Source organism: Mesorhizobium sp. L2C066B000 (assembly GCF_000502335.1).
GTDB lineage: Bacteria > Pseudomonadota > Alphaproteobacteria > Rhizobiales > Rhizobiaceae > Mesorhizobium.
Map to the genome: position 1 here is coordinate 113,946 of NZ_AYWZ01000004.1, position 56,906 is coordinate 170,851.

54 protein-coding genes (2 of these 54 cut by a window edge) are annotated in these 56,906 nt (G+C 63.3%); 24 read left to right on the plus strand and 30 right to left on the minus strand.

All coding sequences use genetic code 11. The features are described 5' to 3' along the window. The 4 genes in view from X733_RS153270 to X733_RS153260 are tightly spaced (at most 17 nt apart) and all read left to right on the plus strand, a layout consistent with a single transcriptional unit that may run on beyond the window. Positions 1-147 carry the 3' end of an amino acid ABC transporter ATP-binding protein gene (locus X733_RS153270; RefSeq protein ID WP_023699816.1) on the plus strand. The gene continues 588 nt to the left of window position 1, outside the view, so 147 of the gene's 735 nt are visible here — the last part of the coding sequence; the start codon falls outside the window, past its left edge; the stop codon is at positions 145-147. Between the two features lie 2 nt (positions 148-149). Next, complete coding sequence (locus tag X733_RS0134575) at positions 150-1,070, plus strand: isoaspartyl peptidase/L-asparaginase (RefSeq protein ID WP_023807550.1); 921 nt, start codon at positions 150-152, stop codon at positions 1,068-1,070. Positions 1,071-1,087: 17 nt separating this feature from the next. Further along, entirely contained in the window at positions 1,088-1,879 is a 792-nt protein-coding gene (locus X733_RS153265) for a transporter substrate-binding domain-containing protein (RefSeq protein WP_023695228.1), read from the plus strand. Continuing rightward, positions 1,873-2,895, plus strand: coding sequence for a LacI family DNA-binding transcriptional regulator (locus tag X733_RS153260; protein WP_023804426.1), 1,023 nt, complete (start codon positions 1,873-1,875; stop codon positions 2,893-2,895). The genes X733_RS153265 and X733_RS153260 overlap by 7 nt, the downstream gene beginning before the upstream one ends. An 81-nt stretch (positions 2,896-2,976) precedes the next feature. On the opposite strand, the gene X733_RS153255 is transcribed toward X733_RS153260, so the two are convergent. From X733_RS153255 to X733_RS153230, 6 genes are read right to left on the minus strand one after another with little or no spacing between them, the layout of a single operon-like run. Further along, entirely contained in the window at positions 2,977-4,236 is a 1,260-nt protein-coding gene (locus X733_RS153255; RefSeq protein ID WP_023692246.1) for an ABC transporter substrate-binding protein, read from the minus strand. Positions 4,237-4,272: 36 nt separating this feature from the next. Beyond that, positions 4,273-4,701: a DUF4440 domain-containing protein gene (locus X733_RS153250; protein WP_023818578.1), complete on the minus strand. Its 429-nt coding sequence runs from the start codon at positions 4,699-4,701 to the stop codon at positions 4,273-4,275. Next, positions 4,698-5,753 (minus strand): aldo/keto reductase, encoded by a 1,056-nt coding sequence (locus X733_RS153245; RefSeq protein ID WP_023682685.1) that lies wholly within the window; start codon positions 5,751-5,753, stop codon positions 4,698-4,700. The genes X733_RS153250 and X733_RS153245 overlap by 4 nt, the downstream gene beginning before the upstream one ends. Next, positions 5,750-6,103, minus strand: a complete 354-nt coding sequence (locus X733_RS153240; protein ID WP_023682686.1) for a TIGR04076 family protein — start codon at positions 6,101-6,103, stop codon at positions 5,750-5,752. The genes X733_RS153245 and X733_RS153240 overlap by 4 nt, the downstream gene beginning before the upstream one ends. Beyond that, on the minus strand, positions 6,104-6,592 hold the full coding sequence (locus X733_RS153235) for a DUF3830 family protein (RefSeq protein WP_023667857.1): 489 nt from the start codon (positions 6,590-6,592) through the stop codon (positions 6,104-6,106). It abuts the gene before it with no gap. Between the two features lies 1 nt (position 6,593). Then, on the minus strand, positions 6,594-7,316 hold the full coding sequence (locus X733_RS153230) for a GntR family transcriptional regulator (RefSeq protein ID WP_023682687.1): 723 nt from the start codon (positions 7,314-7,316) through the stop codon (positions 6,594-6,596). Between the two features lie 124 nt (positions 7,317-7,440). On the opposite strand from X733_RS153230, the gene X733_RS153225 reads away from it, so the two are divergent. From X733_RS153225 to X733_RS153205, 5 genes are read left to right on the plus strand one after another with little or no spacing between them, the layout of a single operon-like run. After that, positions 7,441-8,241: an ABC transporter ATP-binding protein gene (locus X733_RS153225; RefSeq protein ID WP_023735676.1), complete on the plus strand. Its 801-nt coding sequence runs from the start codon at positions 7,441-7,443 to the stop codon at positions 8,239-8,241. Further along, the gene (locus X733_RS153220; protein ID WP_023667854.1) at positions 8,238-8,984 is read left to right on the plus strand and encodes an ABC transporter ATP-binding protein; all 747 of its coding nucleotides are present in this window, start codon (positions 8,238-8,240) and stop codon (positions 8,982-8,984) included. The genes X733_RS153225 and X733_RS153220 overlap by 4 nt, the downstream gene beginning before the upstream one ends. After that, positions 8,981-9,889, plus strand: coding sequence for a branched-chain amino acid ABC transporter permease (locus X733_RS153215; RefSeq protein WP_023667853.1), 909 nt, complete (start codon positions 8,981-8,983; stop codon positions 9,887-9,889). Before X733_RS153220 ends, X733_RS153215 begins: the two co-directional genes overlap by 4 nt. Continuing rightward, entirely contained in the window at positions 9,886-10,869 is a 984-nt protein-coding gene (locus X733_RS153210) for a branched-chain amino acid ABC transporter permease (protein ID WP_023818579.1), read from the plus strand. The genes X733_RS153215 and X733_RS153210 overlap by 4 nt, the downstream gene beginning before the upstream one ends. Continuing rightward, entirely contained in the window at positions 10,866-12,161 is a 1,296-nt protein-coding gene (locus X733_RS153205; RefSeq protein WP_023818580.1) for an FAD-dependent oxidoreductase, read from the plus strand. Before X733_RS153210 ends, X733_RS153205 begins: the two co-directional genes overlap by 4 nt. Before the next feature lie 78 nt (positions 12,162-12,239). On the opposite strand, the gene X733_RS153200 is transcribed toward X733_RS153205, so the two are convergent. The 8 genes from X733_RS153200 to X733_RS153165 form a co-directional block, all read right to left on the minus strand. After that, positions 12,240-15,077 carry a nitrate reductase gene (locus tag X733_RS153200; RefSeq protein WP_023818581.1) on the minus strand — a complete coding sequence of 946 codons (2,838 nt, stop codon included), beginning with the start codon at positions 15,075-15,077 and terminating at the stop codon, positions 12,240-12,242. A 3-nt stretch (positions 15,078-15,080) separates the two neighbouring features. Further along, entirely contained in the window at positions 15,081-15,410 is a 330-nt protein-coding gene (gene nirD, locus X733_RS153195) for a nitrite reductase small subunit NirD (protein WP_023682694.1), read from the minus strand. Between the two features lie 5 nt (positions 15,411-15,415). Beyond that, on the minus strand, positions 15,416-17,866 hold the full coding sequence (gene nirB / locus X733_RS153190) for a nitrite reductase large subunit NirB (RefSeq protein WP_023738361.1): 2,451 nt from the start codon (positions 17,864-17,866) through the stop codon (positions 15,416-15,418). 4 nt (positions 17,867-17,870) lie between these two features. Continuing rightward, the gene (locus tag X733_RS153185; protein WP_023818582.1) at positions 17,871-18,668 is read right to left on the minus strand and encodes an ABC transporter ATP-binding protein; all 798 of its coding nucleotides are present in this window, start codon (positions 18,666-18,668) and stop codon (positions 17,871-17,873) included. 10 nt (positions 18,669-18,678) lie between these two features. Next, positions 18,679-19,569, minus strand: a complete 891-nt coding sequence (gene ntrB, locus X733_RS153180; RefSeq protein ID WP_023747991.1) for a nitrate ABC transporter permease — start codon at positions 19,567-19,569, stop codon at positions 18,679-18,681. Positions 19,570-19,661: 92 nt separating this feature from the next. Further along, positions 19,662-20,990 (minus strand): CmpA/NrtA family ABC transporter substrate-binding protein, encoded by a 1,329-nt coding sequence (locus X733_RS153175; RefSeq protein WP_031193233.1) that lies wholly within the window; start codon positions 20,988-20,990, stop codon positions 19,662-19,664. A 338-nt stretch (positions 20,991-21,328) separates the two neighbouring features. Continuing rightward, a complete protein-coding gene (locus X733_RS153170) occupies positions 21,329-22,567 on the minus strand; it encodes a CmpA/NrtA family ABC transporter substrate-binding protein (protein ID WP_027050164.1) in 1,239 nt (412 codons plus the stop codon). A 2-nt stretch (positions 22,568-22,569) separates the two neighbouring features. Further along, a complete protein-coding gene (locus X733_RS153165; protein ID WP_023667842.1) occupies positions 22,570-23,172 on the minus strand; it encodes an ANTAR domain-containing response regulator in 603 nt (200 codons plus the stop codon). A 282-nt stretch (positions 23,173-23,454) separates the two neighbouring features. On the opposite strand from X733_RS153165, the gene X733_RS153160 reads away from it, so the two are divergent. Next, complete coding sequence (locus X733_RS153160; protein ID WP_245274416.1) at positions 23,455-25,743, plus strand: mechanosensitive ion channel family protein; 2,289 nt, start codon at positions 23,455-23,457, stop codon at positions 25,741-25,743. A 177-nt stretch (positions 25,744-25,920) separates the two neighbouring features. Here the strand turns inward: X733_RS153160 and X733_RS153155 are convergent, their stop codons facing one another. From X733_RS153155 to X733_RS153145, 3 genes are all read right to left on the minus strand, one after another. Continuing rightward, entirely contained in the window at positions 25,921-27,408 is a 1,488-nt protein-coding gene (locus tag X733_RS153155; RefSeq protein WP_023818585.1) for an aldehyde dehydrogenase, read from the minus strand. After that, positions 27,405-28,598, minus strand: a complete 1,194-nt coding sequence (locus X733_RS153150) for a cytochrome P450 (RefSeq protein ID WP_023751799.1) — start codon at positions 28,596-28,598, stop codon at positions 27,405-27,407. Before X733_RS153150 ends, X733_RS153155 begins: the two co-directional genes overlap by 4 nt. A gap of 64 nt (positions 28,599-28,662) precedes the next feature. Then, complete coding sequence (locus X733_RS153145) at positions 28,663-30,111, minus strand: APC family permease (protein WP_023804435.1); 1,449 nt, start codon at positions 30,109-30,111, stop codon at positions 28,663-28,665. 165 nt (positions 30,112-30,276) lie between these two features. On the opposite strand from X733_RS153145, the gene X733_RS153140 reads away from it, so the two are divergent. From X733_RS153140 to X733_RS153115, 6 genes are read left to right on the plus strand one after another with little or no spacing between them, the layout of a single operon-like run. After that, a complete protein-coding gene (locus X733_RS153140) occupies positions 30,277-31,047 on the plus strand; it encodes an IclR family transcriptional regulator (protein WP_023804436.1) in 771 nt (256 codons plus the stop codon). Further along, the gene (locus X733_RS153135) at positions 31,047-32,330 is read left to right on the plus strand and encodes a Tm-1-like ATP-binding domain-containing protein (RefSeq protein WP_023818586.1); all 1,284 of its coding nucleotides are present in this window, start codon (positions 31,047-31,049) and stop codon (positions 32,328-32,330) included. Before X733_RS153140 ends, X733_RS153135 begins: the two co-directional genes overlap by 1 nt. Further along, positions 32,327-32,989 carry an HAD-IA family hydrolase gene (locus tag X733_RS153130; RefSeq protein WP_023818587.1) on the plus strand — a complete coding sequence of 221 codons (663 nt, stop codon included), beginning with the start codon at positions 32,327-32,329 and terminating at the stop codon, positions 32,987-32,989. Before X733_RS153135 ends, X733_RS153130 begins: the two co-directional genes overlap by 4 nt. A 20-nt stretch (positions 32,990-33,009) precedes the next feature. Beyond that, positions 33,010-34,359 carry an aminotransferase class III-fold pyridoxal phosphate-dependent enzyme gene (locus tag X733_RS153125; protein WP_023818588.1) on the plus strand — a complete coding sequence of 450 codons (1,350 nt, stop codon included), beginning with the start codon at positions 33,010-33,012 and terminating at the stop codon, positions 34,357-34,359. A gap of 33 nt (positions 34,360-34,392) precedes the next feature. Further along, the gene (locus X733_RS153120; RefSeq protein ID WP_023818589.1) at positions 34,393-35,700 is read left to right on the plus strand and encodes an aminotransferase class III-fold pyridoxal phosphate-dependent enzyme; all 1,308 of its coding nucleotides are present in this window, start codon (positions 34,393-34,395) and stop codon (positions 35,698-35,700) included. Beyond that, positions 35,697-36,728 carry a phosphotransferase gene (locus X733_RS153115; RefSeq protein WP_023818590.1) on the plus strand — a complete coding sequence of 344 codons (1,032 nt, stop codon included), beginning with the start codon at positions 35,697-35,699 and terminating at the stop codon, positions 36,726-36,728. Before X733_RS153120 ends, X733_RS153115 begins: the two co-directional genes overlap by 4 nt. Positions 36,729-36,745: 17 nt before the next feature. On the opposite strand, the gene hpaH is transcribed toward X733_RS153115, so the two are convergent. From hpaH to X733_RS153090, 5 genes are read right to left on the minus strand one after another with little or no spacing between them, the layout of a single operon-like run. Next, positions 36,746-37,555 (minus strand): 2-oxo-hept-4-ene-1,7-dioate hydratase, encoded by an 810-nt coding sequence (hpaH, locus tag X733_RS153110; protein WP_023818591.1) that lies wholly within the window; start codon positions 37,553-37,555, stop codon positions 36,746-36,748. Continuing rightward, positions 37,549-38,424: a fumarylacetoacetate hydrolase family protein gene (locus tag X733_RS153105; RefSeq protein WP_023818592.1), complete on the minus strand. Its 876-nt coding sequence runs from the start codon at positions 38,422-38,424 to the stop codon at positions 37,549-37,551. The genes hpaH and X733_RS153105 overlap by 7 nt, the downstream gene beginning before the upstream one ends. 29 nt (positions 38,425-38,453) lie before the next feature. Further along, the gene (gene hpaD, locus X733_RS153100) at positions 38,454-39,434 is read right to left on the minus strand and encodes a 3,4-dihydroxyphenylacetate 2,3-dioxygenase (protein WP_023667829.1); all 981 of its coding nucleotides are present in this window, start codon (positions 39,432-39,434) and stop codon (positions 38,454-38,456) included. Positions 39,435-39,448: 14 nt separating this feature from the next. Then, complete coding sequence (gene hpaE, locus X733_RS153095; RefSeq protein ID WP_023818593.1) at positions 39,449-40,966, minus strand: 5-carboxymethyl-2-hydroxymuconate semialdehyde dehydrogenase; 1,518 nt, start codon at positions 40,964-40,966, stop codon at positions 39,449-39,451. Positions 40,967-40,977: 11 nt separating this feature from the next. Next, on the minus strand, positions 40,978-41,364 hold the full coding sequence (locus X733_RS153090) for a 5-carboxymethyl-2-hydroxymuconate Delta-isomerase (protein WP_023818594.1): 387 nt from the start codon (positions 41,362-41,364) through the stop codon (positions 40,978-40,980). A gap of 201 nt (positions 41,365-41,565) precedes the next feature. On the opposite strand from X733_RS153090, the gene hpaR reads away from it, so the two are divergent. Then, positions 41,566-41,961, plus strand: a complete 396-nt coding sequence (hpaR, locus tag X733_RS153085; RefSeq protein WP_023695202.1) for a homoprotocatechuate degradation operon regulator HpaR — start codon at positions 41,566-41,568, stop codon at positions 41,959-41,961. Positions 41,962-41,971: 10 nt separating this feature from the next. Here hpaR and X733_RS153080 read toward each other — a convergent pair whose 3' ends face one another. After that, complete coding sequence (locus X733_RS153080; protein ID WP_023818595.1) at positions 41,972-42,481, minus strand: flavin reductase; 510 nt, start codon at positions 42,479-42,481, stop codon at positions 41,972-41,974. Between the two features lie 6 nt (positions 42,482-42,487). Further along, the gene (locus X733_RS153075; RefSeq protein WP_023747999.1) at positions 42,488-44,032 is read right to left on the minus strand and encodes a 4-hydroxyphenylacetate 3-hydroxylase N-terminal domain-containing protein; all 1,545 of its coding nucleotides are present in this window, start codon (positions 44,030-44,032) and stop codon (positions 42,488-42,490) included. Between the two features lie 92 nt (positions 44,033-44,124). Here X733_RS153075 and X733_RS153070 point away from each other — a divergent pair, with 92 nt between their 5' ends. From X733_RS153070 to X733_RS1000000167945, 3 genes are all read left to right on the plus strand, one after another. Beyond that, positions 44,125-44,994, plus strand: a complete 870-nt coding sequence (locus X733_RS153070; protein WP_023818596.1) for a helix-turn-helix domain-containing protein — start codon at positions 44,125-44,127, stop codon at positions 44,992-44,994. A 266-nt stretch (positions 44,995-45,260) separates the two neighbouring features. Further along, on the plus strand, positions 45,261-46,007 hold the full coding sequence (locus tag X733_RS153065) for an IclR family transcriptional regulator (RefSeq protein WP_023748001.1): 747 nt from the start codon (positions 45,261-45,263) through the stop codon (positions 46,005-46,007). A gap of 22 nt (positions 46,008-46,029) precedes the next feature. Then, positions 46,030-46,260, plus strand: coding sequence for a helix-turn-helix domain-containing protein (locus X733_RS1000000167945; RefSeq protein ID WP_023692276.1), 231 nt, complete (start codon positions 46,030-46,032; stop codon positions 46,258-46,260). Positions 46,261-46,344: 84 nt separating this feature from the next. Here X733_RS1000000167945 and X733_RS153060 read toward each other — a convergent pair whose 3' ends face one another. Further along, entirely contained in the window at positions 46,345-47,070 is a 726-nt protein-coding gene (locus X733_RS153060; protein ID WP_023682721.1) for an SDR family oxidoreductase, read from the minus strand. 148 nt (positions 47,071-47,218) lie between these two features. On the opposite strand from X733_RS153060, the gene X733_RS153055 reads away from it, so the two are divergent. Then, entirely contained in the window at positions 47,219-48,115 is an 897-nt protein-coding gene (locus X733_RS153055; RefSeq protein ID WP_023692278.1) for an AraC family transcriptional regulator, read from the plus strand. A 70-nt stretch (positions 48,116-48,185) separates the two neighbouring features. On the opposite strand, the gene X733_RS153050 is transcribed toward X733_RS153055, so the two are convergent. Together X733_RS153050 and X733_RS153045 are read right to left on the minus strand one after the other, a co-directional pair. After that, the gene (locus X733_RS153050; RefSeq protein WP_023807560.1) at positions 48,186-49,205 is read right to left on the minus strand and encodes an NAD-dependent epimerase; all 1,020 of its coding nucleotides are present in this window, start codon (positions 49,203-49,205) and stop codon (positions 48,186-48,188) included. Positions 49,206-49,236: 31 nt separating this feature from the next. After that, a complete protein-coding gene (locus X733_RS153045) occupies positions 49,237-50,517 on the minus strand; it encodes a nucleotide sugar dehydrogenase (RefSeq protein ID WP_023686926.1) in 1,281 nt (426 codons plus the stop codon). A 68-nt stretch (positions 50,518-50,585) separates the two neighbouring features. Between X733_RS153045 and X733_RS1000000170180 the strand changes: the two genes are divergently transcribed. The 3 genes from X733_RS1000000170180 (at position 50,586) to X733_RS153035 (ending at position 54,146) form a co-directional block, all read left to right on the plus strand. Continuing rightward, positions 50,586-50,804: a hypothetical protein gene (locus tag X733_RS1000000170180; protein ID WP_023692281.1), complete on the plus strand. Its 219-nt coding sequence runs from the start codon at positions 50,586-50,588 to the stop codon at positions 50,802-50,804. Between the two features lie 179 nt (positions 50,805-50,983). Beyond that, entirely contained in the window at positions 50,984-51,961 is a 978-nt protein-coding gene (locus tag X733_RS153040) for a UDP-glucuronic acid decarboxylase family protein (RefSeq protein ID WP_023818597.1), read from the plus strand. 223 nt (positions 51,962-52,184) lie between these two features. Next, entirely contained in the window at positions 52,185-54,146 is a 1,962-nt protein-coding gene (locus X733_RS153035) for a 3-hydroxyacyl-CoA dehydrogenase NAD-binding domain-containing protein (RefSeq protein WP_023818598.1), read from the plus strand. 8 nt (positions 54,147-54,154) lie between these two features. On the opposite strand, the gene X733_RS153030 is transcribed toward X733_RS153035, so the two are convergent. The 3 genes from X733_RS153030 to X733_RS153020 all read right to left on the minus strand — a co-directional run. Next, positions 54,155-55,426 carry a cysteine desulfurase-like protein gene (locus X733_RS153030; RefSeq protein ID WP_023818599.1) on the minus strand — a complete coding sequence of 424 codons (1,272 nt, stop codon included), beginning with the start codon at positions 55,424-55,426 and terminating at the stop codon, positions 54,155-54,157. A 45-nt stretch (positions 55,427-55,471) separates the two neighbouring features. Further along, positions 55,472-56,146, minus strand: coding sequence for an amino acid ABC transporter permease (locus tag X733_RS153025; RefSeq protein WP_023667812.1), 675 nt, complete (start codon positions 56,144-56,146; stop codon positions 55,472-55,474). A gap of 150 nt (positions 56,147-56,296) precedes the next feature. After that, positions 56,297-56,906 carry the 3' portion of an ABC transporter substrate-binding protein gene (locus X733_RS153020; RefSeq protein WP_023682726.1) on the minus strand. Its footprint extends 188 nt past the window's final position, so only the last 610 of its 798 coding nucleotides appear in the window; its start codon lies beyond the right edge, outside the window; it ends in the stop codon at positions 56,297-56,299.

Consider the following 56,906-nt stretch of genomic DNA (forward strand, 5'->3'; position numbering starts at 1 on the left):
TTCGCGCGCGAGATTTCCAACCGCATCGTCTTCCTCGACAAGGGCAGGCTGGTGGTCGATCTGCCAACGGATCGTTTCTTCGCCGCGGACGGCGGCCGGGCGCAGCCGCGGGTTGCGCAGTTTCTCTCCAAGATGCGCAAGGACTAGGAATGCTGCTGTTAGCCAACAACGAAGCATGGCCGGGATTCGAAACCTCGGTGCAAATGCTGCGCGATGGCGCCGTCAGCCTGGACGCGATGGTTGCCGGCATCGGCATGGTGGAGAAAGAGGTCAAGGTTCGAAGCGTCGGCTATGGCGGCTGGCCGAACATGCTGGGCGAGATGGAGTTCGACGCCGGCGTCATGGATGGCAATACAAGAGAGGTCGGTTCAGTCGGCGCTGTGCCAAGGACCTTGGCGGTCGCTGCCCTGGCGCACCAGGTGATGAAGCGCCTGCCGCATGTGATACTGACCGGCGAAGGGGCGCAGCGCTTTGCCAGCGAAATCGGCTTTGCCGAAGACAAAGTCTTGTTCGAGGACTCCAGGCGCGTCTGGTGGGAGCGGCTGCAACAGGAACTCACACCGCAACAGCTGGCGAAATTCCCCAATATCGATCTGGCGCCGCTCAGCCGTACTATAACCGATCCCGAGCGCGTCCGCGACACCACCGTCTTCCTGTCGGCGGATGCGCGGCGCGGCATCCATGCCGCGACTTCGACCTCGGGCTGGGCGTGGAAATATCCGGGCCGGCTCGGCGATTCTCCCATTCCCGGCGCAGGCTTTTACGCCGACAGCCGCTATGGCGCGGCGGCGTGCACCCATACCGGCGAGATGACGATGCGCTGCGCCACCGCACGGACCGTCGTGCTGGCCATGAAGCTTGGCCGATCCTTGTCGGATGCGGTCGCGCTGGCGGTCGAGGAACTGGCTGAACTCGACACCGGCTTCCTGGCCGGAGTGGTCATCCACGCCGTCGACGCCGAGCAGAACCACGAGGTGGTGAATTTCAGATGCGAGGGCGAGGTCCGCTACTGGCTCTGGAAGGATTCCATGTCCGCACCCGAATTGCGGGCGGCAAGACGCGTCACTTGAAAATAAGGAGAGGAACCATGAAAACCGTACTGCGTGCCTTCGCCGCGCTGGCCATCGTGGCCGGTTCGGCATTTCCAGCCCTTGCCGGCATGATTGACGACATCCGCTCACGCGGCACCATTCGCATCGGCGTATCGCTCGGCGGCGAGCCGATCGGCTTTCGCGATGCACAAAACAACCCTGTCGGCTACGATGTCGATGTCGCGACGCTGCTGGCGCAAAAGCTCGGCGTGCCGGTCGAGTTCGTCGACGTCTCGGGCGATGCGCGTATTTCCATGCTGGTGTCGGGACAGATCGATGTCGCGGTCGCAAACACCTCGGCAACGCTCGAGCGGGCCAAGACCGTCAACTTCACCATCCCCTACAACCGGGCCGGGCTGCGCGTCATCGTCCAGAAGGATGCCGGGATAACCGACCTCAAGGGGCTCGCCGGCAAGAAGGTTGTCGTCGGCCGCGGCACCACGGGCGAAACCTTCCTCAAGGCGGCCGTGCCGGAAGCAGAGCTCGTCTATGTCGACCAGTTCGCGCCCGACGGGGTTCTGCAGCTGCAACAGAAGCGCGTCGACGCGGCGATCGAGGATTCCTCGCTGCTCGATTACCTCGCGACCAAGACACCGAGCCTGGTGACGCTGCCTGGCCTCTATTCCAACGATCCGATCGGCATCGCGGTCGCCAAGGGCGATCCCGAATTCGTCCGCTGGCTCGACATGTTCGTGTCCGACTTCATCCAGTCGGGCACCTATGAGACGACCTACAAGAAGTGGTGGGGGCCGGACTCCAACCCGCCGGCGCTCAACCCGCTGTGGTGACACCCACTACCGGTAACCGATCGGCGCACACTCGAGGCGCCGTCGCAACGATCGCCGATGTCGCGCGGCTGGCAGGCGTGTCGCGTGCCGCGGCCAGCCGTGCGCTGTCGAGCGGACCGCGACCGGTCTCGGCGGACAAACGCGAACGTGTCGTGCAGGCCGCCGCGCAGCTCGGCTACAAACCCAATCTCCTGGCGCAAAGCCTGACCACCAAGACCGTCAATCTGGTTGCCGTCGTGGTCAACCACATTCACGACCTTTCAGATCTCGACCTGTTCGACCGGCTGCTCGACGCGATCCAGTCGATCGGCAAGCAGGTCATCCTCATCCGCATCGGCTCGGCGGAAGGGGTCGAGGATTTTCTGCGCAACGGCGTTGCCTATCATGTCGATGCCGCCGTGGTGTTCTCCGACTTTGCCGATGCAGCGACGGTGCGGCGCATGTTTCGCTCGGACCTGGTCATCATGCTGAACGGACTGCATGACGATCAGTCACCCACCGTCATTCCCGATGAAGGCGTCGGCATCGCCGAGGCCGTGGCGGATGCGGCGGCCAAGCGCGCGCGCACGGCCAGCCTGCTGACCGGCCGTTCGTCCTCGCGAGTCGAACAGCTGCGCATCGGCCACTACCTCGGAGCGTTCCGGCATCATGGAATTGAACTGCTGCAGACGGTCCAGGGAGACTATTCCTACGAGTCGGGCTATGCGGCAGCCGCCGGCCTGACGGGACGCGGCTGTCCAGATGCGGTCTTTTGTACGTCCGACGCGATGGCCATGGGTGTTCTGGATGTCTGCCGGGCGGATTTCCCCGACAACCGGCCCAGCCGCTTCCGCCTCTATGGCTTCGACAATGTGTCCCTGACCAATTTCGACGCCTACCCGATATCGTCAATCGGCTACGACAAATCAGACTATGTGGGTCATATCGTTGGCGCCCTCTCCAATCCGCAGGTCTTCATGCCCGGCCAGCCGCCTGTCGTTATATTGACCCGGCTGATTTCGCGCTTGACCGCGTAACTAGCGCCGATGTTGGACTGCTTGTCCGGCGTCGATCTCCCAGAGATCGAACGGAGATCGCGCCGGACAATGTACCGGCGCCTACTGCAATTTCGCCTGCAGCGCGTTGACGTCGTCGGTTGTCATTTCACCGTCGGTCGTCACCTTGCCGTCGACGATCTTCCACAGCCGGAACGGACCGGTGATGTCGCCATATTTGTCGAAGCTGACCGGACCGATGACGCCTTCATAGCGGATCGGCTTGCCGTCCTTGATCAGGCCGAGCGCCTTGGCGAACTCGTCCTTGCCGGCATAGATCGGTGTGCCGGCAGGATCGACCGCCTTGTACATGGCATCCTTGATCTTGGCTGGATCCTCGGAGCCGGCAATGGCAATGGCGAGACCGACAATGGCGCCGGCATCATAGGAACGGTCGGCTGCCGGGTTCGACGGTTCGATGCCCGAAAACTCCTTGTAGTTTTTCAGGAAATAGTCGGTGGATGCCGTCGGGCTGGTGCCGGAAGAGGTACCATAGGCATCCTTCAGATAATCGGCGCCGACGGATTCGATGAAGTCCGGGCTGTTCATGCCGTCATTGAGCAGGAATTTCTGCACGCCGCCCTGCGATATCCAGGTGCGGGCGACCGTTGCGCCGTCGACCGGCGTGCTGACGAGGTAGAGTCCGTCCGGCTCGCCTCCCATCGCCGCCGTCACTTCCGAGGCATAGCTCGACTGCTTTTCATTATAGGGCGTGTCGGAGACGATGGTGCCGCCGAGCGCTTTGTAGGCACGCGAGAATTCGGCCACCATGTTGACGCCGAAGTCGTTGTTGACATGGATGATCGACAGTTTCTTGAAGCCCTTGTCGATGGCGTATTTGGCGGCGGCCACGCCTTGCAGCGCATCCGACGTGATGGTGCGGAAGAAGATGCCGTTGGTCTTGCCGTCGCGGCCAAGGGCGGTCAGCGTCGGCGAGGACGAAGCCGGCGACACCTGCACGATCTTGGCCGGCCCGGTGACCGAGGTCAGGATCGGGATCGACACCGAGGAGATGATGCCGCCGATGATCACCGGCACCTTCTTGACCTGTACCAGCTGGGTCGCGGCATCGACCGCGATATTGCCCTGGCTCTGGCTGTCGCGCGTGTCGGTTGCGAGATCGCAGCCGCGTACGCCACCGGCTTCATTGATGTCGCGGAAGGCCATTTCGACGGACTTCGCGCCGGCCTGGCCGTATTCGCCGGCCGGACCGGTGAGCTCCATGACCAGGCCGACGGTGATCTTGCAGTCCGCTGCGTGTGCGGCGCCGGCCATCGTCACGAGAGCCAGTGCTGTGGTGATTTGAAGTATCGTCTTCTTCATTGCCGTTCCCCTTTTCTTGTTTGAACTTTTGCCTGTTCAGCCTTCCGGCGCCTGCAGCCAGGTCTCATGCAGATGCCGCCATTCGACGCCGTTTGGTGCCGATGAACTGGTGGTGAAGACCGCACTGGACTGCCGGCGACTGTGTTTGCCGGCGCGCAGTTGCGCCTCGATGTAGAAGATGACGATCGTGTCCGCGTCCTGCCAACCCGGCCTGATGTCCTCGATCGATATGGCAAAACCGTCGTCGCAAGTGGCGCGGCTTGTCCGGACATGATCTACGACCGCGTCGCGATCGAGGATCTGGCCATTCGGCGCCACCATGGTGAGGCTTTCGCCCATGACAGCCTCGAAGCGGCCGAACTCCACAGCGTCGGCTCGCGCGGCGACAAACCAGTCGACGAAGAAGCGATGCAGGTCGATGATTTCAGCGCTGGCACGCGAAAAAAGGGAAGGCTCTCCGCTCATTTCTTCCCCGCATTGAGGTTGTAATGCATGATCGAGCCGTGGCGGCCATGACGGTCGCGCTCCAGCGCGTAGACATCGCCCGCGAGGCCGGTGCCTTGTGCGATGGCGGCAGCAATCCGCGCGCGATCGTCGGCGTCGAGCGCGACGTCCATGATTTTCGTATTGGCCAGCGCATGTGCCTGGTTGCGCGCACCCACAATGACGGCCGCGACCTGCGGCTGCTCGAGCACCCATGCCGAGGCGATGGTGGCGATGTCGACGCCGTGGCGATCGCCGACCGCTTTCAGCGCCTTGAGCAGGGACTGGAACAGCTCCCAGCCGCCGAAGTCGTCGATGATCAGCTTGTATTTGACCAGCGAGCGGTTTTCGAGCGGCGTGGAGGGTTCGGCCACGCCAAGCCATTTGTCGCTGAGGAAGCCGCCCGCCACCGAGCCGTAGCAGAGGAAGCGGACACCGTTCTTAGCGGCAAGGTCCGCAAGGCTGTTTGCCGGCCGCTGGTCGAGCACTGAATATTGCAGTTGCTGGCTGACCAGCGGGATGCCCGCGGAGAGGATTTCGGCTAGCCTCGGCGTATCGAAATTGGTGGTGCCGAGATTGCGCACCTTGCCTTCCAGCCGAAGCTCGTCGAGCCAACCCATCGCCTCGACGTAACGAGGCTGGTCATAATCCCACCAGTGAAACTGCACAAGATCGATCCGCTCCGTCTTCAGCCTGCGAAGCGACTGATTGACGATGCCCCTGATGTAGTCGCGGCTGATGCTTGCCAGTCGTTCGAGGTCCGGCACCAGCTTGGTGTGCACCTTCATCCTGGCCGCAACATCGAGACCGCGCTCGCCGGCCAGCCGCAGGCGCGCGGCGCCGATCAGTTCCTCGACGCCGGTGTAGATGTCGGCGCAATCATAGGTCCAGATGCCGGCATCGAAGGTGGCGATGAGGTCGGTCACGGCCTGCCTGCGGTCGATAGCGCCATGGCCGCCGGCCAGCTGCCAGCCGCCGCGGATGACGCGCGAGATCGTATAGCCGGGGCTGAGTTCGACGGTCCTGGCGCTCATCTTTTGTCGGTCTCCTTCGGCAGCGGCACAGCCGTGGTTTGGGCATGGCTGAACCGCCGCTTGGCCAGCCTGACGATCCGCAGCCGGCTGGCGCAATTGGGATCGGGACAGGCGATCTCGGCATCCGAGGTCATCCAGTCATTTGCATGCGTCGGGCGCTGCTTTGCCGCCAGGAGCGGCAACACGGCGGAGATCGAGTAAATCGAAAAACCCTGCCCCGCCGGCAGCGACAGCATTTCGCCCTTGAGTTCGAAATAGTCGCCGGCCCTGGCGCCGCAATAGACCGGCTTGCCCTCGGGGATGACCGCTTCGACGCGCAGATCGAAGAGTTCGAAACTGTCGTCGGCCATTCAGGCCTCCACCAGGCTGAAGGTGATGTCACAGGCGCCGTTGCGGCGGATGACGCCGCAGGCGGCGGCAAACTGATCGCGCTCTCCGGCAAGCACTTGCGCGACCACGCTGCCGGCCAGCCAGCCGATCGGGAACAGCAGCCGCGCCCCCTGCCCGTAGTACAGGCCGATATCGAAGATGGCATTGGGATTGCCGCCCCACACGCGTGGCGGCACATAGGACAGCACGATATCGCCGGGCTGCGGCGTCAGCGTTGCATTCTCCGGTGGCAAAGACTGGGCATAGGCCTGGCCGTGGAGATCGGCTGACGGAACCGGGCACGAGATTTCCGGTCCTGTCCACATCGCATGGATGCCTGGGATGATGCGTGGCTGCGCCAGATAAGCCAGCAGGAAGGCGGCATTCTCCGGCGCCTTTTCGGGCAATAGCAGCGCCGTCACGGAAAGCTTCGAGCGTGGTTCTGTGATGCCGATGGCGGGCTTGGGCATGTCAGTCCTTCGCCGATTGAAGTTTGTCGCGCAGGAAGGCGAAGGGGCGGCTGATGTCGGCTACCAGCGCCTCGCGCGCCGCTAGCGCATCCTGTTTGGCAAGTGCCGCGACAATGCCGCGGTGATAGTGCGCGGTATCGACCTCCCCGGCCTCGGAGAAGGCATAGATGGCGACGCGGATGCAGGGTCCCGATTGAAGCCAGAGGCTTTCGATCATCGGGATCAGCACAGCCGAGCCGCAGCAGCGGTAGATCTCAAAATGGAAGCTCTGGTTGAGCGTCGCTTCGCGGTCGATATCCTTCTTGTGCTTCAGGGCCCGCATCTCGTCCCACTCGCCCAGCATGGCTTCGATCGAAGCGATCTGGCGCGGGCTCATACGCGTGGCGGCAAGCGCGATCGCTTCGCCTTCGATGAGTGAGCGGGCGCGCAGGAGGTCGTCGATGCGCTCCAGCGTGATCGGCGGCACGCGCACCGAGCGGTTGGGCAGCGCCTCCAGCGCCTTTTCCGTGATCAGCCGTCCAAGCGCTTCGCGTACCGGCATGGTCGAGGTGACCAGCGCATCGGCGAGACCGCGGATAGTCAGCACCTGGTTTGGCTCGAAAAGGCCACCGATCAGAGCACGGCGCAACTCGGAATAGACGCGATCCTGCACCGTCTCGCGGCCGACCGGCGTAAGCTGGGCTGCGATCGTCCCGTTGTTCTTGTCGATGGCAGCCTTCTGCATTACCGGCATTTGCCCCGTTTTCGGCTTGCGAATGAAATTAAAGCCGAATAGCGTGATCAACGCAAGTGTGATCACAAATCAAAAATCAGGAGGCGACAACGATCGTCTTCGGCCAGAGGGTTTGATGAGCGATGCAGCGGAGCGCCAACGGCAGGAGACCCGTGCGCCAGTTCTGACGGCACGAAACGTCGTCAGGCGTTTTGGCGGCCTTGTCGCCGTCAACGATGTCTCGTTTGATGTCAAAGCGGGCGAAATCCTCGGCCTGATCGGGCCGAATGGCGCCGGCAAGACGACGATGTTCGATCTGTTGGCGGGCAGCATATTGCCAACCAGCGGCGATATCCTGCTCAATGGCACGCGCGTCTCCGGCGAAGCCGCTCATCTGCGTATCGGCCGTGGTCTTGGCCGCACCTTCCAGATCCCGCGCCCCCTGCCCAATCTGACGCTGATCGAAAACATCATGCTGGCGGCGCAGGGCCAAGCCGGCGAAAAATTGCTCGCCAACTTCGTCACGCCGTGGCGAGTGGCGGCACAGGAAAGAGCAGCCAGGGCAAAGGCACTCGAGCTGCTGGAGCTCGTCTCGCTCGCTCGGCTGGCGCACGAACCGGCGCGCGTGCTTTCCGGGGGCCAACGCAAGCTGCTCGAACTCGCCCGCGTCATGATGGCCGATCCGGCGATCATCCTGCTCGACGAACCGGCCGCCGGCGTCAACGCGACGCTGCTCGAGATCATCATCGACCGCATCCGCGACATCAACGCGCACGGCATCACCTTTCTGCTGATCGAGCACAATATCGACATGGTGACGCGGCTCTGCCACCGCGTGCTGGTCATGGCGAGCGGCCAGTTGCTCAGCGAAGGCACGGCAGAGGAAGTCGCCCGCGACCCGCGCGTCATCGAGGCTTATCTCGGGGGCGCCACATGAACGAGACCGTCCTCGACGTGCGCAACCTCGAAGCCGGCTATGAGCTTGGCGTGCCGATCGTGCGCGGCGCCTCGATCACCGTCGGCAAGGGCGAGATCGTCGTCGTGCTCGGTCCCAACGGCGCCGGCAAGTCGAGCTTCATCAAGGCGATCGCCGGCCTTGTCCCGATCACCGGCGGCACCGTATTTCTGGACGGCAAGGACATCACCGCCGCTCCCGCGCACACCATGGTTCGGCTCGGCCTGGCCTTCGTACCGCAGACGGAGAACATCTTCCCGCTGATGTCGGTCGAGGACAATCTGAAGGTCGCCTGCGGCATCCTCGAGCGACGCGAAATCCCTGCCCGCATCGAGGAAATGTATGCGGCCTTCCCCGACCTCGTCCGCCAGCGCCGCACCGCCGCCGGCAATCTGTCGGGCGGACAGCGGCAGATGCTCGCCGTCGCACGTGCGCTGATCGTCCATCCCAAGGTGCTGCTGCTCGACGAGCCATCGGCCGGCCTCTCGCCGAAATTCGTATCGATGGTGTTCGAGATGCTGGCCGGCATCCGCAGGTCCGGCGTCACCATCCTGCTGGTCGAACAGAACGCCAAGGCAGCGCTGGCCATCGGCGACCGCGCCTATGTGCTGGTCGAAGGCAAGGACCGGCACGAGGGTGTGGCGTCCGAATTGTGGAACGATCCTGTCGTCGCCGAACTCTATCTCGGCCAACGCCCTCACGCCGGCAAGGGAGGCGCGGCATGAGCCTGCAATTTGTCGTCGATGGGTTGCTGACCGGTTCGATGATCGGCCTCGGCGCCATTGGCGTGACGCTCACCTATTCGATCCTGCGCTTCTCGAACTTCGCCCATGGCGACTTCATGGCCTGGGGCACCTATGCGACGCTCGCCGTCGTCAGCACCATCGGCGCGATGTTCGGCAAGGTGGAGCCCATTGGACCGCTGTCCTTCGGCTGGTCGCTGCTGGTTGCGCTGGTTGTCGGCATGATTTTCACTGCCCTGCTGGCGCTGTTGCTCGACAAGGTGCTGTTTTCGCGGCTTCGCTCGCAGGGGCAAGCCATCATCGTGGTGATGGCGAGCTTCGGCGCCTCGATGGCGCTGCGCAGCCTGCTCGAATTCACCTTCAGCTCACGGCCGACCTATTTCAGCCGCGCGATCCAGATCGCCATGCCGGTCGGCTTCGGCATCCGCATCACGCCCGATCAGATCGCGCTTCTGCTGCTGACCGCCGTGCTGGTGCTCGGCGTGCATCTGTTGATGACACGCACGCAGACCGGCCGCTCCATGCAGGCGCTGAGCCAGAATGCAGCGCTGGCCCGCATCGTCGGTATCGACGTTGCCTCCGTTGTGCGTGTCACCTGGATCATCGGCGGGGCGCTGGCCTGCGTGGCCGGCGTGATGATCGGCATTCTGGTGCAGATCCGCCCGTTCATGGGCTTCGACATGCTGCTGCCGATGTTTGCAGCAGCCATCCTCGGCGGCATCGGCAGCATTCCGGGCGCTGTGCTCGGCGGCTTGATCATCGGTCTTGCCGAAGCCGGTGCGGTGCAGCTGATCGGCGCCGAATGGCGCGCTGCAATCTCCTTCATCATCCTGATGGCGGTGCTGTTCGTGCGGCCGATCGGCCTGTTTGGTGTGAGGGAACGCTGATGGACCTGCTCGGCTACGGCGCCTTCTTCCTGACCACCGCGCTGATCTTTTCGCTGGTCACACTGGGGCTCAATCTGCAGTGGGGGCTGACTGGCCTTTTCAATGTCGGCCTTGCCGGATTCGTCGCCATCGGCGCCTATACATCGGCGCTGCTGACGACCCCGGACGATGCCGCGCGCTTCGGCGGCTTCGGTCTGCCGATCCTGGTCGGCTGGGCGGGCGCCATGGTCGTCGGCGGTATCGCCGCAGCACTTACCGGCATGGCCACGCTGCGTCTGCGATCCGACTACCTGGCGATCACCACCTTCGGCGTCGCCGTCGTCGTGCAACTGGTCGCGCTCAATGCGCAGAAGCTGACCGGCGGGCCGTTCGGCATCGGTTTCATCCCACGCCCGTTCGGCAGCCTTGCCGAAACGCCGCTGCTGTTCAACCTGTCGAACCTTGCGGTCGTTTCGGCTGTGACGCTGATCGCCTATCTCGCTCTGGAGCACCTGTCGCGCAGTCCGTGGGGCCGCGTGCTCAAGGCGCTGCGCGAGGACGAGCGAGCGGCGATTTCGCTAGGCAAGAGCGCGCGCTTCTACCGCGTCCAGGCCTTCGCCGTCGGCGGCGCCATCATGGCGCTCGCCGGCGCTTTGCAGGCGCATTTCACCGGCTTCATCGCGCCGGACAATTACCTGCCGATCCTGACCTTCCAGGTCTGGGTGATGCTGATCGTCGGCGGCTCGGGCAGCAATGCCGGCGCCATCGCCGGCAGCATCCTGGTCTGGGCGATATGGGCGGGGTCGGGCACGCTGACCAGCGTGCTGTTTGCGCCCGAGCAGCAGGCACGCGCGGCCTCACTGCAGATCGTCGCCATCGGCGTCATGCTCTGCGTCATCCTGCTGATTCGGCCGAACGGATTGTTCGGCGACCGGCCGCGCCGGCCGAAGCCCGGCAAACAGACAAAGGCGGCGGCCAGCGAGAACGAGGCCGGACCATGAATGCCATGATCCGGCAAGACGTGCATGGCGTTTCACTCTGGCATGCCGTCAGCCGCAACCGCCGCGACCGGGGCACGCTGCAAGGCGGGCTCGACGTCGATCTCGCAATCGTTGGCGGCGGCTTTTCCGGCCTGTCGACGGCATTGCATGCCGCCGAGAAAGGGCTTTCGGTCGCGGTCCTTGAAGCCGAATTCCTTGCCTGGGGTGCGACCGGCCGGAATGCCGGCTTCGTCGTTCCGAACTTCGCCAAGCGGGATCCAGACGACATCATCGCCGAACTCGGACCCGAGCGCGGCGGGCGCCTGGTTGACTTCGCCGCCGGCAGCGCCGACCTGGTCTTCGGGCTGATCAAGCGGCACGGCATCGAATGCGACGCTGTGCAGAATGGTTGGATCCAGCCGGCGCATTCGTCCGCCGCGCTGGAAAAGACGCGATCGCGCGCCGAGCAATGGGCGGCGCGGGGCAGGCCGACCGTTGCGCTCGACGCCATGGCGGTCACGGAGCTCACCGGCATCGACGGCTATGCCGGCGGCTGGATGGACAGATCTGGCGGCGTCCTCAATCCGGTCGAGTATGCGCGCAGCCTGGCCGATGCCGCCGAAAAAGCCGGCGCGCGGATCTTCGAGCAGACGCGCGTCGCTTCCATTGACCGCGCTGCGGATGGCTGGACCTTGAGGACCGCATCCGGCGCCGTGCGTGCGGGCAAGGTGGTGATCGCCACCAACGCCTATGGCGGGGCACTGAACCGGACACTGGCGCGGACCTATATCCCGCTGAAAGTCTTCCAGATCGCCACTGCGCCGCTGTCGCGGGCCATACGCGCGCGCCTGCTGCCCGGCGGCCAGGGCGTCGGCGACACCAGGCGCAACCTGTTCACGTGCCGCTTCGATGGCCAGAACCGGCTGATCAGCGGCGGCATGCATGTCGTCGGAGCCGGCGCTGAGACGCGCATGCCGCAAACGATCTGGCGACGGCTCGCCAGGCATCTCGATTTGCCTGACCTGCCGCCGCTTGCCTACAGCTGGACAGGCGTGGCGGCGGTGGTGCCGGATTTCCTGCCGCGTCTCATCGACCTCGGCCCGGGCCTGATCGCCGGCTTCGCCTGCAACGGCCGCGGCATCGCCATGACCACGGCAATGGGCAAGGTGCTGGCCAACTGGGCGAGCGGAACGGACGCCCGCGATCTGCCGCTCCCCTTCGCGCCGCCAGCGCCGATCCCACTGCACAGCCTCGTGCGCTATGCACCGAATATGCTGCTCCCCTGGAGCATCCTGCGCGACCGGCTGGATTAGACCGCCACCACCTTCCGCCATCGATGACCATGGTGGCCCAAGAGGATATCGTCAGATCCCCTCCCCAGCCAGCCGCATCTACTCCGCAGCCTGAACCCGATTGGCCTGGATGACCGCCCGGATCTCGGACCGGCAGGAGCCGCAATTTGTGCCGGCCTTCAGGGCGCCGCCTATGGCTTCGATTGTCGTGCACCCGGCCGCCACTGCCGCCACGATCTGGTTGACCCCGACGTTGAAACAGGAGCAGACGGTCGCGCCCGCATCGGGCCGATCGGCGCCGGCGCGACCGGCCACGATCCTGAAGCGTTCACGCTGGCTTGTGTGAACTTCCTGGAGTTGCTGTGCCGCCCAGCTTCGCGAAACCGCTACCGGTCCCGACGCGATAAACAAAGCCCCGGCGAGGTGCTGGTCGTCGAAGGCAGCAATACGATGCTGGCCGGTATCGCGGTCGTGATAAGCGAGCGTATCGGCTACGGGAACATCGAAAAGCGAACCAGCAAAACCAGCCCAGTCGATGTCGTCGTCAGCAAAGGCAAGCTCCACCCGCCAGCCGCCCTTGCATTTGGCCATGGCCCAGTAGTCTGCTGCGACCGCCACCGGCTTGCGGCGCACCACGGCGAAGCCGAAGGCTCTCGCGGCGAATTTCTCGATGCGGGCGCCGACATGTTTCAGCGCAGGCTGACCGGAAACCGGATCGGTCAGAGGCGCGGTCAGCGTGTCGAGCCGGCCTTTTGCCGAAAACTGGTCAGTCCAGTGCATCGGCGCAAACACGCTGCCCTGGCGCTGGCGTGCCGTCACCAGCGCGCGCACCAGCACATCGCCGCGCGGGCTGGAGACGCGCACAATGTCGGCGTCGCCAATGCCGTGATGCGTGGCATCCGCCGGGTGGATCTCGACAAAGGGCTCGGCCATGTGCTGGGAGAGACGTGGGCTTTTTCCGGTGCGGGTCATTGTGTGCCAATGGTCGCGAACGCGGCCGGTGTTGAGGATCAGCGGATAGTCCGGGCTGGTGCGTGTCTCGACGATGGGACGAATGGCGATGAAGCGGGCCTTGCGGTCGGGGGTGTAGAAATTGCCGTTGGCGAAGAAGCGGGTGCTGGAAGGGTCAAGTCCCGCTTGAACACCCCCCTCTGTCCTGCCGGACATCTCCCCCGCAAGGGGGGAGATTGGCAGCTTTGACGCCGGCATATCTTCTGCATCGTTGGTAATTGGCGAAGGCCGAGGCGATGGCTGATCTCCCCCCTTGCGGGGGAGATGGCCGGCAGGCCAGAGGGGGGTGGCTGGGCTCGGCGCCGGCCATTGGAAAGGCTCAAGCGCTGCATAGGCCTCCTTATCAACACCAGCATAAGCGCCAATATCAAAATCCCGTGCGCCGTCATTCTCGAACCCGGACAGCGCGGCGTGTCCGGCGAAGATTTCCGCTGGCGACGAATAGGAAAACGCCTCGTCAAACCCCATCCGCTTGCCCACCTCGGCGACGATCAACCAATCCGGCCGCGCCTCACCAGGCACCGCAAGAAAGCTGCGCTGGCGCGAGATGCGGCGCTCTGAATTGGTTACGGTGCCGTCCTTCTCGCCCCATGCGGCGGCAGGCAGCCGCACATGGGCGTGGCGCACGGTGTCCGTGCTCGCCAGCACATCCGAAACCACGACAAACGGGCAGGCCTTGATCGCCGCCTCGACGCCATCGGCGTCCGGCATCGAGTCGACCGGGTTGGTGGCCATGATCCACAATGCCTTGATGCGGCCGGCGGCGATCGCCTGAAACATCTCGACCGCCTTCAGACCGGGCTTTGGGGCGACGGCCGGCGCATTCCAGAAACGCTGCACGCGGTCGCGGTGCTCGGGGTTTTCGATCTCCATATGGGCGGCCAGCATATTGGCCATGCCGCCGACCTCGCGGCCGCCCATGGCGTTGGGCTGGCCGGTCACTGAAAACGGTCCTGCCCCAGGTTTGCCGATGCGGCCGGTGGCGAGATGGCAGTTGATGATGGCGTTGACCTTGTCAGTGCCCGAAGACGACTGGTTCACGCCTTGGCTGTAGACCGTTACTGTCTTTGCGGTGGTGGCAAACAGGCTATAGAAGCGGGCAAGCTCCTCTTCGCTCAAGCCGGTGGCGGCGGCAACGCCGGCAAGATCGAGTTTCGAGGCAGCGAAGAGCGCTTGCCCGAAGCCGGTCGTGTGGGCGGTGATGTAAGCGCGGTCGAGTGCGTTGTGCTGGCCGAGCCAGGCGAGCAGACCAGTGAACAAAGCAACGTCGCCATCCGGCGCGATCGCCAGGTGAATGTCGGCGATATCAGCGGTCATGGTGCGGCGCGGGTCGACCAGCACGACCTTCATCTCCGGTCGTTTTTCCCGGGCCGCCGCGATGCGCTGGAAGAGCACGGGATGGCACCAGGCGAGATTGGAGCCGACCAGCACGATCAGGTCGGCGAGCTCGAGATCCTCGTAGGTGCCGGGCACGGTGTCGGAGCCGAAGGCGCGGCGGTGGCCGGCAACCGAGGAGGCCATGCATAGCCGCGAATTGGTGTCGATGTTGGCCGAGCCGATGAAGCCCTTCATCAGCTTGTTGGCGACATAGTAGTCTTCGGTCAGCAACTGGCCGGAGACATAGAAGGCGACGGAGTCAGGACCGTGCTCGGCGATGGTTTGCGAAAAGGTCGAAGCGACGCGGTCGAGCGCCTCGTCCCAGCCGGCACGGCGACCGTGGATTTCGGGGTAGAGCAGCCTGCCGTCGAGGTCGATGGTTTCGGCCAGGGCCGAGCCCTTGGAGCAGAGCCGGCCGAAGTTCGCTGGATGGTCGGGGTCGCCGCGAACGCTGACTTCACCGTCCGCGGCGACTTTCGCCAGCACGCCGCAACCCACCCCGCAATAGGGGCAGGTGGTCCTCACCTCGCGCGCTTCGCCCAGTTCCATGCTTCAGGCCGCGCGGCTGGCCAGCGCTTTCAGCGCAATGAACAGGTGCTCGCCCTCGGTCCGCACAGGAATGGTGCGTACGGCGCCCTCGTCGGCGCCGAGCGCCTTGCCCGTCTCCAGCGAGATGACCCAATTGTGCAAGGGACAGGTGACGGCGGTGCCGTGGACGATGCCTTGGCTCAGCGGCCCACCTCTGTGCGGGCAATGATCGTCGATGGCGTAGACCTGATCGTCCTGCGTGCGGAAGACGGCGATCTTACCCTCGGGTGTGTCGACGCAGCGCGCGCCACGCCGCGGGATGTCGGAGAGTGAGCCGATCGATATCCAGTCCATTTTGATCACTCCGCCGCCTGCGCAAACCCGACAGAAGCCATTGGCCGGAACTCGTGCTTGTCCTTGCCGGAGACGCGTTCCGACCACGGGTCGACCTGGGCGAATTTCTGGCTGAAGACGAAGCGCTCGTAATAGGCCTTGCGCTTGGCGCCGTCGTCCATGATCTGGCGCTTGATCTCGGGGATGCCGATGCGCTTGGCCCATTTGTAGATGCGCTCGAGATAGCGGCCCTGCTCGCGATACATCTGCGTCAGCGCGACGACATGCTCCAGCGCCTCGTCTTCGGTCTTGACCAGGCCAAGCACTTCGGTGCCCTTGATGTCGAGGCCGGCGGCGCCGGCGAAATGGATCTCGTAGCCACTGTCGACACAGATCACGCCGACATCCTTGCAGGTCGCCTCGGCGCAGTTGCGCGGACAGCCCGACACCGCCATCTTAACCTTGGCCGGGGTCCACGAGCCCCACATGAATTTCTCGATGCGAATGCCGAGGCCGGTCGAATCCTGCGTGCCGAAGCGGCACCAGTCGGAGCCGACACAGGTCTTCACCGTGCGCAGGCCCTTGGCGTAAGCATGGCCTGAGACGAAGCCGGCCTGGCCGAGATCGGCCCACACCGCCGGCAGATCCTCCTTGCGGATGCCCAGCATGTCGATGCGCTGGCCGCCGGTGACCTTGACCATCGGTATCTCGAACTTGTCGACGACGTCGGCGATGGCGCGCAGTTCGGCGGCGTTGGTGACGCCGCCCCACATGCGCGGCACCACCGAATAGGTGCCGTCCTTCTGGATGTTGGCGTGGACGCGCTCATTGATGAAACGCGACTGGTAGTCGTCGGCATAGTCATCGGGCCAGTCGCAGACGAGGTAGTAGTTGAGCGCCGGCCGACATTTTGCGCAGCCGCAGGAGGTCGTCCATTCCAGCTCCTGCATGACGGCGGGAATGGTCTTCAGGCTCTTGGCGATGATCAGCCGGCGCACCTCGTCATGGCCGAGCGTTGTGCAGCCGCACATCGGTTGCACGGCGGCCGGGTTGTATTTGTCGCCGATGGTCAGCACCATCAGCTTCTCGACCAGCCCGGTGCACGAACCGCAGGAAGCCGATGCCTTGGTGTGGGCGCGCACGTCGTCGAGCGAAGCCAGGCCCTTGGCCGTGATCGCGCCGGTGATCTTGCCCTTGCAAACGCCGTTGCAGCCGCAGATTTCCGCATCATCCGGCAAGGCTGCAACGGCCGCCATAGGGTCCAGCGGGGCACCCCCCTGGTAGGACTGGCCGAAGATGAGCGTGTCGCGCATCTCCGATATGTCGGTCTGCTTCTTCTTGAGATCGTTGAACCAGGCCCCATCCGCCGTCTCGCCATAAAGCACGGTGCCGATGATGCGGTCGTCCTTGAGCACAAGGCGCTTGTAGACGCCGGCGGCGGCATCGCGCAGCACGATCTCCTGGCGGTCCTCGCCTTCGGCGAAGTCGCCAAGCGAGAACAGGTCGATGCCGGTGACCTTGAGCTTGGTCGGCGTGTCCATGTGGACGAAGGCCGCTGCCTCGTTGCCGGCCAACTGGCTCGCGGCAACACGCGCCATCTCGTAGAGCGGCGCGACCAGCCCGTAGACCTGGCCGTTGACCTCGGCGCATTCGCCGAGCGCGTAGATGTCGGGGTCGTTGCTGCGCATGCCGGCATCGACGACGATACCACGATTGACGGCTATGCCGGCCTCTCTGGCCAGCGCCGCATTCGGCCGGATGCCGACCGCCATCACCACCAGCGTTGCCGGGATAATAGTGCCGTCGGCAAGCTCCACCTGCCCGACCTTGCCGTTGCCGGTGATCGCCTGGGTGTTGGCCTTGGTGATGACCTTGATGCCGCGCTGTTCCACCGCGCGCTGCAGGAGATAGCCGGCGGCGGGGTCGAGCTGACGCTCCATCAATGTCGGCATGACATGCAGCACGGTGACGTCCATGCCTTGGGCGTTCAAACCTGCTGCCGCCTCCAGCCCGAGCAGGCCGCCGCCGATGACCACGGCCTTGGCGCGCGACTGGGCGGCAAGCATCATGGCCTGAACATCGTCGAGGTCGCGATAGGTCAGCACGCCCGGCAGATCGTGACCGGGCACCGGAATGATGAAAGGCACCGATCCGGTGGCGATGACGAGCTTGTCGTAAGGCTCGGTGACGCCGTGGTCGGAGGTGACGGTCTTGGCCGCCCGGTCGATGGCGACGATCTTGTGACCCTTGTAGAGGGTGATGTTGTTGGCGATGTACCAGCCGTCGCCGTGGATGATGATTTCCTCATAGGCCTTTTCGCCGGAGAGAACCGGCGACAGCATGATGCGGTCGTAGTTCACCCGCGGCTCGGCGTTGAAGATGGTCACGGTGTAGCGGCCCGGCGCCTGTTCGAGCAGATGCTCCAGCATGCGCCCGGGGGCCATGCCGTTGCCGATGATGACGAGTTTTTCGGTCATGGCGTTACTCCGCGGCTTCGACGAAGCGGTGACGTTCATAGAGGAACTTCAGCACCGCTTCGCGGCAGCGCAAAAAGGTGCGGTCGGAAGAGAGTTCGACGCGGCGACGCGGCCGCGCCAGCGGCACCGCAAGCACCTCGCCGATGGTCGCCGCTGGACCGTTGGTCATCATGACGATGCGGTCGGACAACAGCACCGCCTCGTCGACATCGTGGGTGATCATGATCGTCGTCGAGCCGAGCCGGGAATGGATGTCCATAACCGCATCCTGCAGATGGGCGCGCGTCAGCGCGTCGAGTGCCCCGAACGGCTCGTCGAGCAAAAGGATCTTCGGCTCCATGGCAAGCGCCCGGGCAATGCCGACGCGCTGCTTCATGCCGCCCGATATTTCGGCCGGCCGCTTGTCCTTGGCATGGGCCATCTGCACGAGATCGAGATTGCGCATGATCCAGTCATGTCGCTCGGTCCTGCTCTTGGAACGGCCAAAGACTTTCGACACCGCCAGGCTGATGTTTTCGTAGACGGTGAGCCATGGCAGCAGGCTGTGGTTCTGGAACACCACGGCGCGCTCGGGTCCGGGGCTGTCGACCTCCTTGTTTTCAAGCAGCACGGCGCCGGCGGAAACCTTGGTCAGCCCGGCGATCAGATTGAGCAAGGTCGACTTGCCACAGCCGGAATGGCCGATGATGGAGACGAATTCGCCCTTGTCGATGGTCAGCCTGATGTCCTTGAGCACCTCGCTGACCTGACTGCCGCGGGCAAAGGATTTGTCGATATGGTCGAGCTTCAGATAGGCCGTCATCGCCCTCTCCTCACTTTGCCGTTGTGCCGCGGGTGACGAAAGCGCCGACCGCAGCGACCAGGCGGTCGAGGCAGAAGCCGGTGACGCCGATATAGGCGAGCGCGACGATGATGTCGGGCAGCCGCGACGAGTTCCAGGCGTCCCAGATGAAGAAGCCGATGCCGACGCCGCCGGTCAGCATTTCGGCGGCGACGATGGCGAGCCAGGACAGGCCGATGCCGATTCTGAGGCCGGTGAAGATGTAAGGTGCAGCTGCCGGAACCATGATCTTGACGAAAAATTCGAACTGGTTGAGCCGCAGGATGCGCGAGACGTTGCGGTAGTCTTCCGGAATGTTTCGCACGCCGACGGCGGTGTTGATGATGATCGGCCAGATCGAGGTGATGAAGATAACGAACAGCGCCGACGGGCTGGAATCGCGGAAAGCAGCCAGCGACAGCGGCAACCAGGCCAGCGGCGGCACGGTGCGCAGTATCTGGAACACTGGATCGAGGCCACGCATGGCCCAGATCGACTGGCCGACCAGGGCGCCGAGCGCGACGCCGACGATCGCCGCCAGGCCGAAGCCGATGGCGACGCGCTGCAGAGAGATCAGCACCCGCCACGCAAGGCCGATATCCTGCGGGCCGTTGTTGAAGAACGGATGCGCGATCAGGTCATAGGCCTCGTTCCACACCTGGCTGGGCGGCGGCAGGCTGGCGGTCGGCGACGAGCAGGCGATCTGCCACACGACCAGCATGAAGGCGATAACGATGACCGGCGGCACCAGGGCGGTGGCCAGCCTGCCGGCGATCGCGATCGGGTCGAAGCGGCGCCGCGCCCTGGCGGTGAAAGCGATGACCGCGGCAGGCTTCGCGGGGAACGCCTTCACCGTGGTTTCCTCAATGGCTTGGATGGACATGTCTGACAATAACTCCGGGGTCGATGCGGTCGACAACGGCGAAGCGCCGTTGCGCTGGGGCGACAAACGGCGGAACGCGCCGTTTGCGCTGGTCAAGCCGATGCCTTGATCTTCAGGCTGTCGAGATAGGCCGACGGGTTGGCCGGGTCGAAAATCTTGCCGTCGAAGAAGGTCTCGACGCCGCGCGACGACGAGGCCGGAATATCGGCTGCGGCAACGCCGAGATCCTTCGCCGCCTCGCGCCAGATATCCTCGCGATTGACCTGATCGACCAGCGTCTTGATGTCGGTGGTCGGCGCGAATTTTCCCCAACGGATGTTTTCGGCGAGGAACCAGCTGTCGTGGCTCTTGTAGGGATAGGAGACGCCACCCTTCCAGAATTTCATGTAGAGGTCAGTGCCGGTGGCCACGCGGCCATTGCCGTAGTTGATGCCGCCCTTGAGGCGGCCGATAATGTCGGCGACAGGCACGTTCATCCATTGCCGCTTGCCGATGATGGCGGCCATCTCGTCCTTGTTCTCCGTGGCCTCACACCATTGCTGGGCCTCCATGACGGCCATCACGATCGCCTTGGTGGCGTTCGGGTATTTGTCGATGAATTCGGCGCGGAGGCCGAGCGCCTTTTCGGGATGACCCTTCCACAGTTCGCCGGTGGTGGCGGCGGTGAAACCAACGCCCTGGTGGACGAGCTGTTCGTTCCACGGTTCGCCAACGCAGAACACGTCCATGTTGCCGACTTTCATGTTGGCGACCATCTGCGGCGGCGGCACGACGATGGTCGAGACGTCCTTGTCGGGATCGATGCCGCCGGCGGCCAGCCAATAGCGCAGCCACAAATCATGCGTGCCGCCCGGGAACGTCATGGCGGCCTTGATTTCCTTGCCGGCCGCCTTCTTGGCGGCGAAGGCGTCCTTCAGCTTGGAGGCGTCGAGGCCGACACCGGTGCCGGCGTATTCCTGCGCAACCGAAATGCCCTGGCAGTCGTAGTTGAGCCGCGCCACGATAGCCATCGGCATCGGCTGGTTGTTCTGCGTCACCTTGCCGGTGTGCATGAGATAGGGCAGCGGCGTCAGGATGTGAGCGCCGTCGATGCCGTTGGCTTCGCCGCCGAGCATCAGATTGTCGCGCGTCGCGCCCCAGGAGGCCTGCTTGATCACCTCGACGTCGGGCATGCCGAACTTGGCGAACAGCCCCTTCTCCTTGGCGATCATCAGCGGCGCCGCGTCGGTCAGCGCGATGAAGCCGAGCTTGGCGCCGGTGACCTCCGGAGCGGTCGTGGCGGCATAGGCGCCCGAGGGGAAGAGCTTGCGGGCCGCCACGAACAGGCCGGCCGTCATGGCGCTGCTGACAAGAAAATCGCGGCGCGTCACATCCTTGAGCGATGTTCCCGTCCCGATCCATTTCCCTATTTTTTCTTTCATCGTGATCTCCGGTTGAACGCTTCGTCGAGTGGCCCAAAACAAAAAAGCCGCCGTCCAGGCCTCGCGCGTCCGTACATCCGGGATCGCGTCGTTGACCTGAGCGGCAGCTTTGCCTGTGGCGCCCGCCATTGGACGCCTGTTCCGTGACCCGCGAAGGGTCTGGCTAATTCAAAGCAGGAACCGTGCCAGTTCTGAGTGAAACGAAAAACCTAAATGAAATCAACATTACGCGCCAGACGCCGGCACGCGAGGCGACATCGCAAGCAGGTCAAAGATTGTTCATTACAGCAATCGCACGCACATTTTTTGTGCAATGCACAAGAATGGCGCGAGAATGATCAGGCTTCCGCGCGAGCGACTTTCTGGCGCGCTATATAGCCGTCGATCTCGTCGGGGTCGAAGGTCTGACCGTCGAAGAAGCCGTCCGGCCCAAGCACCAAACCTGCCCCAGTCGCACCGACAGCCGTGGCGACCTTAAGCGCGCCCTCGACCTTCGCATTGGCGCCGGGAAGTGCAACGCCAAGCGGCTTTAGCGCCGAGCGGTAGAGGTCCGGACGGTAGCAGTCACGGGCGATAGCAAGGTTTTCCGGCGTGTGCTCGACATGCCCCCAGCGCACCATCTGCGTATAGAACCACAGCGCATGGCTCTTCCACGGAAAGTTCGCCGCCTTGTCGAAGGGCAGGAAGAAGTCGTCGACATCCAGTTCGGCGCCGCCGCCCAGTTCAAGATGGCCGGTCAGGATCGGCATCTGGACAGCTGGTGGCAGGCCGAGGAAGCCAGCTTGAGCCATCACACCAGCCAGTTCGGCGTGGTTGCCCGGATCCTGGCACCAGCGCGCCGAATGATGCAGCGCGCGCAGCAATGCTGCCAGCGCGACCGGGTTCTCCTGCGACCAGGCCTTGCGCACGCCGATCACCTTCTCCGGACTGTTGCGCCACAGCAGCGCCTTGATGGTGACGATATGGCCGGTGCCGGCGGCGACCGAGGCGCTGTTCCAGGGCTCGCCGACGCAGTAGCCGTCGATCCGCCCGGCGACCAGCGCATCGGCCATGAAGGGCGGTGGCACGATGACGATCTCGATCTCGCGCTCCGGATCGATGCCGCACCCGGCAAGCCAGTAGCGCAGTTCGTAATTATGCCCCGAATGCGGGTGCACCACGGCAAAGCGCAGCGGATCGCCGCCAGCCCCGGCGCGGTCGCGAATGAAGGCACCGAGGGCTGCGCCCGCGCGCGCGGGCTCGAGATCGGGTATGGCGCCGTGTGCCGCCATGCCTTCCCAGACAGCGTTGGAGATGGTGACGCAATTGCCGCCAAGCCCGAGCGAAAACGGCACGATGGTCTCGGAAGCAAGCGGCGTCAGCCCGAGATTGCAGGCGAGCGGCATCGGCCCCAGCATGTGCGCCAGGTGGAAATGGCCGATGGCGATGCGGTCGCGGATGTTGGCCCAGGAGGTCTCGCGGTGCAGTGTGAGATCGATGCCCTCGCGTGCGGCAAATCCAAGCTCACCCGCCGCAACCAGCACGGCACTGTCGAAGAGCGGCATGAAGCCGGCGGTGATCTGGTGCTCGGCGCTCATGCTCATTCGTCCTCCGACGGCCCGAGCAGCCCGGCGGCAGTCACCAGGCTCTGGGCAATGTCGCCGATCTTGCGGTTCTGGTTCATCGCCGTCTTGCGCAGCAGCGTGTAGGCGGCCTCTTCGGTCAGGCCGCGCGACTTCATCAGGATGCCCTTGGCACGGTCGATCACCTTGCGGCTCTCAAGCTCCCCTCGAACCTCTTCCAGCTCGCGCGCCATGCGCGAGAAAGCGTTGAAGCGGCTGACCGCCATGTCCAGGATCGGCTTGACGCGCTCTTGCCTGAGGCCGTCGACCACATAGGCCGAAACGCCGGCATCGACCGCCGCTTCGATCGATGCCTGGTCCGATCGGTCGACGAACATGGCGATCGGCCGCTTCACCGCACGCGACAGCTGGAACATGTTTTCCAGCATGTCGCGGTTCGGGTTTTCCAGATCGATGACGATGACGTCCGGCTCGATCTCGGCGATGCGCCGCGCAATGCCGGTCACGTCGTGGATGACGGTGACCCGCTCATGGCCGGCCTCGCGCAAACCTGCCTCGATGATCGCGGCGCGGATACGGTTTTCGTCGATGACCAGGACGGCGAGTGAGCTGCGGACCATGCGTGCATTGTGGGCAAGGTCGCAAAATTGTGCAATGCGGCATGGTCACAGGCTCCCGCCGCGGAGCAACCCCCGACCGACAACGACCCGGTCTAGGTGGTCGGGACAAGGAATGCAGCGCAACGCTGGCACTGGTGATGACAGCCTTGCCGGTCGCCTGGTGCCCTACCCAACGGTCTAGGTGCGATGAGACTTGCACCGCAACATCGGCTTGTTAAAGGTGGGGGCAACGACGGACATAGCTGTCCTTGCTCGCCGATCTGACCGGAAGGTTACCGCACGATGCTGCTCATGAAACGACGATTGGGGGCCAGGGAGCCGGCGCGCCCAGCACGGCGTCCCGGGAACCTGACGGCGATGTTCGTCCTGATAGCCGGGCCGCTCGTCCTTGGCATCGCCCTCCTGTTGGCTGGTCCGGCACAGGCCCAGGCACCGGCCGCCGTCGCGCCCGACAAGGTCAAACAGCTGTTCGAGCTTCTCGACGATCCGTCGGTGAAGGCCTGGGTGGCCGAGCAACGAAATCCGGCCGCTGGATCAACGGAAGCGCCTGCCGAGGCTGGCGCTCCGCCGGCCGACGCCGTGGCCGCACCGGGCCAGATGAATACAATGGCATCCTCGACGCTCGATCGGATCAAGCATCACATCGAGAAAATCGTGCGAACCGTGCCCACACTGCCGGGCCAGTTCGCGCGCGTCAGGGCCCAGACAATGGACGATATGTCCAGCAAGGGCCCCGTCAGCATATTGGTGCTGATTGCGATCTTTATCGCTGCCGGCCTGGCGCTCACCTGGGCAATATACAAGCTCACCCGTCCATTTCGTCTTTGGATCATCGCGCAACCCAGAGATACGCCCATCGGGCGGGCCAAGAAGATCGGCGGCCGCACGCTTTATTCCAGCATGATGATCGGCTCGTTCGCGCTGGGCAGCGCCGGTGCGTTCATGCTGTTCGACTGGCCAGCGCTCATCCGCGAGATTGTGCTGACATTTCTGATGGCTGCGGTCTTTACGTGGGCTGTGCGCCTATACGTGATGGCCACGCTCGTCCCTTCTTTCATGGAGGTCGAGCACGCCATCGAGGTTCGTGCCCTGCCGATCACCAACGGAGCTGCTGACCATTGGGCTTATTGGCTGCCCCGGATCGTCGGCGTTTTCGCCTTCTTCGCCGCCGCGTTTGTCCTCTTGCCGGGTCTCGGCATAGACCAGGACGGAATGATGGTCCTGTCCGTCGGCGCCGATTTCATCCTGCTGTTGCTCTTCCTGCTGGCCATTTGGCGTCGGCCAAGAACGCAGCGAGACGGCGCGCGCCACAGCGGTCACACGGCAGTGACATGGTTGTTGACGGCTTATTTCGTCGTTCTGTTCCTCGAACGCATTGCCGGCCTCTACACATTCTTCTGGTTTACCTTCACCGCATTCTTCCTGCCTTTGGCAATTGTGCTGACAGAGCGCGGGGTTAATTTCGTCCTGCGGCCCGGTTCGGAAGATGCGGGCCGGCCGACGATCCCGGCGGTGACGATCGCTGTCATCGATCGCGGTATCCGGATGATTTTCATCCTCGCGGCGGCTTACCTTCTCGCACGCGTACTGGGCCTGGACATGCAATCCATGCGCGGCAGCGATACGACCACCATGCTCATATTGCGCGGCTTGATCAACGTCGTGGTCATTGCCCTTGCTGCCGATTTCGGCTGGTCGATCATCAAAGCCTTGATCGAACGAAAGCTGGGCGTCGCGATACCGCAAGCCGTGATGGGCGAGGAGGACATCCTCACCCTCGATCCGCATCAGGCGCGGCTGCACACGCTGTTGCCGATCATTCAGAACATTCTGCTCGCGGTGATCATCGTGATGGCGGTGCTGATGATGCTCGCTTCGATCGGAATCCAGATCGGCCCGCTGATCGCCGGCGCCGGCGTCGTCGGCGTCGCCGTGGGTTTTGGCGCGCAAACCATCGTCAAGGACGTGATCTCTGGCGTGTTTTATCTGCTCGACGATGCTTTCCGTGTCGGCGAATACATTTCATCGGGCAGCTACAGGGGTACGGTGGAGAGCTTTTCGCTGCGCTCGGTGAAGCTGCGCCACCATCGTGGTCCGCTGTTCACGATACCTTTCGGTGAACTCGGCGCCGTGCAGAACCAGAGCCGTGACTGGGTCACCGACAAATTCAACATCACCGTTGGCTATCACACCGATATCGACTTTGCTCGCAAACTGATCAAGCGAATTGGCCTGGAACTGGCCGAAGATCCGGAGTTCAAACACTGGGTGATCGAACCGATCAAGATGCAGGGCGTGCAGGAGTTCGGCGAGTACGGCATCGTCTTGAGGGTCAAGGTTACGACCAGACCTGGAGGCGCCTTCAGCATGAAAGGCAGGTTCTTTTTGCGCCTCCGCCAGGCCTTCAAGGAGCAGGGCATCGAACTCCCATTCCCGACCGTCCACGTCCAGGGGCTGCAAGACCCGCATGGGACAGAGAATGCGCCTTTGGAGGTCACACCCGAATTACGAATGGCCGTCGCCCAGTCGCACACCAATCGGCGCAGAAAAAAAGCGAGCACAACGGAGTAGGACGCCGTGATACCGGCCGGCCGCAACACGGCTTTCCGCGCAAAACCAGGACCCACGACACCACGCTAGTCGGAACTGCCGATAGCGGTGACGCGATCGCCGCCAACCAGCACCAGCGTGGCGTTTCTGAGGCCAAGCTTGACGAAAAGAGCAGATACGCTGGCCTTTCCGCAAGGCTCAGAGCGCAATCCAGGCGGTCTTGAGGTCGACAAATTTCTCCAGCGCATGCAGCGACTTGTCACGGCCGAAACCGGACTGTTTGACGCCGCCAAGCGGCACGGTGATATCGGCTCCGCCATAGGTGTTGACGTGGACGACACCGGCGTTGATGGCGCGCACCATGCGATGGGCCGTGGAAAGATTGGCGGTCCACACCGCCGAGGCAAGTCCGTAGACAGTGGAGTTGGCGAGATGCACCGCCTCCTCCTCGGTCTCGAAGCGCATCACGCCGAGCACCGGTCCGAACACCTCCTCGCGCGCCAACTGCATCTCTTGCGTCACGTTCTCGAAGATCGTCGGCGCCATGTAGCTGCCGCCGGTCTCGGTCAGTATCCGTTCGCCACCGGCGACGAGACGGGCGCCTTCGGCTTGCGCCATGGCGACGAAGCCGAGATTCTTGTCCAGCTGTTCGGCGCTCGATACCGCACCGATATCGCTGGCGAGATCGAGCGGGTCGCCGACCTTGAGCCGCGTGGTTGCCGAGACAAGTTCGTCCATGAAAAGATCATAGACCGACGACTGGACGAGCAGACGCGAGCCCGCCACGCAGACCTGGCCTGAATTGCGAAAGATGCCGTTGGCCGAGACGACCGCCGCCTGCTTCAGGTCCGGAGCGTCGGCAAAGACGATGTTGGGCGACTTGCCGCCAAGCTCGAGGAAGACCCGCTTCAAATTGGAACGGGCGGAGTATTCGAGCAGCCGCCGGCCGACCGGCCCCGATCCGGTAAAGGCGATGGCGTCGACATCCATGTGGAGGCCAAGCGCTTCGCCGGCGACAGCACCATGCCCGGTAACGACGTTGAACACGCCTTCGGGAAGTCCAGCCTCGCTTGCGAGTTCGGCCAGCCGCAGCAAGGTCAGCGAGGCGATCTCCGGCGGCTTGACGACGACGCTGTTGCCGGTGGCCAGTGCGGGCGCAATCTTCCAGGCGCCGATCATCAGCGGGAAGTTCCACGGCACGATGACGCCGACGACACCGAGTGGCTCCCTGTGGATCAGCCCGAGCACATTGTCGGCCGTCGGCGCGATCTCGCCATAGACCTTGTCGATCGCCTCGGCGTAGTAGCGGATGGTGCCGGCCGCCGACAGTGGCTCGGCCTTGTAGGCCATGCCGATCTCGGTGCCGTTGTCGCGCACGCCAAGCACGACCAGTTCGTCGACATGTTCTTCGATCAGCTCGGCAAATTTCGTCAGCACCTTCTTGCGAAAGGCAGGGGCGGCGCGCGACCATGAACCCTTCTCGAATGCTTTTCGCGCCGATCGGACCGCGCGATCGATGTCGGCGGCATTGCCGTCGGCGATGCTGGCAAAAGGGCGGCCGTCGATCGGCGAAATCACCGCCAGCGTCGCGCCGCTCGTCGCTGCGGCCTGTACGCCGTCGATAAACAAGCCCCGCTCGCCGATCTCCGTCTTGCGCAGCGCGTCGATGGCATTCTGGCTGATCATTGGTGGCGGACTCCCAGGGAAACATACAACGTGGTTGGCGCTCGGAATTCCCAGCCGCGAAACACCGGCACCTTGCCCGGCACCAGGCTGAGATCGGGGAAGCGCAGGAGCAGCAGCCTTAATGCAAGGCACATCTGCTCGCGCGCGAAAAACCGGCCCGAACAGAAATGATGACCAAAGCCGAAGGCGGCATGATTGCCTTCCCTGCGGTTGATGTCGAAGCGGTCTGGATCGGCAAAGCGGCTCTCGTCGCGGCTTGCCGAGGAGACAAGTGCAGCGACCGCGGCGCCGACAGGGATCGTTACGCCGCCAAGCTCGACCGCCCGCGTCGTCTGCCGCGTCTGGGTGCCGATCGGCGCCACCCAGCGCAAGCCTTCATCGACAGCCCTGGGCACAAAGGTCTCGGGATCGGCGAGCACCTGCCGCAATTGTTCGGGATGCGCAAGCAGGCCGGCGAGGATCGAACCGGCACCATGTCCGGGCTCCTGCATGCCGCCAAGCAGGATGACCTTGATGCTTGGCATCAAGAAATCGATCGGCCGCGTCGTGCCTTCCGGCATGCCGTCATGCAGCATATGCGACAGCGCCGAGTCGTCGGGTGCGCGCGCCAGTCTATCCAGAGTCGGCCGGATGGCTGCGCCGACCTCGGCGCTGATCGCGTCGGCGATCTCTTGCCGCTTCGGGTCGTTCTCGAAATTGATGGCGCCCTGCGCAAGGCCATAGAACCAGCGGCGCAGCGTCGGCATGTCGATGTCGGCAAGGCCAAGCGAGCGCGCCAGGCTGAGCGTCGACACCGGCTCGAAATAATCCGCCATCAGCTCGGCGGAGCCTTGTTCGGCGATCCGGTCGAGAAAAGGTTCGGCAATCGACCGTACGAGATCGCCGGCATAGGCGGCGACGGTGCGCGGCCGGTATTTCGGATCGACGCCTTGGCGCAGCTGTCTATGCGTTTCGCCGTCGGTGGTCAGGATGGTCGGCTTGCCGAACGAGCGTTCGACCGGAGACGTACCGACGACGGCGGAGAAGATGTCGGGTGACTTTGCGACGGTCTCGACGTCCTTCCAGCGGGTGACGAACCAGAGATTGACCGCCGGCACGAAAGCGACAGGCGCACTGCGCCGCAGTTCCGCATAGATCGGATACGGATCGGCTTCCAGCGCCTCAACGGTGATGCTCTCGGCAAAGCTCAACGCCGGTACTCCCTTTGCGATGGAAAGGGGCGGCGCCGAACGCGCTACCCCCTTGTCCTTTGTCCTAGTCCTTCAGCGGCACGCCGAGATTTTCGAAGGCAACCGGATCCCGGCTCTTCAACGCACCGGAAAGCAGCAGGCCGACCACCGCGGCAATCAGCACCAACCCCGGCAGCAACGCGCCGAGGAAGCCGCTGGCGCCCGACAGGCCACCGAAATTAATGACGATCAGGTAGATGATGACGACGAAAGCGATGAAGGCCAGCCCAGGCAGGATGGTGGTCTTCAGCGCATTCTCCTGCGTCGACGGGTTGGCGCGGAAGTACATCACCACGGCGAGCGAGGCCACCGCCATCATGACGATGACTCCCAGCGTCGCGACATTGGTCAGCCAGGAAAACAGCGCCAGAACCGGATCGAGGCCGAGCACCGCGAACAGTCCGATGACGATCGCTGCCAACACGCTCTGGATGACGGAAGCAACATGCGGGCTCTGGTGCACTGAATGCGTCACGCCGATCGCTTCAGGCAACAGCTTCTCGCGGCCCGAGACGTAGATGTAGCGGGCAACCGCGTTGTGGAACGCCAGCACGCCGGCAAACAGGCTCGACACGAACAGGATGCCCATGGCGTGCGACAGCATGGTTCCGGCGTAGCGGTCGGACAGGCCGAACAGGAAAGTCGTCGGATCCTGAAGCGCCTGCAGTGCGGGCAACAATTTGTCGACGCCGGCGCCGACCGCCATCAGCCAGGCCGTGACCATGTAGAAGACGCCGATCAGCAACACTGAGAAATAGGTGGCGCGCGGAATGGTCACCTTGGGGTCGCGGGCTTCCTCGGCGTAGATCGTCGTCGCCTCGAAACCAATGAAGGCGGCGAAACAGAACAGGATGGCGATGGCGGGCGAGCCGCTGACGATCTGGCTCCAGCTGAACGGCGCCGCCGAGAGACCACTGTCGCCACCGGTCTTGAGGATGGCGAGGTCTAGCACCAGCACAACGATGTATTCGCACAGCACCAGCACCGTCAGGATCTTGGCCGACAGGTCGACCTGGCGGTAGCCCAACACCGCGACGATGGCGACGGCGATGAAGCTCCACACCCACCAGGGTAGGTCGATGCCCCAGCCGGCGAACAGGCCGGCGGTCGCGGCCCCCAGCAGGCCCATGACCCCGATCTGCATGGCGTTGTAGGACAGGATCGCGATGATTGCGGTTGCGCCGCCGGCAAAACCGCCGAGCCCGCGCGCGGCATAGGCATAGAAGGCGCCGGCATTGCCGACATGGCGCGACATGGCGACGTAGCCGACCGCAAACAGCAGCAGCAACACGGTCACGATAAGATAGGTTCCGGCAAAGCCCGCCCCATTGCCCATAAGCATGCCGAGCGGCGTGCCGCCGGCAACCGCGGTGAGCGGCGCCGCCGCCGAAATCACCATGAAGGTGATAGCGCCGACGCCAAGACTGTTCTTGCGCAGCCTGTTGGCGGGCGCCTGTTCCGAAACTGCTGACATTTGTCCCTCCAGTTTTACGAACCCTGGGTTCGCGGCCGCTCGGCCTGTTCCCTGAATGCCATCGGTTCATTATTTGAACCCGTATTTTGAATATAGACTTGCAAAGAATGCCGATGCCTGTCAAGTTAATTCACACATTAAGTTTCTATCCGAGCGGGAGGCTGGATGGGTACGGTCGGCAAGGCGATTTCACTTCTGGAACTGTTCACGGTAGACGAGCCCGAGTTCGGACTTTCCGATCTCGCGCGGCGGTGTGCGTTCGACAAGGCGACGACGCGGCGGCTGCTGGTGGCGCTTGGCGGCCATGGTTTCGTCGAGCAGGATGCCGGCACGCGGCACTATCGCCTCGGCGCCGGCCTGTCGCGGCTGGCGCGTATCCGCGAAGCCTGCTTCCCGTTCCTGCAAACGGCAATTCCCGTGGCGCAGAATCTGGCGGGTTCGACAACCGAGACGGTGCATCTGTCGGAATTCGGCGTCGACAGACTGATCACCGTCCATGTCGAGCATTCAAGCTGGGCAAACAGGGTGAACATCGATATCGGCCAGCTTCTGCCGCTGCATTCCACCGCCTCCGGCATCGCCTATCTGGCCTTCGCCGACAACGCGACCGTGAAAGCATGCCTGACAGGTTCGCTTGAGGCCTTCACCGATCATACCCTCGTCGAGCCGGCCGCCATTTCAAAGTCGATCGGCGAGGCGCGCGACCGCGGCTATTCGATCTGCGACCAGGGCCATGAGGACGGCGTGATCGGCGTCGCGGCTGCAATCCGCGCCGCCGATGGTCTTGCGCTGGGGACAATTGCGGTGGCAGCCCCGAAGGCCAGGACGACACCGGCTACGATCATGGAACGAGGGCTTGCGGTTGTGACCGCGGCACGGGAGATTTCGATGCGCCTCAATGGCGAAAACCTGCAAACCCTGAGGAGGCAGGCCTGATGTCTGTAAGTATGGCAACGCCCCGCATCCTGGTCATCGGCACGGGCGACACCAAGACCGACGAACTGCTGTTCATGAAAGCGTGCATCGAGGCATCGGGTGGCCGCGCCGTGATGATGGATGTCAGCGTGCTGGGCGACCCCGCCTATAGTCCCGATCACGACAAGCATGCCGTTGCGCGGGCCGCTGGCGTGACGATGGCCGAAATCGTCTCGAGCGGCGATGAAAACACCGCCATGACATTGATGGCCGTCGGCGCCGTTCAGCTGGTGCGCCAGCTTCATGAGCGCGGCGAGATCGACGCCTTCATCGCCATCGGTGGTTCGATGGGAACCGATTTGGCGCTCGATGTCGCGCTGTGCCTGCCGCTCGGCGTGCCGAAATTCGTCGTCTCGACCATCGCCTACTCGCACCTCATTCCGCCCGAGCGTGTCGCGCCCGACCTGATGATGATCCTGTGGGCAGGCGGGCTCTACGGCCTCAACACCATCTGCAAGCTGGTCCTTTCCCAGGCCTGCGGCGCGGTCGTCGGTGCGGCGAAGATCGTGCTTGCATCCCGTGCTTCGGCCCCGGCGGTCGGACCGACCATCGGCATGACTTCGCTGGGCAGCAGTTGCCTGCGCTATATGAAGACGCTGAAGCCGGCGTTGGAGCAGCGCGGCTATGACGTCGCAGTCTTTCACACCACCGGGATGGGGGGCCGGGCCTTCGAATCGATCGCCAGCCAGGACCATTTCTGCGCGGTGTTCGACTTCAGCCTGCAGGAGATCACCAATCATCTTGCCGGTTCGGTCGTCAGCTCCGGCGCCGACCGGCTCGAGAATGCCGGCGCCCGCGGCATTCCGCAGATCGCAGCCCCTGGCGCCGTAGACATGGTCGATTTGCCGACCTGGCAGGCGCTGCCGACAAAGTTCGCGCAGCGGCCATTCCATGCTCATAACAGGTTGATCGGCTCGATCACCGTCGATGCCGCCGACCGCCGTGAAGTCGCCAGGACCATCGCCGCCAAACTCGGTGCGTCGAAGGGGCGCTCCGCTTTCATCCTGCCCTCCGGCGGCATCCAGGAATGGGATGCGCAGGGCGAGCCGCTGTACGAACCCGAAGCCCTCGCGGCGTTCACCGATGAGATGCGCAAGGCCATTCCCGCCGGCGTCGAGTTCCACGAGATCGACGCCCACATCAACAGCGACGAGTTCGTCGGCAAGGCGCTCGAAATCTTCGACCGCTGGGTCGAGGAAGGCATCATCCCGCGCGGCATGCCGGCCAAGGGAGTGGCTGCGTGAGCGCTGTTCCTGCCCAGGCGCTCGTCCTCGATTTCGGCGGCGTCGTCACCCGGACCCTTTTCGAGACCCATGCCTTGACCGAACAGGCGCTCGGCCTCGCGCCGGGAACGCTGCAATGGTACGGGCCGTTCGACCCGGATTCAGATCCGCTGTGGCGCTCAATGCAGGCCGACGAGATCAGCGAGCGCGATTATTGGCGCACCCGCACCAGCGAAGTCGGCCGGCTCGTCGGCGAGAACTGGCAGGCGATGGAGACATTCGTCCAGCGCGCACGCGGAGCCGAGCCGGAAAAGATCGTGCGGCCCGAAGCCGTCCGCGCAATCCGGACCGTGCATGCGGCGGGATTTCGCCTGGCGATCCTGTCCAACGAGCTAGATCTGTTCTATGGCGCCGGCTTCCGTCAGCGGCTGCCGCTGCTCGAGCTGTTCGACACCATCGTCGACGCCACCTATACCCGCATCCTCAAGCCCGATCCGCGCGCCTATGCCTTGGTGACCGAGGCGCTCGGCCTGCCTGCCGGCACCTGTGTGTTCGTTGACGACCAGCAGCGCAATGTCGATGGCGGCCGTGCCGCCGGCATGCGCACCGTTCATTTCGACGTCGCGCGGCCGGCACTTTCCTATGCCGAGGCCCTCGGCCATTTCGACCTCATCCCCTGAGACATTTGCGGAGCCTTGCGATGCGCGACATCAATTTCCTCACCGAGAAAAACGCCAAGCCGATCTGGCATCCGATGGCACACCCGGCCGAGATGCGGGCCAACCCGCCAAAGGTGATCATGAAAGGCGAAGGCGTGATGGTCACCGACATCAACGGCAACACCGTGCTCGATGCGGTTGGCGGCCTGTGGAACGTCAATCTCGGCTACTCCTGCGACCCGATCAAGAAGGCCATCGCCGACCAGCTCAGCGCCCTGCCCTACTATTCCGGGTTTCGCGGCACGTCGACCGGCCCGTCGATCGAGCTCGCTTACGAACTCAGCGAATGGTTCGAACCGGAAGGCATGGTGCGGACCTTCTTCACCTCGGGCGGCTCGGATTCGGTCGAAACCGCACTGCGGCTCGCCCGCCAATACTGGAAGATCCGCGGCCAGGGCGACCGGACAAAATTCCTCGCGCTGAAGAAGGGCTATCACGGTACCCATTTCGGTGGCGCGTCAGTCAACGGCAACGCCAATTTCCGCCGCAACTATGAGCCGCTTATGCCCGGCGTCTTCCACATTCCCGCACCCTGGACCTTCCGCAATCCGTTCGATGAGACCGATCCGGCGCGGCTGGGCAAACTGTGCGCCAAAGCGCTGGAGGACGAGATCGCCTTCCAGGGCGGCGACACCATTGCCGCCTTCATCATGGAGCCGGTTCTCGGCGCCGGCGGCGTCATCGTTCCGCATGACAGCTTCATGCCGCTGGTCCGCGAGATATGCGACCGCCACGAAATCCTGCTGATCGCCGACGAGGTGGTCACGGGCTTCGGTCGCACCGGCGCCTGGTCGGGTTCGCGGCTATCCGGCGTGAAGCCGGATTTTATGACCATCGCCAAGGCGATCACCTCGGGCTATTTCCCGCTCGGCGCCACCTTGATCGGCGCCAAGGTGGCCGACGTCTTCGAGGCCGACAAGACCAGCTTCGGGGCGATCGGTCATGGCTATACCTATTCCGGCCATCCTGTCGGCTGCGCGGCAGGGCTGGCTGCACTTGCCGAGACCAAGCGGCTTCGCCTGGACGAGAACGCAGCCGCGCGCGGCATCGAGCTCGCGGCGACGCTGGAGGGGCTAAAAGCCAAGCACGCGATCGTCGGCGACATCAGGTACAAGGGCCTGATGGCTGCGCTAGAGCTGGTCTCCGATCGCACGACGAAAAAGCCGGTGGACAAGAAGACCATGGCCGTGGTTTCGGAAGCCACTTATGACGCCGGCGTCATGCTGCGCGTGTCCGGCAACAACATCATCCTGTCGCCGCCGCTGATCATCGGCGCCGCCGACGTGGCAAAGATCGGCGAGGCCATCGATGCAGGTCTGTCGAGGGCCTGATAGACCCGCTGACGCAATGGAGTTTGGTACGCAATGACCCAATCTGAGAAGAACCCGAGCGAGGAAGCGCTCGTCAAGCGGCGTGCCCGCCTGCTCGGCGCGAAATCGCAATTGTTCTACGACGAGCCCGTGCACCTGGTGCGCGGCGAAGGCGTCTGGCTCTACGATGCCGACGGCCGCAAGTATCTCGATGCCTACAACAACGTCGCCCATGTCGGCCATTGCCACCCGCATGTGGTCGAGGCCTTGTGCCGTCAGGCAAGCCTGCTCAACACCCACACACGCTATCTGCACACCGCAATTCTCGACTATGTCGAGCGGCTGACGGCGACCTTCAATGCAAGCCTCGCCACCGCAATCCTGACCTGCACCGGCAGCGAGGCCAACGACATCGCGCTGCGCATGGCGCAGGCCGCCTCCGGCAATATGGGCATCATCGCCACCGACGCCACCTATCATGGCAACACGACGGCGGTTTCGCAGCTGAGCACGCGCATGCCTCCGATCCGCGGCCGCGCCCCCCATGTCAGGCTGGTGCCGGCCCCCGACAGCTATCGCCATCCCGATGCGATGGCCAATGGCAAGGCCTTTGGCGACGCCGTGCGTCAAGCGATCGCCTCGCTGGCACAGGATGGCATTGGCCTGTCTGGCATCATCTTGTGTCCGCTGCTCGCCAATGAAGGTTTCCCGGCTCTGCCCACCGGATTTTTCGACGACGCCTTGGGGGCCGTGCGCGAAGCCGGTGGTCTGGTCATCGCCGACGAAGTGCAGCCCGGCTTCGGCCGCACCGGCAGCCATTTCTGGGGCCATCAGCGCGCCGGCTTCGTCCCCGACATCGTCACCATGGGCAAGCCGATGGGCAATGGCCATCCGATCGCGGCCGTGGTCACCACCAAGGAGATACTGGCGACCTTCCGCGACGCTTTCCGCTACTTCAACACCTTTGGCGGCAACCCGGTCTCCTGCGCAGTCGCCAATGCCCTCCTCGACGTCATCGAACAGGAAAACCTTGTCGCCAACGCGCAAGACGTCGGCGCCTATGCGCTTGGCCTGCTGCGCCCGCTGGCCGATCGGCATGAGTGCATAGGCGAGGTCAGGGGGGCCGGACTGTTCTTCGGCGCCGAGCTGGTCCACGACCGCGACACGCGCGAACCGGCGCCCGACATTGCCGAGCAGGTCGCCAATCGCATGCGCCATCGCGGCGTGCTGATGGGCAAGACCGGCATCCACGGCAATGTGCTCAAGATCCGCCCGCCCATGCCGTTCTCGCGCGACAATGCCGATTTCCTGATCGGCCTGCTGGATGAGGTGCTGGGCGAAGTCGGCGGAGTGCCGGCGTGAATTCTGTTTCCACCCAATCCGAGCCCGAAACGGCCGCCGATGTCACGGAGCTTGCCAGGCGTGCGCTCGAACATTGGGGCGTCCGCAATTTTGAGCCGGAACTTCTGAAGCACCGCGAGAACGCCGTCTTCCGCGTGCGGCTGCCGGATGGCCAGCCGGCAGCCATGCGCATCCACCGGCTCGGCTACCACACGGACGCCGCGCTGCGTTCGGAACTGCAATGGATGGGCTTCCTGCAATCCGCCGGCGTCGCCACGCCGTCTTGCGTCGCAACACAGGCCGGCGATCCGTTCGTGCTTGTCAGCACGGCCGCCTCGGAGCAGCCCCGGCAGGCCGATTGCCTGAGCTGGCTGGAGGGCTGCGCCGTGGGCGCACGCGGCGTGCCACTGGTCTACACGCCCGACCAGTCGGTCCAGATCTTCACGGCGATCGGGCGGACCATTGCCCATATGCACAATGTCACTGCCTCCTGGACGCCGCCCGCGGGCTTCGCGCGCCATGCCTGGGACTTCGACGGCTTCTTCGGGGCGAACCCGGTCTGGGGCCGGTTCGAGACCTCGCCCTTTCTCGATGGTCCTCGCCGCGCGCTGGTCTTGCAGGCGCGCGACAACGCAGTGAAGGCGCTGTCGGAACATGAGCGCAGCGCGCGCAATTTCGGCATCATCCACGCCGATCTGGTGCGCGAGAACGTGCTCATCCATGACCGTGCCGTACGCATCATCGACTTCGACGATTGCGGCCATGGCTGGCACATGTACGACCTTGCCGTCGCCCTCTACCAGAACCGCGAGGAGGCGATCTACCCGCTGATCGAAACCGCTTTGCTTGACGGCTACCAGCAAGAGCGTGCGCTGACCCCGCAGGACATCGCCGCATTGCCTCTATTCGCCGCCTTGCGTGCCTTCGCGTTTCTTGGCTGGGTGCAAAGCCGCGTCGAAGGCGACATCACCAGGGATGTCGGCTTGCGCATGTCGACCATCGCAGCCGATGTGGTGATTGACTACTTGCGCGGCGAACAGCCCAACTGACGAGCCGATGAGAGCCGTCAGCTCTTGGCGAAATGGATGCTGACCGTTCCCGAGCTGCCGAAGTCGGCGACGATCGTATCGCCGGGCCGCGCCTCGACCGGGCGCACGAACGATCCGGACAGCACCACCTCGCCGGCCGCGATGGACATGCCGTAGCGGGCGAGCCTGTCCGCCAGCCAGGCAATGCCCATCGCGGGATGGTTGAGCACGCCGGCGCCAAGCCCGGTCTCCTCGACCTCCGCATTGCGCGAGACGATGGCGCCGATCCAGCGCATATCGGCTTCATCGGGTCGTTGCGGCCGGCCGCCGATGACAATGCCGGCATTGGCGGCGTTGTCGGAAATCGTATCGAAGAAAGTGCGCGCCTTCTTTGTCTCGGCATTGACGCGTTCGATGCGCGTGTCGAGGATTTCGAGCGCCGGCGTGATATAATCGGTGGCGTTGAGCACGTCGAAGATGGTCACGCCTGGGCCCCTCAGCGGCGCCTTCATGACGAAGGCTATCTCGGCCTCGACGCGCGGCTGGATGAAGCGGCCGACGGGTATCGTCGCGCCGTCGTTGAAGAACATGTCGTCGAACAGCACGCCCGAATCCGGCGTGTCGATGGCGAGCGCATATTGCATCGCCTTCGATGTCAGGCCGATCTTCCAGCCCTTCGGGGTCAGCCCGGCATCGGTCTTGCGTTTCACCAGCGCTGCCTGGACGCGATAGGCATCCTCCATCGTCGCGTCGGGAAAGTCGAGGCTGAACAGACGGATCTGGCGGCGCGAACGCTCGGCTTCGAACAGCCTTGCCGCGGCATCTTCAACTTGCTCGGGGGTCACGATGCTGCCTCGTCGACGACGCCGTTGCGGAGCACGCCGATGCCGTCGGCTTCGACTTCGATCACGTCGCCCGGCTTCAGCCAGATCGGCGGGTCGAAGCGGGCGCCGGCGCCGGTCGGCGTACCGGTGACGATGATATCGCCTGGCACCAGCGTGGTGAAGGTGGAGACATAGGCGATGATCTTGCGGAACGAGAAGATCATCCGGCTGGTGCGGTCCTGCTGGCGCAATTCGCCATTGACGTGGGTGGTCAGCGCGATGTCGGCAATCTGCGCCTCGTCGGTGAACGGCACCAGCCACGGACCGAGCGAGCCGGTGCGGTCGAAATTCTTGCCCTGCGTGACGTTGAACTTGGCGTGCCGTACCCAATCGCGAATGGTGCCTTCGTTGCACAGGGATAGTGCCGCGATATGGTCAAGCGCATCCCTCTCGGCGATGCGTCGTCCACCCTTGCCGATGACGATGACGATCTCGCCCTCATAGTCCAGCTGCGGCGATTCCGGCGGCCGCACCAGCGGCGCGTCGTGGCCGACGAAGGAGCGGGGGAAGCGGATGAACAGCGACGGGTTGGAAGGCGCGGCCTGGCCGTCCTTGTACTCTTCGTTGCGGTCCGGGTAGTTGACGCCGACGCAGATGATCTTTTCCGGCGACGGCAGAGGGATTTCATAAGCGATGGCGCCGACTGGAAAATCGACGGCGTAGGCTTCGGCCTCTTCCGCCAGCCGCCGTAGCACGCCGGCCTCGATCACTTCGCGCAGCGTCGGCCACTGGCTGTGCCGCGCCGACAGGTCGACGGCGCCCTTATCTGTGACCACGCCATAGCGCGTCTTGCCGCCGACGGTGAAGGTGGCGAGCCGCCCAGGTGCAGTCATCCCGGTCTCCGTCAGGTTCGCGTCTGTGGTCACGGTGCGATGATCGGCGACGCCGTCAAATCCGGTTGGCGTGCGGCCGCGCCGGCAAAGGTGCTGCCCTCCTCGAACCAGCTTTTCGGCGCCGGCGCGCCCCATAGCGTCTGGCGCTGCGGGTCCTTGAGGTCCCACTTGATCGGCTCCAGATCCGGATCGACCGTCTGGTAGTCCGAGCAGTAGATCTCGATGCGGTGATTGTCCGGGTCGCGGACATAAAGGAAGAAGGCGTTGGAAATGCCATGCCGGCCTGGGCCGCGCTCGATGTTTGCGAGGTAGCCGGTCGTCGCCATCAGATCGAGCAGGTCGATGATGTTGAGCGGTGTCGGCACCCAGAAGGCGACGTGATGCAGGCGCGGACCCACACCGTTGGTGAAGGCGATGTCGTGGACACCGCCCTTGCGGTGCGTCCAGGCGGCCCACAGCTTTCCGCTACTGGCATCCTCGGTGTATTCCGTGACGCGGAAGCCAAGCTCGTTGTAGAAGGCGACGGACTCGTCGACATTGGGCGAGAAGCAGTTGAAGTGGTCGATGCGCAGCGGCTTCACGCCCTTGTAGAGCGCATATTTCTGATGAATCGGCGGCAGCCTTTCCATTTGGGCAAAGAACTCGAGCGGAATGCCGTGCGGGTCGCGGGTGCGAAAGGTGCGCGACTGGTACGGTCGCTCGACCCACTCGACCGGCAGGCCTTTTGCCTTGAAGAAATGCTCGGCCTTGTCGAGATCCTCATCCGAAAAAACCTTGAAGCCGAGATCGCGGGCTTCGGCGCTGCCGGCCTTCTTCAGCACGATGCAGTGGTGTCCGCGCTCTTCCAGGGCCCTTAGATAGATGGCTTCCGATGTCTCGTCGGTAACCTGCAGGCCGAGCGTGTCGACATAGAAGGCGCGGGATTTCGCAAGGTCGGTGACCGCCAGTTCGACATGGCTGAGGCGCACGATGTTGAAGGCGGGATAGAGGTTTGGTTTGGGCAGTGGCATCCGATGTCCTCCGGTCAGCCGCCGAGTTTCTGGATCGCGTGCGCTGAAGTGGCGAAGGCGATGTTCTTCGTCTCCATGTAGAAATCGAAGGAATGGTCGCCGCCGTCGCGGCCGATGCCGGAATTCTTGACGCCGCCAAACGGCGTCGGCAAATGCCGCACATTCTCCGAATTGACCCAGATCATGCCGGCGTCCAGCGCATCGGTGAAGCGGAAGGCGCGGGTAACATCCGACGTCCAGAGATAGCCGGTCAGGCCGTATTGGGTGTCGTTGGCCAGCGCCAGCGCTTCGGCCTCGTCCTTGAAGGAAATGGCAGTCAGCACCGGCCCGAAAATCTCTTCCTGGGCAATGCGCATCCTGTTGGTGGCGCCGGTAAACAGCGTCGGGCTGACATAGCAGCCACCGCCCGGACCGGCGAACTTGCCGCCGCCGGCGGTTACCACCGCGCCTTCCGATTTGCCGATCTCGATATAGGACAGCACCTTTTCCTCGTGCACCGGATGGATCAGCGGACCGACCACCGTTTTGGGATCGAGCGGATGGCCAACCTTGATGCGCTTTGCCTTCTCCGCGACCAGATCCGTGAATGTGTCGTAGACCGAGGCTTCGACCAGCAGCCGCGACGATGAGGTGCAGCGTTCGCCGTTGAGCGAGTAGATCATGAACACGGCCGCATCCGCCGCACGTTCGAGATCGGCGTCGGCGAAGACGATCACCGGGTTCTTCCCGCCCAGTTCGAAATGCACGCGCTTCAGCGTATCGGCGCCCTGTTTCATGATCATCGAGCCGGTGCGGCTCTCACCGACAAAACCGATCGCCTTGATGTCAGGGTGCTCGGTCAGCGCCTTGCCGGCGTGCTCGCCGAGGCCGTTGACCAGGTTCCACACGCCTTTCGGCAGGCCGGCCTCCTCGGCGATCTCGACCAGCAGGCGAGCGGTCAGCGGCGAAAATTCGGCCGGCTTGTGGACGACGGTGCAGCCTGCCGCCAGCGCCGGCGCGATCTTCCATGTCGACAGCATGAACGGCGTGTTCCACGGCGTGATGATGCCGACCGGGCCGATCGGCACGCGCGTGGTGATGTTGACCTGGCCTGTCGTGCGCAGCGTCTCGCCGTCGCGCGCTTCCGGCGCGCGGTCGGCGAAGAAGCGGAAATTCTCGGCGCCGCGCAGCGCGGCCTTGGCCATGAATTTCAGCGCCTGGCCGGTGTCCATGCACTCGACGAAGGCGATCTCCTCGGCGCGCGCTTCGATCGCATCGGCTATCTTGTGCAGCAGCTTCTTGCGCCCGTCGCCCGGCATGGCGGCCCAGGCCGGGAACGCCGCCTTTGCCGCCTTGGCGGCGCGGTCGATATCGGCGGCACTGCCACGCGCGACCTTGGCCAGCGGCTTGAGATCGACCGGCGACATGGCCTCGAAGGTCGAGCCATCCACCGCCGGCTCCGCTTCGCCGCCGATCTGGTTCAGCACGCCGTCGCGCTTGAAACGGGCCAGATAGGCCTCGGCCTTTTTCAGATTGCCTTCGAGGTCGGACATATCAGCTTCCGTCACTTGCCGCGCAGTCGCGGGTGGATTGCATTTTTCTTCCAGCTCAGGACCGGATCGATTTCCCTGATCTCCAGGGAAAGAGCGAAATGCGGGGTCTCGAACAGGGGGGCGAGGTATTCGCTCACGGCGGAGAAGACCGCCTCCCCGGTTCGTTTCTTGTCCTCGGCACTGCGGCCGGTTCCAATGCGAAACGACATGTCGAGAAAGGCGTTTTCCGGTAAGCTGTCGGCGATCGCATAGGCCTCCGCGCGGAAGGCCCGCACCCGCACCGCGCCGGTTTCAAACAGCCCGGTGCCGAGCACGGTGCGCAACACCAGCGCGCACAATTCGCTCATGTCGACCTTGGCATCGAGGTTGGCCGAATACTCGATGGAAAAGTGAGGCACCGCGTCTCGTTCCCCGGATTGTTCCACTGTTGTAGTTAACGCGTTAATTACATGCAGCATCACTGAAGTCAAGCCTTGCATCCAAGTTGAGGCGACGATACGGGATGGAAAGGTCAGGTTTTGGCGTGCGGTCCCGCCGACCGCCCGCATCATTGGGGACGCTGCTTCTTGCTGCCTGAAAACACCCGTCGTTCTCTGCCGATGGCGCTGCTCCATGCCCGCGAAGTGGTGATGGCGCGGTTTCGCCCTATGCTGGCGGCGCATGACGTGACCGAACAGCAATGGCGTGTGCTGCGCGTTCTGAGCGAGGCCGGCCCTGTCGAGGCGACGGAACTTGCCGATCGCGCTTCGGTGCTGCCGCCCAGCCTGACACGCATCATCAAGACGCTCGAGGGCCGAAAATTCATCACCCGCAACAAGGCGGAAGGCGATGGCCGCCGTGTCGTGCTGACGATCGCCCCGGCGGGCTCCGCCCTGATCGATGCCTTGTCGCCGGAACGCCTCGTCATCTACCGCGACATCGAACAGCGCTTCGGACATGAGAGGCTCGAGCAATTGCTCGATCTGCTGGAGAGCCTGATCGCCGGCGAGAACTGACTGCTCCCGCTCAGCCGCCAAAACTGCCAAGCCGCGTCGGCTGCGTGTAATTGCGGTCGACATAAAGCAGCGCCGAGCCGCCGCTGCCGTGCCTGACGTCGATAACGCGGCCGATCATGACATTATGCGTGCCGACTATGTGCACATCCTCGATCTCGCAATCGAAATTGACGATCGCATCGGACAGCGCCGGCGTGCCTGAGGCCAGCGTTTGCCAGCGCGCCCCCGAATAGCGTGCCTCCATGTCCCTGGTCGCGCCGGCGAACTTGCCGGCCAGGTGCATATGGTCATGCGTCAGCACGTTGACGCAGAAGCGCCGGTTGGCGAGGAACATGGCGGCCTGCGTCGAGCGGCCGTTCATGCACACCAGCAGTGTCGGCGGTTCGTCCGACACACTGCACATGGCGGTGGCGGTGAAGCCGCCGCGCCCGGCCGGACCATCTGTCGTGACGATGTTGACCGGCGCGCAGACCCTTGCCATGGCGTCGCGGAAATCGGCCTTCGAAATCTGCGTGGCCATCTGACATCACCCGGCCGTAGAAGCGAGCGGATTGAGCCAGGTATCTCCCGTCCAGCCATTCTCGTCATAGTCGGCCATGCAGGTGTCGACCAGTTCTTCCATGGCCTTCAGCCGGCCGCCGCGTTCGGCGCCCTTCAGCACCTGCAGCCGCACCTCTTCCGGCGCACCGGCATAGTTGAGTTCGTAGAGCGCGTGGCGGCCGCCGAACTCGGTGCCGGTCGCGTCCCACAACAGTTTCATGATCTTGATGCGCTCGACATGGCCCATGTCGTTGGAACCGCGCACATATTGCGCGAGGTATTTGTCGATCTCGGGATTGTTGAAGTCGCGCACTGATGACGGCAGGTAGATCAACCCAGAAGCGATCACCCGGCGCACCGTGTCGATGACGCGCGGATAGGCTTCCGACATGAAAGTCCGGTAGGCAAGGGCTGCTTCCAGGTTGGGCAGGACAGCGCCATTCGCCCAGGGGATCGGATTGTAGGCCATGGCGTTGGAGAAACTCCAGAACATGTGCCTGAGCGCGATCACCTCGCCCAGCGCCGCCTGGTTGCCGCGGAAGGCATCGCCGCCGGTGGCGCGCAGCGCCTTTGCCAGCAGGCCGGCGAGGAAGTCGAGCTTGACGGCAAAGCGTGTGCAGCCCTGGAAGCAATAGCCATGCATGAAGCCCGAAGCCGGATGGAAGGACAGGATTTTCTGCGCCTCGCGCAGCACCAGCACGTCCTCCCAGGGGATGAAGACATTGTCGAGCACCAGGATGGCATCGTTCTCGTCGAAGCGCGACGACAACGGATAGTCGAACGGAGCCGCCGCCGTGTTGGCCGTCTGCTCATAGGAGACGCGGCAGAACATCTTTACCCCCGGCGCATTCATCGGCACGATGAACATGACCGACAGCGACGGATCTTCGGTGACCGTCGCCGAACTCTGCGCCAGGAAATTGTAGTGGGTCAGCGCCGAGGACGTCGCCACCACCTTGGCGCCGGAGACATAGATGCCGGCGTCGGTCTCCTTGGTGATGTGGACGAAGACATCCTTCACCTGTTCGGCCGGCTTGTGGCGGTCGATCGGCGGGTTGACGATGGCGTGGTTCATGAACAGCACGGCTTCCTGCGCACGCTTGTGCCAGGCGAGCGCATTGTCCTTGAACGGGCCGTACCAGTTGGCATTGGCGCCGAGCGTGTTCATCAGTGCCGCCTTGTAATCGGGCGTGCGGCCCATCCAGCCATAGGACATGCGTGACCACTCGGCGATCGCGGTCTGCTGGGCCGCGAGTTCGCCGGAGGATTTGGCGACGCGGAAATATTTGTGGGTGTAGCCGCCCGAACCGGTATCGGTAGGCGAGGTCAGCGTGCCCTGCCGCTTGGGATCGTGCAGCGCATCATAGAGGCGCGCCAGCGACCGCGCCGAATTGCGCATCGCCGGATGGGTGGTGACATCGGCAATGCGCTCGCCGTTGATGTAGACCTCGCGGCCGTCGCGCAAGCTCTCCAGATACTCGGCCCCGGTGAACGGGCGCCCATTGTCGGCACGAAAGTCTTCCGATCGCATGATGTTCCTCCACTTATGGCATCAACTCTAGCTCTCCTGGCAAGGATCGGTTAGGACGTAACGGCAAAACCGATTGGACTTTTTCCGGCGCCATGAGCCTCAATTCCATTCCTGATTTCTTTGTCTATGGCGAGCCGGTGCGGCCGCTCGATGTCGGCTTCCTGCATGTCGAGACGGTGCTTGCGCGCAGCAACATTCATCTCGGCCAGGTTGCCGCGCACAAGCATCCGCAAATGGGCCAGATCACCTACTGGACAAGCGGCTCCGGCGCTTATCGCATCGAGGATCAATCCTGGCACTTTTCGGCGCCGGCCGTCAGCTTCGTGCCGAGCACCATCGTGCATGGCTTCTCGATCGGGCCCGGCACCGACGCCATCGTCGTTTCGGTCGCCGATGATGCGCTTGCGGCAATAGCCGCTCACAGCCTGCTGCCATTGGACCGGCCGGTCTTTGCCGATAGCCTTCCTCAGCACGTCGCGTGGAAAAGGCTGGCGGCGGTGCTGGAGATGATCGCCGCCGAATATGCCGAGGCGCAGGCCGGCAGTGACAAGACCCTGCCGGCGCTGATCGCCGTCGCGCTCTCGCACATCGCGCGCCTTGGTCCCGAGGTGAAGGATGCCACCGGTTCTTCCGATGCTGCATTGGCGCGCGGCTTGCGCCGTCTGGTCGATGCGCATTTCCGCGACAACTGGCCCGTCGACCGCTACGTCGGGGCGCTGGCCACGACACCGCATCTTCTCGACAAGGCCGCCCATACGGTGCTTGGCAGCGGCGTCAAGCGGCTCATGGGCGAGCGACGGTTGCTGGAGGCCAAGCGGTTGCTGCTGTTCACCGTGCGCACCGTCGAGGACATCGCCTACGAAATCGGCTTCGAAGATCCGGCCTATTTCTCACGCTTCTTCCGGGAGCGGGTTGGCCAGGCGCCCGCCGCCTGGCGCCGCGCGCAGCTGGGGCAGAGTTGAAGCTTCCGCGCCGGCCAGGATCAGGCGTTTGGGCCGACACGCCGGCCAGGCACGGCGCCGCCGAGTTGATCCACTTGTTGATAGGTGTTGCCGCGCAGCATCACCCCGCACGGCGCGGCGCATCGAGATTGATGTCGCCGCGAAACTTGCTGGTGTTTTTTGTCGCTTCCAAACGGTTCGTTATTTGAACCACCAATTTACGTGCTATGAGCGGACTGCAAGGTGGATTGGCTTCCGTCCCATGCGAAGTATCTTGAGGATGCACCATGAGCACAGTCGGCAAAGCGATATCGCTGTTGGAGCAGTTCACGCTCGGCGAACCGGAGATCGGCCTGTCCGAGCTCGCCCGCAAAACCGGCCTCGACAAGGCAACGGCGCGGCGCCTGCTGATGGCGCTGGCCGACCACCGCCTGATCGAACAAGAGCCGGCAAGCCGCCGCTACCGGCTCGGCGCCGGCCTGTCGCGGCTGGCCCGCTTTCGCGACGCGCATTTTCCCTTCGTGCGCGTGGCAGCACCTGTGGTTCGCGAGCTGGCGCTGGAAACAGGCGAAACGGTGCACCTGTCGGAATTCAGCGCCGGCGCACTGCTGACCGTCCACGTCGAACTCTCGGCAAAGGCCAACCGGGTCAATGTCGATGTCGGCCAGGTGCTGCCCTTGCACGGCACCGCCTCCGGCATCGCCTTTCTCGCCGCTTCGCCTCAGGAAGCGGCCGAGGCCTATGTCGACAAGCCGTTGCCGACCTTCACGCCACACACGGTGACGCAGCCCGACAGGCTGATGAAGGCGATCCGGCTTGCCGCCAAGCGCGGCTATTCCTCGAGCTCCCAAGGCTATGAAGAAGGCGTCCACAGCATAGCCGCGGCAATCCTCGGCTCCGATGGCCGTCCTTTAGGCACTCTGGCGGTGGCCTCGCCTGTGTCACGCGCCGATGACAGCATGGCGGCCAGCCAGGGCGAAGCGGTGATCAAGGCGGCGCGGCTGATTTCAGCGCGCCTGGCCGGCGAAGCCTGACATCTCTACCGTCGCAGGGGAGATGATTAGCGGGGTAAGTTCCCAGCGGCGCACCGGCCTTGCCGCGAGACCGGAACGCTTCGTCTGGGACAGGCGGCTGGAGCGCAGCAAGGAAGAATTGTTGTCGCCCGCCCGAGTGTCGCCCACGATCTCGGAAATCGCCTTTGCTTGCGGGTTCAATTCGAGTGCGCATTTTTCGCGCGCGTTCGAGAGCCGGTACGATGTGGCCCGCGGGAGTTGCGCCAGAGGCTGAGGGCGGGTGCATTAAGGGGTGGGCCGTTTGCCGGATCTCGGAGAGCGCCCTAGCTCGCCGAAAGCCGGCATCCGGCAGCAAGTTCTACATATTGGCAGCGGTTGGCCGCACGATCACTTCGTTGACGTCGACGCCATCGGGTTGATCAAGCGCAAAACGGATCGCCCGTGCAATGGCGTCCGGTGTGAGCGACTTCTGCCGCCATTCTTTCAGAGCCGTGGCGACCTGAGGATCGCTGATATCGTCGCCCAGTTCGGTTGCGGTCACTCCGGGGGAGATGATCGTGGCGCGGATGTCGTCATGCTCCTGCCGCAGCCCCTCGGTGATTGCCCAGACGGCATATTTCGTGCCGCAATAGACCGCCGCGGTGGGCAGCACGATATGCGCACCGACCGAGGCGACATTGACGATATGCCCATTCTTCTGGGCGACGAAGCGCGGCAGCACCGCGGCGATCCCGTTCAGCACGCCGCCGATGTTGACATTGATCATGCGAGACCACTCATCGCGCTTCAGCGCGGCAAGCGGCGACAGCGGCATGACGCCGGCATTGTTGACCAGCACATCGATCTGCCCGAATTCGGCATGAGCGGCATCGGCAAAGGCGTCGAAATTCGCCGCGTCAGTCACGTCGAGTTCGCGCCACGCGACGCCTTTGCCTATTTCTGCGGCCAGCGCCTTGAGCCGCTCGGTGCGGCGGGCCCCGATGAACAGTCTGGCGCCGGCACCGGCAAGTTCCCGAACCGTCGCTTCGCCGATGCCGCTGGAGGCGCCGGTGATGAGTACAACCTTGTCTTTAAGTCCCGTCATGATCGTTCCTTTTTCGCTGCGGTGACGGGGAGATAGATGGCGGCGAACCGGCAAAGGGCGGTAGCGTGATCGTCCAAAGAGTTTGCACGATCCTCGAAATGAACTCGAAATGCCTTGCAACATTTCGCGCCATGAAGATTTATGCGGCATGGAGAAAATCAATGAACTCGCCGAGCTGATCACCCGCTTTGCGCCGAAATCTGGCATGGCCGGCACTGCGGTGCCGCGGCTGTCGCTCATTCGCGCCAACCAGCCCAGTGCACCCGTGCCTGCGGTCTACGAGGCGTCGCTTTGCATAATCGCCCAAGGATCGAAGCGCGTCTCGCTGGCCGACCAGAGCGTGGTCTATGACGCATCGAGCTACCTGCTCGTCTCGGTCGACCTGCCGCTGGTCGGGCATGTGTTGGAGGCGAGCCCGGCGGCGCCCTACCTCTGTTGCAAGATAGATTTTGATTCCACCGCGCTGGCCGAGCTGCTTGTGAAAGAAGGACGTGCATCCCCCAGCAGGGATCTGCCGGTGTTAGCTGCCTATCCAAGTGACCCCGACCTGATTGATGCCGCCTGTCGGCTTGTCAGGCTGCTCGATCGCCCCGAGAGCATCACCGTGCTGGCGCCGCTGATCGAACGCGAAATCCTTTACCGGCTCCTCACCGGACCGCACGGTGACACGCTTCGCCAGATGGCGTCGGTGGACAGCCACCTGAGCCAGGTCAGCCGCGCCATCGCCACGATCCGCAATCATTTCCAGGCACAACTGCGCATCGAAGACATTGCGGCGGCATCAGGCATGAGCGCGTCGTCCCTTCATGCCCATTTCAAGGCGATTACGCGCATGACCCCGCTCGAATACCAGAAGCAGCTGCGCCTGCAGGAGGCGCGAAGGATTATGCTTGCCGGCGGCGCAAACGCAGGCACGGCCGGGTTCGCGGTGGGCTATGACAGCCCTTCGCAGTTCAGCCGAGAATATCGTCGCCTGTTCGGTGCGCCGCCCCGGAAAGATATTCACCGCCTTCAGGCGACACCCAGTTCGGCTGCGGCTTATTGAGTTTTCCGAGCGGCATGCGCCAGCGATGGCTGGTCAGGAGCCAGCCGCCTCCAGGTGGCGAAGCGTCCGATCATGATCGGTAGAACTCCCGGTACCATTCGACAAAGCGCGGAACCCCTATTTCGATCGGGATTTTGGGCTTGAAGCCGGTCGCCTCCTCGAGCGAGCTGACATTGGCGAAAGTTGCCGGAACGTCGCCTGGCTGAAGTGGCCTGAGGTTGCGGTTTGCCTTGCGTCCCAGCGCGTCTTCGAGCACCTCGATCAATCGGTTCAGTTGAACGGGCGAATTGCCGCCGATGTTGTGAATCCTGAACGGGGCGTTGCTGGTCGCTGGGTCTGGCGCGACACTTTTCCACTCAGGATTGGGTGTCGCGGGTTGCTGCATGACGCGGATAATACCTTCGACAATGTCGTCGATATAGGTGAAATCCCGCTGCATGTTGCCATAGTTGAAGACCTCGATCGGCTCGCCGGCGAGGATAGCCTTGGCGAAGATGAACAGCGCCATGTCCGGCCGCCCCCACGGACCATAGACGGTGAAAAAACGCAGCCCGGTGGTCGGCAGTCGAAACAGATGGCTGTATGTGTGCGCCATCAGCTCGTTCGCCTTCTTGCTTGCGGCGTAAAGGCTGAGCGGATGGTCCGCCGGATCGTGCACGGAAAACGGCATGCGGGTGCTGCCGCCATAAATCGAACTCGACGATGCATAGACCAGATGGCCGACGGAGGCCTGCCGGCATCCTTCCAGGATGTTGACAAAGCCGCTGAGGTTGCTTTCCACATAGGCGTGCGGATTGCTGATCGAATAGCGTACGCCGGCTTGCGCCGCGAGATTGACGACAACCTCCGGCGCGGCCGAGAGGAAGAGCTCCGAAATACGGTCCCGCTCCGTGAGATCGGCATGCTCGAAACAAAAATTCGAAAACGCTTTCAGCCGCTCGAGACGAGCCTGCTTCAGGCTGACGTCATAATACTCGTTCATGGAGTCGAGGCCGATAACCTGGCGTCCTTCGGCAAGCAGCCTCAGACAAAGATGAAACCCTATGAACCCGGCTGCGCCGGTGATCAGTATCGGCCTGCTTGATGTCACTGCATATCCTAGCGTTAATTTCAGGCGAGCTTTACAAGCTCCAGTATTTTATGTTGTCGGGAACTTCATTGGGCTTGATGGCCGACTTGACATCGAACAGTGTCCCCCCCGGCCTGATCATTTGAAAAAGACGCGCTCTTTCGTTGGTGAGATATTGCCTGTGAGGCACCGCCAGAACAAGCGCCTGCAAATCGTTTATCTCATCGAGCGGCAGGATTGTTTCGCCGTGATCACGCCGAGCGGTTTCGACATCGGCAAGGGGATCATGGACTTTGGGGACAATTCCGAACTGCCTTAGTTCCTTGACCATGTCGAAAACGCGGCTGTTGCGCAAATCCGGCACGTCCTCCTTGAATGTCAGCCCGAGAATGCCGACAGAAGCCCCTTTGACGGGCGTGTCAGAACCAATCAGCCGTTTGACAACCTGCTGGGCGACGAAGGCCCCCATGCCGTCATTGATGCGACGTCCGGCGAGGATGATCTGCGGATGGTAACCTTCGGCCTCGGCCTTGGCGGTCAAATAATATGGATCGACGCTGATGCAGTGGCCGCCGACGAACCCCGGTTTGAAGGGAAGGAAGTTCCATTTCGTCGACGCAGCATCAAGAACATCCTGCGTCCGGATATCGAGCCGCTCGAAGATCATTGCCAGTTCGTTCATCAGCGCGATGTTCAGATCGCGCTGGGTGTTCTCGATAACCTTCGCTGCCTCGGCCACCTTGATCGACGGGGCGCGGTAGACGCCGGCATCGATGATACGGCCATAAACGTTCGCGACGCGCTCCAGCGTCTCGTTATTCTCGCCGGAGACGACTTTGACGATCTTTTGCAGCGAGTGTTCCCGATCGCCGGGGTTGGCGCGTTCGGGCGAATAGCCGAGGGCAAAGTCGCGGGGATGTCGCAGGCCGGAAACCTGCTCGATGATCGGCCCACAGAAATCTTCGGTCACACCTGGATAGACTGTCGACTCAAAAACGACGACGGCGCCTTTGCTCACCGCCTCGCCGACGAGTTCGGACGCCAGTTTCAAAGAAGCTAGATCGGGAGCGCGATTTGCGTCGATAGGGGTTGGCACGGCGACGATGAAGAAAGTAGCGCCTTTCAACATCTCCCGGTCGGTGGTCAGCCCTATCGAGGTCTCCTTGAGCGCCGTTGCGTCAACTTCCCCCGTACGATCGACGCCGCCACGCAATTCCCCGATCCGACGCTCGCTGATGTCAAAAGCTATGGTGCCGGGGAAAACCTTCCCAAAGGCAATGGCTACCGGCAGGCCGACATAACCCAGGCCGATAACTGCAATGCGTTCGGACATCCGTGGGGTTCCTCGAGCCACCTGTTGAGCCGACGTGCTTGTATGGCAGGCTGTTGGCCAATTCAACGATGCTCTATCGCGAAGAGGAATGTCTCACGCAAATAGGCGTCACCGTTTTTTTCATGTTGCCATCCGCCGATGTCATCGAAGTTGTGGATAAAATCCAGCAGGATCGGGTTTCGAGCCACTCTCTGCTGCGGATTGGGGTGAACCGTCAGGTTCTGCCGGCCATCTACGCAGCGGCGGCCCTGACGACAGGGCTGATATTCTCTGCTGCCAATCCATAGGCCACTATCGGCCTCAATCGTGCCTTCTGATCAAACCAAATGCCCGGATCGGAATTCGCATCGGCACCGAGCGGATCTGCGAAATTTCAGTTTGGTCCTTGTGCATTGGCTGCGGACACGTCGTATCCTGCGTGTGGCGACCGATATCTGGTCGATCAGCATTTGCCTGGGAGCAGAAATTGGCAAGACTCTATGACAGCCGCAGACGCATTCTCGTTACCGGGGGCGCAGGGTTTATCGGCTCGCATCTTATTGACCGCCTGTTGGAACGAGGCGACGAAATCTTGTGTGTCGACAACCTTTTCACCGGATCAAAGCGCAATATCGACCATTTGGCCAAGCATCCCCGCTTCGAATTCATGCGCCATGACGTGACCTTTCCGCTCTACGTCGAAGTCGATGAGATTTACAACCTGGCGTGTCCGGCCTCGCCTGTTCACTACCAGTACGACCCGGTTCAGACGATCAAGACCGCCGTGCACGGCGCCATCAATGTTCTTGGACTGGCAAAGCGGCTGAAATGCAAAGTCTTTCAGGCCTCCACCAGTGAGGTCTATGGTGACGCGTCTGTGCATCCGCAGCCCGAGAGTTACTGGGGCAATGTAAACCCGATCGGGCCGCGCTCATGCTACGATGAAGGCAAACGCTGCGCCGAAACGCTGTTCTTCGACTATCACCGACAACATGGCTTGTGGGTCAAGGTCGCGCGGATTTTCAATACGTTCGGGCCGCGCATGCACCCGGCAGACGGCAGGGTTGTCTCAAATTTCATCGTGCAGGCGCTTCGTGGTGAACCGATAACCATTTTCGGCGACGGCTCACAGACAAGGTCGTTTTGCTACGTCGACGACCTGGTGAGCGGCATGCTGCGCCTCATGGATACGGGGCCGGAGGTGACCGGTCCAGTAAACATCGGCAATCCAAGGGAAGTAACGATCAGGCGCTTGGCCGAACTGACGACGCAGATGACCGGATCAGGTTCGGATATAATTTACGGCGATCTTCCGCAAGACGATCCGCGGCACCGCCAGCCCGATATCACCCTTGCCAAAAGGCTTGTCGGCTGGGAGCCGACGGTGACTTTGGAAGCCGGGCTGCAACAGACGATCGACTATTTCAAAGCCCTGCTGCCGAAGGTTTCCACAAACTCGCCTTGACCCGGCACCGCAGTGCAACCGTCAAGTCTGACCGATCACCGTCGTGGTAGCGACGCCTTTTGCAGTCGACTCCGGTAGGCTTGAAGTTTTTCGAATTCTAATTATTTTAAGCTTGAAATTATTTTGAAGATCCATGGCGCTTCATCCGTCCGAGCCGGGACACCGGCATTTGGCGGAGAGCGAAGGAGGAGGAAGATTTGCCGTCGTTCCGGGATAAAACTCCATGAACACAGCACGATTTTCCGAGAGTGTCACAGGCAAGATCGTCGATGGCGTTCTCATCGTCACGATCGAAAATCCGCCGGTCAACGCGCTGTCCTTCCATGTCAGGGCCGGATTGATGGATGCGCTTGGGCGTGCGGCGTCGGATGAAGTGTCTGCCGTGGTGCTGACCGCCATTGGGCGCACCTTCATCGGTGGCGCCGATATCAAGGAATTCGGCAAGCCCGCTATCGAGCCCACACTGCCTGACGTGATCGAAGCGATCGAGAGCTTCGCCAAACCGATCGTGGCGGCAGTAGGCGGCGCGGCGCTCGGCGGCGGCTGCGAGATTGCGCTGGCCTGCCACTACCGGGTGGCCAGCAAGGCGGCCAGCTTCGGCCTGCCCGAGGTCAAGCTCGGGTTAGTGCCCGGGGCCGGCGGAACCCAACGCCTGCCCCGCCTCATCGGCACGGTCGCCGCAATTGACCTGATCGGCACGGGTCGGCCCGCGAATGCCGACGAAGCTCTCGCTCTCGGTCTGATCGATACCATTGCGGACGATCTTCCCGAAGGCGCGCTCGATGTCGCCCGCCGTCTCCTTGGCCAACCGCTGCGGCGCACGGGCGCGCTTTCCGTCCCGCGCTCGCAACCTGAGGCCGACGCGGCAGCCGCAAGAAAGGTGCTTTCCCGCAGCCGTGGACAGATGGCGCCTGCAGAAGCCGTGAGACTGGTCCAGGCCGCGTCCACGGCCAGACTTGAGGACGGTCTTGCGGACGAACGCGCGACCTTCCTGCGCCTCCGGGATTCTCGCGAAGCGGCAGCGTTGCGCCACGTCTTCTTTGCCGAGAGGCAAGCCAGCAAAGTCGACAGGCTGGAGGGTGTCACGCCTCGCAAGGTCGAGACCGTCGGTATCGTCGGAACCGGCCTGATGGGTGCAGGCATCGCGGTCTCGGCCTTGAATGCCGGCTATCGCGTAATCGGCATCGAGCAGAACGACGGCGCCGCGGCAAAAGGATACGAGCGGGTCGCCAGCCTTCTCGACAAGTCGGTCCAATCCGGCCGTCTCACCGATCATGCCCGCAGGGAGGCGCTGAGCCGGTTTGAAGCGGCCAGTGACGCCGGCAGGCTGGTGCAGGCCGATCTGGTCATCGAGGCAGTGTTCGACGATCTCGCGGTAAAAACCGAACTCTTCCGGAAGCTTGATCGTATCGTCCGCCCCGACGCCATACTGGCGACCAACACCAGCTACCTCAACCCCGACGAGATCGCCTCGGCAACCGCCCGGCCCGAACGGATCGCCGGCCTGCATTTTTTCTCCCCGGCCAACGTCATGCGGCTCACCGAAGTGGTGGATTGCGCGGCGACGGCGCCCGATGTGCTCGCCTCGGCGATCGCCTTCGTCAGGACGCTTGGCAAGCTGCCTGTCGTGTGCGGCGTTACCGAGGGTTTCATCGGCAACCGCATCTATTCGGCCTACCGCCGCGAGGCGGAGTTCATGGTGGAGGATGGCGCAGCACCCGATGAGGTGGATGCCGCGCTGGAGGCCTGGGGCTTCCCGATGGGGATCTTCGCGGTCAACGATATGGCTGGGCTGGAGATAGCCTGGGCGCGGCGCAAGCGACAGGCGGCGATGCGCGATCCGCAAGCACGTTATGTCGAAATCGCCGACCGGCTGTGCGAGGCCGGCCGCTTCGGCCGCAAGACCGGGCGCGGCTGGTACGATTATTCGGACGGCGAACGCAGGAGCGACCCGCAAGTAACGGCGCTGATCGAGGCCGTGCGAGCGGCCAACGGCATCGTGCCGCGCCGCTTTTCGTCCGATGAGATCGTCACGCGCTTACTGGCGGCAATGGCCGAAGAGGGCAAGGCACTGCTGGCCGAAGGCATCGCGGCGCGTGCCTCCGACATCGATCTGGTGATGATCAACGGCTATGGCTTCCCGGCCCACAAGGGCGGGCCGATGTTCCACGCCGGAGACATCTGACGGACAAGCTACGACAGCTTGGCTACGACGGCGCGCAGTGCCTCGCCGAAACGCCTGACCTCGTCGACCGTGTTGTAATGGACCAGCGAGGCGCGGATGGCGCCGCTGTCCATCGACAGGTTGAGACGCTTCATCAACCGGGGCGCATACATATGGCCGTCGCGGATGCCGATCTGCATCTCAGCCATTTCCTCGACGATCCGCTGCGGCGACAGCTTGCCGATGTTGAAGCAGAAGGTCGGCACGCGCTCGTTGATGCGGGTCTCTTCCGAAACCCCGTAAATGGTCGCGCCGCAAGCTTTGAGCACCGCGAGCATCTCACGCGCCAGGAGCACTTCGTAGTCGCGGATAGCGCCCATGCCGGCAACGATGTTGTCGCGCCGCGAGCGGTTGTTGGAGGGCGCCAGATTGCGGCCGATCAGTTCCAGGTACTGCACCGCGGCATCCATGCCTGAGACGTTCTCGTAGATGAAGGTGCCGGCCTCGACCTTGTAAGGCGGCTCGTCGGGGATGAAATCCTCGCGGAAGGTCGGCAGCCGCTTCAGCGTTTCGAAGCGGCCCCACAGAAAGCCCATATGCGGCGAGAAATTCTTGTAGCCGGAGCAGACGAGATAGTCGCAGTCCCAGGCCTGCACGTCGATCAGCCCGTGCGGTCCGTAATGCACGCAGTCAAGGAACACTTCGGCGCCGGCCGCATGCGCGATCGCGGCCACCGAAGCGACGTCGACGACCGAACCGATCGAATGCGCGGTCACCGTGCAGGCGACGAGACGGGTGCGATCGGAAACCAGCGGCTTGAGGTCGTCGACATGCAGGTTGCCGTCCTCGCGCATGCGCCACCATTTGAACTTCGCTCCGGCGGGCTCCAGCGCCAGCCACGTGGCGATGTTGGCGTCGTGGTCCATATCGGTGATGACGATCTCGTCGCGCTCTGTGTCCTTGGCCAGCATCTGGCCGATGCCGAGGCTGACCAGGCGAATGAACGAGGTGGCGTTCATGCCGAAGCAGATTTCCGACGGACTGTAGGCGTTGATCAGCAAGGCCACGCTCGTCCGAGCATCCGCAACCGATTGGTCGACCGTGACCGAGCGCCCATAGCGACCACCACGCTGCACATTGTGCGAGACCAGGTGATTGGTCACCGCGTCGAGCACGCTCTGCGGGATCTGCGCGCCGGCGGCGTTGTCCATGAAGATGAAATCACCGGCGCGCTGCAAGGCCGGAAACATGGCGCGGATGGTGTCGACCGGAAAGCCGGCGGCGGCTTGGGAATTGCTCAACTGTATCTCCTGCGAATGGCTTGGGAAGCGGGACGGTTGATGAGGTCAGCGCGTCTTCTCGGTCTTGAAGCGGTCTTCGAGCAGGCTGACGAGGCGGACCATGGGCCAGAGGAAGATGAGATAGACCAAAGCGGCGCCGATCAGCGGCGAGGGATTGGCATAGAGCGACTGCGCGTTGGTCGCTTCCTTCAACAGTTCAGGCAGCGCAACGGTGGAAGCGAGCGACGTGTCCTTGAACATCGAGACGCAATTGCTGGTCATCGGCGGGATGACGACGCGGATCGCCTGCGGCAGCACCACCTTGCGCAAGGTCAAAAGGAAAGGCAGGCCGAGCGCCTGTGCTGCCTCGAATTGGCCTTTCGGAATGCTCTCAATGCCGGAGCGGAACACTTCTGCTGAATAGGCCGACATGATGATGGCGAACGCCGTCACGGCGGAGGCCCAGGACGACAGACGGATGCCGAGGAAGGGCAGCGCATAATAGATCAGGATCAGCACCACCAGCACCGGCAGGGCCCGGAAGATGTCGGTGTAGCCGACCGCCAGCCAGCGCAGCGGCTTCGGCGCATAGAGCCGCAACAGGCTGATCCCCAGGCCAATGGGAATGCCGATGCCGATACTCAAAATGCCGAGCAGCAGCGTGTTCAGGAAGCCACGCAACAGCGCCGGCAGGCTGGACATGATCACGTCAGGATTGAAGAAGGTGTCGATCAGCGACATGGGAGCGTTCCCGAACCCCAGAGCAAAGGATGCTCAAGTTAAAACCAATCGACCTTGCCTCCGATGAGGCTATCCGTGTGGCAGCAGGCGCCGAAGCGTGAAATGAATCGTGCCGGCCTGGGAGCCGGCACGATTTAAGTGCATTGCCGGTCAGGCCTTGGGCAGCGGCATTTCCTTGACCGTCGAGGAATCGGCTGGCGCGTCGCTGCCGAACCACTTCTTGTGGATCGCGGCCAGCGTTCCGTCCTTCTTCATCGCGGTCAGCGCGTCGTTCAGCTTACCGAGCAGCGGATGGTCCTTGCTCATCATCAGGCCGTACTGTTCGCCGGTCTTGATGCGCTGCTTGACCTTCAGGTCCTTCATCTTGGTGAAGGAGTATTCCATGCCCGGAATATCGCTGACGGCGGCGTCCACGCGGCCCGCGCTGAGGTCGAGCAGAAGATTCTGCTGCGTGTCATAGCCCTTCACGTCGCTGTAGCCGTCAGCCTCCTGATGCGCCTTGACCCAGGTCTCGCCGGTCGAGCCTGAAAGCACGCCGACGATCTTGCCCTTGAGGTCGGCCTCGGTGTTAACAGCGCTATCGGTCTTCGTCGCAATGCCCATGTCGGAGTCATAATAGGGCTGGGTGAAGGACAGCGTTTTCAGTCGCTCCGGCGTGATGGTGATCGAGGAGATCGCGACATCGATGCGGTTGGAACTGACAGCCGCGAACAGCGCCTGGAAGCCGAGGTCGGCAATGTCGGTGGTCATGCCGGCACGC

Excerpts from the sequence above, each read along its gene's own strand:
- X733_RS0134575 (WP_023807550.1), top strand. The coding sequence starts at position 150 with ATGCTGCTGTTAGCCAACAACGAAGCATGGCCGGGATTCGAAACCTCG.
- X733_RS153265 (WP_023695228.1), top strand. The coding sequence starts at position 1,088 with ATGAAAACCGTACTGCGTGCCTTCGCCGCGCTGGCCATCGTGGCCGGT.
- X733_RS153255 (WP_023692246.1), bottom strand. The coding sequence starts at position 4,236 with ATGAAGAAGACGATACTTCAAATCACCACAGCACTGGCTCTCGTGACG.
- X733_RS153250 (WP_023818578.1), bottom strand. The coding sequence starts at position 4,701 with ATGAGCGGAGAGCCTTCCCTTTTTTCGCGTGCCAGCGCTGAAATCATC.
- X733_RS153245 (WP_023682685.1), bottom strand. The coding sequence starts at position 5,753 with ATGAGCGCCAGGACCGTCGAACTCAGCCCCGGCTATACGATCTCGCGC.
- X733_RS153240 (WP_023682686.1), bottom strand. The coding sequence starts at position 6,103 with ATGGCCGACGACAGTTTCGAACTCTTCGATCTGCGCGTCGAAGCGGTC.
- X733_RS153235 (WP_023667857.1), bottom strand. The coding sequence starts at position 6,592 with ATGCCCAAGCCCGCCATCGGCATCACAGAACCACGCTCGAAGCTTTCC.
- X733_RS153230 (WP_023682687.1), bottom strand. The coding sequence starts at position 7,316 with ATGCAGAAGGCTGCCATCGACAAGAACAACGGGACGATCGCAGCCCAG.
- X733_RS153225 (WP_023735676.1), top strand. The coding sequence starts at position 7,441 with ATGAGCGATGCAGCGGAGCGCCAACGGCAGGAGACCCGTGCGCCAGTT.
- X733_RS153220 (WP_023667854.1), top strand. The coding sequence starts at position 8,238 with ATGAACGAGACCGTCCTCGACGTGCGCAACCTCGAAGCCGGCTATGAG.
- X733_RS153215 (WP_023667853.1), top strand. The coding sequence starts at position 8,981 with ATGAGCCTGCAATTTGTCGTCGATGGGTTGCTGACCGGTTCGATGATC.
- X733_RS153205 (WP_023818580.1), top strand. The coding sequence starts at position 10,866 with ATGAATGCCATGATCCGGCAAGACGTGCATGGCGTTTCACTCTGGCAT.
- X733_RS153200 (WP_023818581.1), bottom strand. The coding sequence starts at position 15,077 with ATGGAACTGGGCGAAGCGCGCGAGGTGAGGACCACCTGCCCCTATTGC.
- nirD (WP_023682694.1), bottom strand. The coding sequence starts at position 15,410 with ATGGACTGGATATCGATCGGCTCACTCTCCGACATCCCGCGGCGTGGC.
- nirB (WP_023738361.1), bottom strand. The coding sequence starts at position 17,866 with ATGACCGAAAAACTCGTCATCATCGGCAACGGCATGGCCCCCGGGCGC.
- X733_RS153185 (WP_023818582.1), bottom strand. The coding sequence starts at position 18,668 with ATGACGGCCTATCTGAAGCTCGACCATATCGACAAATCCTTTGCCCGC.
- ntrB (WP_023747991.1), bottom strand. The coding sequence starts at position 19,569 with ATGTCCATCCAAGCCATTGAGGAAACCACGGTGAAGGCGTTCCCCGCG.
- X733_RS153175 (WP_031193233.1), bottom strand. The coding sequence starts at position 20,990 with ATGAAAGAAAAAATAGGGAAATGGATCGGGACGGGAACATCGCTCAAG.
- X733_RS153170 (WP_027050164.1), bottom strand. The coding sequence starts at position 22,567 with ATGAGCGCCGAGCACCAGATCACCGCCGGCTTCATGCCGCTCTTCGAC.
- X733_RS153165 (WP_023667842.1), bottom strand. The coding sequence starts at position 23,172 with ATGGTCCGCAGCTCACTCGCCGTCCTGGTCATCGACGAAAACCGTATC.
- X733_RS153160 (WP_245274416.1), top strand. The coding sequence starts at position 23,455 with ATGCTGCTCATGAAACGACGATTGGGGGCCAGGGAGCCGGCGCGCCCA.
- X733_RS153155 (WP_023818585.1), bottom strand. The coding sequence starts at position 27,408 with ATGATCAGCCAGAATGCCATCGACGCGCTGCGCAAGACGGAGATCGGC.
- X733_RS153145 (WP_023804435.1), bottom strand. The coding sequence starts at position 30,111 with ATGTCAGCAGTTTCGGAACAGGCGCCCGCCAACAGGCTGCGCAAGAAC.
- X733_RS153140 (WP_023804436.1), top strand. The coding sequence starts at position 30,277 with ATGGGTACGGTCGGCAAGGCGATTTCACTTCTGGAACTGTTCACGGTA.
- X733_RS153135 (WP_023818586.1), top strand. The coding sequence starts at position 31,047 with ATGTCTGTAAGTATGGCAACGCCCCGCATCCTGGTCATCGGCACGGGC.
- X733_RS153125 (WP_023818588.1), top strand. The coding sequence starts at position 33,010 with ATGCGCGACATCAATTTCCTCACCGAGAAAAACGCCAAGCCGATCTGG.
- X733_RS153120 (WP_023818589.1), top strand. The coding sequence starts at position 34,393 with ATGACCCAATCTGAGAAGAACCCGAGCGAGGAAGCGCTCGTCAAGCGG.
- X733_RS153105 (WP_023818592.1), bottom strand. The coding sequence starts at position 38,424 with ATGACTGCACCTGGGCGGCTCGCCACCTTCACCGTCGGCGGCAAGACG.
- hpaD (WP_023667829.1), bottom strand. The coding sequence starts at position 39,434 with ATGCCACTGCCCAAACCAAACCTCTATCCCGCCTTCAACATCGTGCGC.
- hpaE (WP_023818593.1), bottom strand. The coding sequence starts at position 40,966 with ATGTCCGACCTCGAAGGCAATCTGAAAAAGGCCGAGGCCTATCTGGCC.
- hpaR (WP_023695202.1), top strand. The coding sequence starts at position 41,566 with ATGGCGCTGCTCCATGCCCGCGAAGTGGTGATGGCGCGGTTTCGCCCT.
- X733_RS153080 (WP_023818595.1), bottom strand. The coding sequence starts at position 42,481 with ATGGCCACGCAGATTTCGAAGGCCGATTTCCGCGACGCCATGGCAAGG.
- X733_RS153075 (WP_023747999.1), bottom strand. The coding sequence starts at position 44,032 with ATGCGATCGGAAGACTTTCGTGCCGACAATGGGCGCCCGTTCACCGGG.
- X733_RS153070 (WP_023818596.1), top strand. The coding sequence starts at position 44,125 with ATGAGCCTCAATTCCATTCCTGATTTCTTTGTCTATGGCGAGCCGGTG.
- X733_RS153065 (WP_023748001.1), top strand. The coding sequence starts at position 45,261 with ATGAGCACAGTCGGCAAAGCGATATCGCTGTTGGAGCAGTTCACGCTC.
- X733_RS1000000167945 (WP_023692276.1), top strand. The coding sequence starts at position 46,030 with ATGATTAGCGGGGTAAGTTCCCAGCGGCGCACCGGCCTTGCCGCGAGA.
- X733_RS153060 (WP_023682721.1), bottom strand. The coding sequence starts at position 47,070 with ATGACGGGACTTAAAGACAAGGTTGTACTCATCACCGGCGCCTCCAGC.
- X733_RS153055 (WP_023692278.1), top strand. The coding sequence starts at position 47,219 with ATGGAGAAAATCAATGAACTCGCCGAGCTGATCACCCGCTTTGCGCCG.
- X733_RS153045 (WP_023686926.1), bottom strand. The coding sequence starts at position 50,517 with ATGTCCGAACGCATTGCAGTTATCGGCCTGGGTTATGTCGGCCTGCCG.
- X733_RS1000000170180 (WP_023692281.1), top strand. The coding sequence starts at position 50,586 with ATGCTCTATCGCGAAGAGGAATGTCTCACGCAAATAGGCGTCACCGTT.
- X733_RS153035 (WP_023818598.1), top strand. The coding sequence starts at position 52,185 with ATGAACACAGCACGATTTTCCGAGAGTGTCACAGGCAAGATCGTCGAT.
- X733_RS153025 (WP_023667812.1), bottom strand. The coding sequence starts at position 56,146 with ATGTCGCTGATCGACACCTTCTTCAATCCTGACGTGATCATGTCCAGC.